This window comes from Coprococcus sp. RTP21204st1_G4_RTP21204_210225, from assembly GCF_040915385.1.
Classification (GTDB): domain Bacteria; phylum Bacillota; class Clostridia; order Lachnospirales; family Lachnospiraceae; genus Allocoprococcus; species Allocoprococcus comes.
On record NZ_JBCPDP010000015.1, the window covers coordinates 1 to 57671 of the forward strand.

Below are 57671 nucleotides of genomic sequence, written 5' to 3' on the forward strand. Positions count from 1 at the left end.
ATTATACAGCTTAAGCAACAAGATGGATAATTCCTTACTGGCTGTAAGGGATATTAACCATAAATATATTGTAGTAGATTAGAGAATTTTCCTCTTAATGCAAATGGAAAAGTTGATAGAAAAAGCTTGGCAGAATATAAGAAAATCGATAGTGTGGAAATAATCCCTGACAAGGCATTAAATATTGTACTGACGATTTGGGAGGAACTATTGGGGAACAAAGTAATAGATTTGGATGAGAACCTTTTTAAGATGGGCGCAGACAGTTTGCTTGCGGCTAGATTTGTTGGGGCTATGAATACTCGTTGTGGAATAGAGGTACATATGAAAGAAGTTTTTATGAATCCATCAATTAACGCATTAACAAAATTGGTTGATACGAGAAAAAAAACAGGTATAACAGAATTGGTAGAAGAGGGGGAAATATAAAATGCAGGATATGCGAAAAGCAGCAGGAGAATTATTAGTAGAGCTTGAGAAAAAAGGCATTACTTTTGAGACTGTTGATGGGAAATTAAAATATAAAGATTCCAAAGGGAATTTTACAGAAGATTCCAAAGAGAAAGTAAAAAAATATAGAGAAGAAATAATCGAAATTTTAAAGAAAAAACAAACAATAGACGATTTTATTACGGATAATAATTGTGAAGCCACGGTATATCCTTTGACTGATGTGCAAGCAGCGTATTTGGTTGGAAAAACAGAAGCTGTGAAATGGGGCGGAATTGGGTGCAAAGGATATATTGAGGTTGATTTTGGTTCCTACAGTGAGGAAGAAATATCAAGAGCCTGGGAAGTATTGGTAGATAGGCATGAAATGCTAAGGGCGAAAGTGACAGAAACTGGATTTGAAATTTTAGAGAGAGACGAGATTGATTATGAAATTGAAATAATAAATCTACAAAAAATGGAAGAGAAAGAGAAAACAGTTACTTTATCTAGGATTAGGGAAGATTTTAGTAAATATGTCTTTCATACGGAGAATCCCCCATTATTTAAAGTGGTAATAACGAAGCGTATGGAAGGAAATTTTTTCCATTTACTCGTCGATTTAATCGTTTCAGATTTTGCAAGCGTGCAAATTCTGATTTCTGAAATGGGAGAACTTTTGAAAGGCATTTCATTAGAAAAATTAAGGTATAGATTTTCAGATTATGCAATGTTCAATCAACAACGTAAAGGAAGCTTAAAATGGCATCAAGATAGAATGTATTGGATAGAAAGGCTGAAAAAATTGCCGAAGGCTCCAATTCTTCCGCAAGATGGAAGAGCCGCAGACAAGTGTGAAAATACATATGAATTTTATCGTTTTCAGAGACATATTAATCAGTCTGGTTGGAAACAAATAAAGGAAATTGCAGGAGAATATGGAGTAACAGTTTCAGCGGTGCTTATTGGTATATATGCAGAAGTTATTTCAAAGTGGAGTTCAAATAAACATTTTACACTCAATTTGCCGATTCAAAACAGACCCACTATGGGAAACAATATTAATTCCATAGTAGGAGATTTTACAGCAGTGAATTTACTAGAGGTAAATGTGACTCAAAATATGAGTTTTATAGAAAGAGTTAAAGAAATTACGGAAAGATTGATGGAGGATTTAGAGCATAATTCTTTTTCTGGTGTCGAAGTGCTAAGAGAACTGAGTAAAGTGTCTGAAGAAAAGGAAGTACTAATGCCGATTGTATTTACAGGGGTTTTGAAGACTGATGGCACTGCAGGTACTATTGAATATGGTTTTAGTCATACCCCGCAAGTATGGATTGATTGTCAGATAGTCGATGAGTTAGATTCAGAAGATCAAGAAAAAGGACTGATGATAAGCTGGGATGCAAGGAAAGGTGCGATAAAAGAATCTATTGTAACGGAGATGTTTGAGGTTTTTATTGAAACAATAAGAATACTTGGAACAAAACATTCGGAAGAGTGGAAGAATCCGTTAGAAATTGTTGTGCCAAGTGCGAGTCAGAAAAAAGTAATTTGCGAACAAAATAAAAATGTTACGAAACAATCTCTTATTCAACAGAGATTTGTTGAGTATGCGCAAAAGAATTCTAAAAGAACGGCTGTAATAGATGCTCTTGAAAAAGTGACATATGGAGAATTGTTGGAAAGAGCAGAATATATAGCAGGTTATTTAAGAAAAGAATTTGTGGAAAATAGCACTGGATTGGTTGCGATAAGAATGAAAAAATCTGCAAATCAAATTGCAGCAGTAATGGGCGTTTTGATTGCTGGATTTTCTTATTTACCTATTGATATAAAACAGCCATTGGCACGACAAGAAAAAATTTTGTCAAAAGCAAATATTATTTTGGAATTGGATGAGAAGAAAGTAAATATGATACTTCAGAATTTGGAATACCGATTAGAGAAGCATCCAGAATCCCAAAATACTATTGCATACGTAATATTTACTTCTGGCTCTACGGGAGAGCCTAAAGGTGTTGTAATGTCACATACCGCAGCACAAAATACTCTTATATCCATTGAAAATATGTATAATATTTCGGAAGATGATACAGTTCTTGGCATTGCGGAACTGTCATTTGATCTTTCTGTATTTGATATATTTAGTGTGTTGGGAGTTGGTGGAACATTGGTACTACCGAATCCGGAAAAAGGGCCAGATGCATCTCATTGGGGCAGATTACTTAATGAATACAAAGTGACCTTGTGGAATAGTGTTCCAGCGCAGGCGGAAATGTTAGATGCTTTTGCATCTAAATCAGAGAGTTATCCGACCGTTAGATTAGTGTTGCTATCCGGAGATTGGATAAATACTAGTCTGCCGGGAAGATTAAGAAGGATTATGACCAATGCTCAAATTGTTAGTTTGGGAGGTGCTACGGAAGGTGGAATTTGGTCTGTATTTCATGAAATTGATGAAATAGAAGAAAGACCTACTATATTATATGGAAAAGCTTTGCATGGACAGTGGACGGGAATTGTAGACGAGGAATTGAGAATTTGTCCGCAATATGTTTCGGGGCAAATTGCCATAGGAGGATATTCTCTGGCAGAAGGCTATTTGGGAGATTCAGCATTAACAGAAGAAAAATTTGTTCATGTAGAAGGAGGGAAGAAAAGAATTTATCTCACCGGAGATAATGGAAGATATGTAGAAAATGACGATATTGAATTTTTAGGCAGGTTAGATAATCAGGTAAAAATTAATGGGCATAGAATAGAAATTGCGGAAATAGAAGCAGCGCTTATGAAAATACCGCAAGTAGAAAATTGCTGTGTGGTGTATCATAGAAATGAAGGAACTGGTAATTTAGTGGCTTTTATTAAAGAGCGAGATAAATTAAAAACAATACTAGACATGGTAGAATGTGATGAAGAAAAAATGGGTATAAATGCGATTGATCAATTCAATGAATGTTTAGAAAAAGCAGTTTGCAGTAGCGTTTATAAACAAATGTCAAGTATTTTTAATGGAAAAGCGGCATTGAGCAAGGAAGAAATAATAAGTAATATTGATGTGCAACCGCAATATGAAGTACTATTAAATCGGTGGTTAGAATTATTAATTGTACATGGATACTTACAGGACAGAAATGGCAAATATGAATTAAACAAAACGGAAGATAATGCAGCAAAATATTGGGAAGAACTTCGTACCATCCCATATACGAATATCGCCCCAGATGTAGTAAGTGAATATATTCAAAATCATGCTGAAAACATATGTGAGCTTCTTGGTGGGCGTATAAATCCTCTTATATTCCTTTTTCCAGAAGGAAAAACAACAACGGCGGAAGCTTTATATGGAGAAACAGCGATTGCTAGATATCTGAATGGAATTATAGCGGATGTAGTTAAGCGATATGCAGTTGAATTTAAACAGATTAGTATTTTGGAAGTAGGCGGAGGCATTGGCGCGACTACTAAACAAATTTTGGGGAAAATGGAAGGACTAGCTTATGAATATCTATTTACAGATGTTTCTAATTTTTTCTTAAATAATATTAGACAGCAATATCCTCAAGTTAAAACTGAGTTATTAAATTTAGATGACTGGGATCCTTCGAAATTTGGGGAGTTTCATGTGATAATAGCGGCAGGAGTGCTAAATAATACGAAAAATATCCTTGAAACAGTAAATAAGTTAAAACATATGTTACGAGATGAAGGAATTTTATTAGTAACAGAACCATTGGAAGAACATATAGAGATAACGGTTTCGCAGGCATTTATGATGCCTAAACATTCAGATGTGCGTTGTATGACAGGTCATTGTTTTTTGACAGAGGAAGAGTGGATTCAGTCTTTCGACGAAGTGGGATTAGAAACTGTGCGGATATTTCCTGATGAACAAAACAAATATGCCCAGTTTAAACAAAAATTGTTTATTGTTAGAAAAAAGCAGATTGTTTATAGGGAGTTTTTAAAGTCAATATTGCCAACAGTAATGATTCCAACAGAATTTGTGAATGTTGATAACATTCCACTTTCTTTAAATGGAAAAGTAGATCGAAAAGCGTTAGTAAGAAACTTTAAAAGGAAACTTTCATCAAAAGATTCTATTATTATTGACCAACAAAATTCGAAAAAACAAATCTATACAGAAGTTGAAAAAAAGATGATAGAGATTATGAGAATTGTTTCGGGTAATTCCAATATCTCATATGAAGATAATTTGTTGGAAAATGGTTTTGATTCTCTACTATTATCTCAAGCATCAGGGAAAATTGTAAACGAAATTCCAGAAGCCAGCGGACTGAGATTTGATGAAATATTACGGGTAGCATTGGTCACACCTATGATTAAAATGATTTCCGAGTATATAGAAAGAAAGAATTCAGAAAGTAAACAAAAAGAAAAAGTGGAAAGTAATGATGTTCCAGTGCCGACATCTGCAACACATAATGTTATGTATATACTAGGAAGTGATAAAGGTAAATGGAAAGAGGCTCTTGAAAAAACGATGTTAGACTCTGATATATTGGTCAAAGAAACAGAGAAAGAGAAACTAAAAACAGAAGTGAAGTCGGATGCAATAGCGAATAAATACTTACTTATTTGCAAAGATAATATTTCTGAAATTCTAGCAGAAGTTAGTGAATTATTGGCACAGGAAATTATTATTCAAAAGGTGTTTTTATTAAATCCAGAAGATGCTAAGAATAATGATTTGTATTTGGGTGATGTAATTGTTATAAATGGTGCTCCATCAGTTATAGATTCTTGGAAGGAAGCTGTACTAGGAGATATGAAAGCGTATGTAGGAAGTTTTGCAGAAACCTGTAATATTATTAAGAAGGAGATTGATGATGGGAAATAGACAAGACATATGTATCTTAGGAGGAACAGGAAATGTAGGCTATGCTGCATACAAGGCATTAGAGAAATCAAATTATTATTTCAGAATTGGGGTAAGGAATAGGGATAAAGCAGAAAAAATGAATTTGTATAAAAGGGATAATGTTCAATTATTCGAAATTGATTTAGATAAATCAAGTAGCGTTAATGAGTTTTGCGATGGAGCGAATATTATAATAGGGGCCATAGGCCCCTCTACAAAATATAGTGAGAAAATGTTGAAAATAGCACTTGAGATGAAGATACCATATATTGATCCGGGCGGAATGTATTTGAAAAATAAATATTCAAATAGGGAAATAGACATAACAGCTATTGTTGGTGCAGGATTATTCCCAGGAGTATCAGGATGGTTACTATATTCAGAATTAAAGAGGAGAGGTGGAAAACAATTAATAGAGATTGTTATTGGAGGGAAATATAATTTTTCTAGAGGTGCTGCAATAGACTATGTGGAAGAAATTAAAGAAAATGCAGCAGGAGTTCCTATGGCATGTATTCGTAATGGGAATATAGTTCCGGCAAGTAGCATGGTTCCCAGCAATATAATTAGTGATGTTTGTGGGTTGGCGTTTCTTCCTTATGTAACTGAAGAAATTCAAGAAATTATATATACTAATGAAGCTCTAAATATTGATGCATATACTGCTGTGCCGAAAGAAATGTTTACAACTCTGAATAAATTATATGGAAAAAACGAAGAAATAATTAAATACCTAGTAAAAGGAAATAATAGTAATCAACGAGGTATAATTCAGTTCAAAAGAATATCTGAAAATGAAACAAAAACAATATTTATCAGAGGAAGTAATCCGGGTGATTTGACTGGAAAAATACTGGCAATTTCTGCTAATGCAATTTTATATGGTAAAAAGAAAAGAGGGATTTTTACAATGGCCAATTATCTTTCTGATTATCCGCTAATAGATAAACTGAAAGGAATTAAGGGATTTGAGTATAGAGAGGAAGTTCAATATGCATAAAAAAAGGATATTAGTTTGTGGTACAGGATTTGGGAAAATATATTTAAAGACTATTGTTGAAAATGAAAAATACGAACTTGCTGGAATTATTGGTAAAGGTAGTGATAGAACGAAAAAAATAGCAAATGATTTTAATGTACCAGTATATACAAATATAGAAAATATTGAGGCAAATATAGACGCAGCTTGTGTTGTAGTTCCAAATGCAGCAGGAGGTGGACAAGGAACCGATATAGCAGAAAAATTACTTTTAAGAGGAATACCAACTTTGTTGGAGCATCCTGCTCACGAAAAAGAAATCATAAAATGTCTAAAGGCATCAAAAAATACGCCATTTATGATAAATCCATTTTATAGATATATTTCTCCGGTTCAGGACTTTTTGGAAGCCGCTAAAGTAATGAACCATCATTCTGTGCTATTGAGTGCGTCTTTAGATTGTGCTATACATGTATTATATGATGGAATTGATATTTTGGGGTGTGCTTTAGAAAATTTTTCGGGATGGAAATTGGGTACAGTGGCTGAAATTGTTGGGTCTACTTTGAAAAGTGGCGGGAACAAATCTATTAAAATAATGATAGGGGATATTCCTGTAATGTTCGTAATCAATACGGATGTAGATAAAGATGATCCGGATCACCCTCTACACTTATATCATAGAATAGAATTAACTTTTTCTACTGGTAGGCTTTGTTTGGTTAATACGCATGGACCAGTAATATGGATGCCGTTTCAGCATATGCCAAGGGACGAGTATGGAACTATAAGTATTGATAAAGATAACAAAGAAATTCCAACAGCCATAATGCTTGGGAATTCAAAACCTCTGTCATTAAAAAAGACTGTTGAATATATATGGACAGGTGCTGTAGTGCAGGCATTAGAGTGCTTGTTCTCAATGGATAAAACTAAAAAGATGCAAATGGCGCAGTATCAAATATTTGTTTCTAGACTATGGTCTGAAATTAGTAGAAAAACGGGATATCTTAATTTAGTTAATTATAATAATAGTGGAAACAATGAAGAAATATTTGATGAATTACAAAAAAAGGGGTTATTGGAGGAAAAAATTTTTGCATAAAAACGAAGAAATGTACGGTGAAAGTATAGAATTTTATGATATAGCTGCGTTGCCACATTCTAATGTTAATGAGAGTATATTGAAAAAATTTGCTAGAATGACCGATATGAACGAAGGTGTCATTGTGGATATTGGAGCAGGAACAGGTCGAAACATTATGGAGTTGGCAAAATATACTCCCACAAAAGAATTGATTGCGTTAGAGCCATCCAAATATATGAGAATTTCTTTTATGACGCGGTTAGTGGACAATCAAGAAATGCAAAAGAAAATCACACTATTACCATTGTCAATAGAAGAATATAATTTTGAAGAAAAAATAAGTGGTATATTATGTATGGGAGTGTTGGGACATTTAAATGAAAATCAAAGATTATATTTATGGAATACATTAGAATATAATTTGCAATCGAATGTTCCCGTATTAATTGAAATTTTGGACAAAAGATTTTTGTCAATGAATAAAGGAAAACGAATCTCCGTCTCCTATCAAGGTAGATTACGTTATGAATCCTATATAAATGATATAAAAAAAATAGATTCTAATAAATGGGAGTGGATGATAGCATATAAGGTTTTTGATAAGGATAAATTAATAAATAGAATTGAATCTCCAATGTATTGGACTTATAATAGTATAGAAAGCATTTTAGAAGAACTGCATGATATTCATTTTAGAGGAGTAAAACTATCAGAGTCATTATTATTGGCAAAAAAGATTTAATCTGGTTTTATCAAGCAATGATATGTAAAGTATCTTCAGCGTGTGGACATCGATAATATCGAAGAAGGAAGGAGGCTTACTTATGAATAATGATTTTCACAGTTTGTATAAAGATTTATTTTCAAATTCACCGCAGACAGTTACAATAGATATACCTAAAGATATGGGGATTGGAAGAATATCCCAAGTCGTTACTAAACAGGGAACAGTATTATCCGATTGGCATATGAATTATTATTCTGACACGAATGTACAGGGAATTAATAGTGAAGAATACATACAAATGTTATTTTGCTTAAATGAAGGATGTTCATGGAGCATTGCAAATGAACAAAAAAGTATAAGTCTCCAGAAAGGCGAGACTTGTATCTACCGAGGTCATGGAAAGATAGAATACCTCTGCTATTCAGGAAAGAAGGATTTTGTATTTAAGAATATAAAGATACCTATAAAGTATTTTCAAAGCATTATGAGAGGTTACTTTGAAAAAATAGAAATAGAAGTATACGAAGAAAAAATATTGTGTGGCATTTCAAAAGTTGATATAAGCCCATATATGGAACATATTTTTGCAGAATTAAAAGATTTTTCTCAATATCGTGGTGGATTAGGATATCTTTTCCTTGAAAGCAAGATTTTTGAACTGTTATCAGTATATTTGAGTGAGGTTTTGGAGTTAAGTATTCTTCAAGCAGATCACATTAATATTTCAAAAAATGATAGAGATGCGATTATTGAAGCAAAAAGGATTATAGACAGTCGGCTTGCTTTTGCCCCAAGTTGTGAAGAACTGGCAAAGAAAGTTAGCATTAGTACCTCAAAATTGACAAAGGGCTTTTCTTCCATGTTTGGAACATCGGTTCATGCGTATATTATAGATCAGCGATTGGAAAAGGCCGCAAGTCTGTTGCTAGGAAGCGATTTAAATGTGAGCCAGATAGCAGCATTGGTAGGATATTCAAAACCAAGCAATTTTGCGGCGGCATTCAAAAAAAAATATGGGGTAATACCTAAAAATTATAAAACAGAAAATACGATTGGATGAACTTGAAAATTACTGATTTTGGGTAGAATTAAATTGATTTTGGGTTGGATTAGTTGTGAATAACTGGTATACTATATCTCGTGGTTAGAAAGTACTAACTACGAGATGCTTTGTTTATACCAAAATTTAGGAGGAACGATCATGAACAAAAAACTGAATGCGAAGGATTTTATCCTGATCGGTGTTTTGACTGCGCTCATGTGGATCATTTGCATGATTATCAGCACCGTAATGAGCATTGCCGGACCCATTACCAACGTATTTTATCCTGCTGTCGTAGCAATCCCCAACGGAATCGTGATGATGCTGTTGCTGGCAAAAGTCCCGAAGAAAGGCGTGTTTACAATCTGCGGAACAATTCAGGGTATCCTGTTTTTGCTGGTTGGCGGATTCTGGCTGATCCCTGTTGCGCTGATTATTGGCGGGGTAATCTGCGATTTCCTGATTATGGGCAGAAGTGAGATCACTATGAAATCCATGATGATTGCGTACACCATTTTCAGTGGCATCTTTGCCTTTGGCGCTATCGTTGGGCCTATGCGTTTCCTGCAAAGCGCATTTGTCGGCGCTATGGAGAAGAACAACATTGCACAGGAATACATAGATGGCATGATTAGCATTACATCTGGCTTTATGCCTGTTGTCATTATAGTGGCTGGTCTGCTTGGTGGCTTGATTGGCGGTTACATCGGCCAGAAAGCATTGAAGAAGCACTTTATCAAGGCCGGACTTGTATCGGTGAAGTAACAGCTCCGAAAAATGACAGACGCCAGATTTGTCAGTAGAATGCCTGAATCAAAAGCGGGGCTGCAATGTCAGTCTCGCTTGTTTTTGGAGAACAGTATGGAAGAAAACATAAAGAAACTCATTACACAAAGACAATTTCAAAGAACGGCAGCTTTAGACCCACGGTGCAAAGTTGCGCTACTGATTATGATTGGGTGTGTCAGTTATTTCCTGAACGGGGAAGTTTGCAGCCTGGTTCTTGTCGCCTCTTTTGCGCTGTTTGTTGCTGCTGGGAATGGGGCGAAGTGGGCGGCGAAAATGCTGTTGTTCTATATTGTTATCGCTTATCTCAATGCTCTGCTGCGTTATATTTCTATTCCTGTGCTAAGTGTGATTATGAGCGTGTTCGGCGTGACCATTTTGAAGTTGGTTCCTATCGCAATGATGGGAATATGGATTTTACACACAACACAAATGGATGATCTCATGGTATCGCTGCAACGCTTACGGTTGCCGCAGGCTGTTACAATTCCGTTAGTTGTCATGTTCCGTTACATACCTACTTTGCGGATTGAGTACCGTATGATTCGTAACACAATGGACATTCGCGGTATCAGTGATACAGCATGGAAACAGATTATCCACCCGCTTGCTACGATTGAATATATTCTGATCCCTCTGCTGATGCGCTGCCTGAAAGTAACAGATGAATTAGCGGCGTCCGGCACAACGCGCGGATTGGAACTGGAAGAAAAGAGATATGCGCTGAACTCTGTCCGTTTTTCGTGGAAAGAGTATGCGGTGACTGCTTTGGGAATTGTCTTTTTAGCACTACTTCTATTCCTCGACTATACCTCTATCGGGGAAATTATTATATGGAGGGTATAGCGATGATTACCTTTGAAAATTTTTCTTTCCGTTATGAGGAAAGGGATGGATTTACATTAAAAGATTTGAACCTGACAATTCAGACCGGGGAATTTATTCTATTGACTGGACGGAGCGGGTGCGGGAAAACGACCCTTATTCGCTCTCTGAATGGTTTGATTCCACATTTCTACCCCGGAGAAATGAAGGGAGATATTTTCTTAGACGGACAATCTCTGTTGGAGTTGAAGCCTGCTGATCTGGCTGGAAAAGTGGGTACCGTCTTTCAAGACCCGCGCTCACAGTTTTTTATGACAGATACCACACGGGAGCTTGCTTTCGGGTGCGAAAATATGGGGTATTCCCGTGAGGAAACCGTTGACCGTATTACAAAAGCGGTGCTGGATTTGGAATTAAGCGATTACCTGAACCGTAGCATTTTTGATTTATCCAGCGGCGAGAAGCAGCAGATCGCGATTGGCTCGGTCTATGCCCTTTTGCCTAAAGTATATATCTTTGATGAACCGTCAGCGAATTTGGACTATGCTGCTACAAAACGTCTGGCAGAAACCATGAAGCGCCTGAAAGCTGATGGATATACCATTATTGTTGTCGAGCATCGTTTCTACTATTTGAGGGAACTGCTTGACCGGGCATATCTGATTCAGGATGGAAGGATTATACAGAGCTTCACAAGAGAACAGTTTTGTTCTTTACCTGATGAAACACGCATCCAATACGGATTGCGTACAGTCTATCCAGAACGGGAGGCAGCAAAGTATCAGGTCAAACCGGCACACAGCTCCAGCGATGGATTGAGTGTAAGCAACCTCTCCTTTGCGTACAAAAAGGGGCCGGATGTTTTACAGAATATCAATTTTGAAGCCCATAAAGGTGATGTGATTGGCATTTTGGGACATAACGGTGCCGGAAAGACTACTTTGCTTTCCATTATGACGGGACTTCTGAAAGAAAAGAACGGAAGTATCTGCTATAACGGGAAAAAACTTTCCCCACGCCAGCGCAGGCGGCTGTCTTATCTTGTCATGCAGGATACTGATTATCAGCTTTTTGCCAGCAGTGTTGAAGAAGAATTCTCATTGGGGATTGAAACTGACTGTGCGGAAAAGGTTACAGAAACTTTGGAAGCCCTGGAACTTAGTGAATACCGGGAATACCATCCGGCATCCTTGTCGGGCGGACAAAAGCAGCGGGTAACGATTGGGACCGCGATTGTTAAGGACAGCCCGGTTATTTATTTTGATGAACCTACCAGCGGGCTTGATTATGATTCTATGGTCAGGGTAAGTCATTTGATCGAACAGCTTGCAAGTGCCGGTGTGATTATTTTTCTCGTGTCCCATGACTTTGAATTTATTACCCGCACTTGTTCAGAAGTTTTACAGCTTGACGATCAGGATTCAATCAGGAATCAGGTGCTGACGCCGGAAATCCTAACGTCACTTTCAAAACAATATTTTAACTGATTGGAGGCTTTGTTATGTTCAAGAAAATGTTTGAGTATGCGGGGCCGCACAAAAAGGACTTATATAGCGCAACCTTCATCGTTCTGCTTAGTGTCCTGATGGGGGTACTTCCCTTTGTGCTGGCTTATCAGGTGATTTCACCGCTTGTCATGGGAGAAACCGTTGGAATCGGCTATGTGTCCATGCGCGTGATCGGTGTTTTGATCTGCCTTATTTTACAGGCTGTTCTTTATGGCTGGGGACTGGATGTATCTCATAAGGCCGCTTATAACACGTTGCTTAGGCTTCGTACTTCCCTGCAAAAGAGATTTGAGGCACTTCCCCTTGGATTTATCCAGGATAAGGGAACTGGCACAATTAAAAAGCTGTTCGTGGACGATGTAGACAGTCTGGAAGTATTACTTGCCCACTCTTTGCCGGAGGGCATTGCAAACCTGATGATTCCGATTGCAATTTATGTTGCTATGTTCTTCATCGACTGGAAACTGGCTTTGCTATCCCTGGCATCTATTCCGATCAGCTTTGCAGCCATGATGATTATGTATTCCGTTGGTATGAAGAAAATGGGACCGTATTACATGGCCGGGCAGAAAATGAACAATACCATTATCGAGTATATCAATGGTATGGAAGTTGTGAAAGTGTTCAATAAGGACGCAGAATCCTATGAGCGTTTCCGCAAAGACATTTCCGATTATCGGGACTACACGCTGGAATGGTATAAGGCAGCATGGCCGTGGATGGCAATTTACAGCAGCCTTTTACCCTGTACGATTATCCTTACTCTGCCTTTGGGGGCATGGTTTGTACTTTGTGGGTTCTCCACTTTGCCAGATTTGATTTTGGTACTTTGCCTGTCGCTTAGTATTGGTATTCCGCTGCTGAAATCTTTGAGCTTTTTACCAACTATGCCGCAGCTCAATTATAAGATTGCCGCTTTGGAGCAGGTGTTGGAAACTGCGCCGTTACAGCAGACGGACGCCGCTTTTCATGGGAAGAATTACGACATTTGTTTCGATCACATTACATTCGGCTATGAGAAAAGCCAGCCGGGGCCTGATGGACGGCCTATGGTAACAATGGATGAAGTTATCCATGATATTAGCTTTACTGCAAAGGCAGGACAGAAAACGGCCTTAGTTGGTGAATCCGGCTCTGGAAAAAGTACGTTGGCAAAGCTGTTAATCCACTACTATGACCCGCAACAGGGCAGCATTTCTATTGGCGGACAGAAAATAACGGAAATGAGCTTAGAGGCATTGAACAGTCAGGTTTCCTATGTGGCGCAGGATCAGTATTTGTTCAATACTTCCCTGCTTGAAAATATCCGTATGGGGCGGCCAGACGCTACGGATGAAGATGTCCTTGAAGCGGCGAAAAAAGCCCAATGTCTGGAATTCCTTGAAAAGCTGCCGCAAGGCATACATTCAATGGCCGGTGATGCCGGGAAAATGCTTTCCGGCGGTCAGCGCCAGCGGATTTCTCTGGCGCGTGCAATTCTGAAAAATGCGCCTATCATTGTGCTGGACGAAGCAACTGCATACGCAGACCCGGAGAATGAGGAAAAAATGGAGGCTGCGATTGCGGAATTGGTAAAAGGCAAGACCTTATTTGTGATTGCCCACAAACTTCCTGCAATTATGAACGCCGATCAGATTTGTGTGATCGAACATGGCAAACTGGCGGCAACCGGCACCCATGCTGAATTGCTGGCAACCTGTGAGGAATACAAAAAATTGTGGAAAGCCTCGCAGGACAGCGCAGAATGGAAAGTAAACGCTGTAAAGGAGGGAAAATAAATGCTTGCACTATTTTCAAGGATTTTGAAGCTCTCCGGCAAATATAAAGGCCGGATTCAGGGCGCGTTTGTATGTGCTTTTCTGGAATCCATACTTGCAAAAATGCCTATCTTTTTGGCATTTCTTGTACTCTCTGGATTCTATCAGAAAACTTTGACGGGCACAAAATGTCTGTATATCGGTATCGACCTTATTGCTGTTGTGGTTGCACAGGCGGTTGTCCATTATCTCTGTGACAGGCTGCAAAGCGCCGCCGGATATATGATTTTTACAGATAAGCGGATGGAACTTGGCGGCCACCTCCGTAAGCTGCCGATGGGGTATTTTACTTCGGGCAACATTGGCAAAATCAGTTCGGTACTTAGTACGGATATGGTATTCATTGAAGAAGTTGCCATGAGTACGCTGGGAAATATGATGAGCTATATGCTCTCTGCCTTTGTTTTGCTGGTATTCATGTTCTTTTTAGACCTCCGGCTTGGACTGATCGCCGCTGCTGTAACGTTACTGGCATGGTTTATCGCAAAAGGGATGAACAAGGTTTCCCTAAAAGAAGCGGCTGGCAGACAGGATCAAAGCGAACATTTGACGGATGCGGTTCTTTCCTTTGCAGAGGGGATCAGCGTAATTAAGAGCTATAACCTGATTGGTGAGAAGTCGGAGGAATTAACCGAGAATTTCAGACGTTCCAGAGATACATCCACTGTCTTTGAACGTAAAATGACGCCGTGGACAAGAGGACTGACTATTTTGTACGCTGTCGGAATTTCTGCTATTTTCGTGCTTTCCGTATGGCTTCAGCAAAGCGGCTCCCTTTCGCTGCCTTATCTGCTTGGCGTTCTGCTCTTTGTCTTTGATTTGTTTAGCCCGTTGAAGGCATTGTACGGGGAGGCATCCCGTCTTACTGTTATGAATGCCGCATTAGACCGTATAGAAGCTGTTCTAAATGAAGAAGAATTGCCTGATAAGGGAACACAGCATATTTCACAGGCGGATTCCAACTTGCCGGAAATTTGTTTTGATAATGTGACCTTTGCATATCAGGATAAGGAAGTATTGCACGACATTAGTTTTTCCATGAAGAAGCATACCATGACCGCGCTTGTAGGGCCGTCTGGCGGAGGCAAATCTACGATTGCAAACCTGCTGGCGCGTCTATGGGATGTCAAGTCGGGCAAAGTGACCATTCGTGGGACAGATATACGGGATGTGCCGCTTTCTGAACTGATGGAACAAATCAGCATGGTTTTCCAGCGTGTGTATTTATTCCAGGATACAATCTACAACAATATCAGTATGGGCAAGCCGGACGCTACCGAAGAAGAAGTCTATGAGGCTGCAAAGAAAGCTCGTTGCTATGACTTCGTCATGGCGCTGCCGGATGGATTTCAGACTGTTATTGGTGAGGGCGGCGCTACCCTTTCCGGCGGCGAAAAGCAAAGAATCTCTATCGCCCGCTGCATTTTGAAAGATGCACCTATTGTTATTTTGGATGAGGCTACTGCAAGTGTTGATACAGATAACGAAAGCTATATCCAGGAGGCAATCAATGAGCTGGTAAAGGGTAAAACATTGCTTGTGATTGCACACCGCCTGAATACCATCCGGCAGGCCGATCAGATTTTGGTGATTGCCGATGGACGGATCAGCGAACAGGGAACCCATGACGAGTTGATGGAAAAGGCCGGAATTTATCAGGATTTTGTGAATATCCGCAAAAAATCCTCCGGCTGGAGCATTGCGTAAAGGAGGGATAGATGAAACTTCACGCATCCGGAGAAGATTATTTGGAAGCTATACTTGTATTACAAAAGAAAAGTGGTATAGTGCGTTCCGTTGACCTTGCCCGGCACATGGGATTCAGTAAACCGAGCATCAGCCATGCAGTAGGTGTGTTAAAGAATGGCGGTTTCCTGACTGTCGATGAAGATGGATACCTCAATCTGACTAATGCCGGGCGGGAGGTTGCCGAGAAAATTTATGAACGCCATCAGTTCTTTACGGAGCAGCTTGTAGCTGTCGGGGTTGATCGGGAAACTGCAGAAAGAGATGCCTGTCGGATAGAACATGTAATCAGTGAAGAAGCTTTTGAAAAATTGAAAACTTCGGTTGAAAAAAAGTATTAGTACAATGTTGATTCACCGAATCTTTTATGTTCATCATACTATAGAATTGTTGAGAAACGTGAAACAGGGTATGAAACTCGTATACTAAAAGACATTCAGAGTGGAATTACACTAGAAACACTTATGGCAAAAGGACATAGGAAAACGCCGGAAGAAAAAGCAGCTGTTGCGAAACAAAAGAGGAAACAGAGGCGAGCAAAACGGAAAAAAGAAGCAAGAGATAATCTGACCAAAGAAGAGATCTTGCAAGATGACCGATTTTTCTGTATTGCTGGTTATACCTCCGGAGGTGCACCGTATGGTGTCACCTGGGAGAAAAAGGATTTGAAACCTTGGGAAGATTTGGAAGAAAATGAGTGAGTTGCCAGTGCAATCTTAATTTTCTCTTGTGACAGAAACAGGTTCCTTTTTTGCCGGAAGTAAGTCTGAACTGATCTCTGGAGCATCGAGCAGTGCAGTGAAATTCTGCTGAATGATTTCCAGGGTTTTCAGCTTTTTCTGTAATTCTTGTTTTTCCCGGACAGTAGCAGCCAGTTCAGATTCAAGATTTTCAATCCGCCTCTGAATTTTATTAGAGCTTGGGATTTTGGTAACACCGAGATCCTGAAGCTCTTTTTTTAGTGAATCGTGGAGCTGGTATTCTGCCTGATGTTTGGTGAGGTATGCTTTTGGATTTTTAGCAGATTTACAATCTTCAATTACTTTACGACAAAGCCGGTAAGAATCGCAGTGTTTCTGAATGACTTTCTGCGTGCTCAGCTCACTGTTGATTTGTGCTATTCTTTGGTCGGCAACTTTCACAGAAACTTCAATGTCAGATACATGCTGCCTGAAATCGTCATAATTCAGCAAGTTATTTTCGGAAAGATAGTTGAAGGTGCGGGCTGCCTCTTTTAGATTATTGAGCTTTGCCCATCGTTCAAATCCCTCTCGATTTCCAGTTGTGACATAAGTGGAGATATTGATATACAAGCGAGCTTCTCTGGACAGATGTCTTGGAGTTTTTACTTTGCTACGATTTTTAGCCAGACGGATGCGAACATTTTCTTCGGAATAATAGCTTCCGAGAGATTTCATATAAGTGAAGTTCTTCTGCTCCGGTGCACGGAAGGACAGGTGCTTTCCCTGCCGGACTTCATATCCGGCTAACTGCATCTTTTGCAGAAATTCCTCATAGTTGATGGAAGTCCAGATTGATTTATCAACTGCGACACGTAGCTTGGCTTTCCAACTGGTGCCACGATGATATTCCATGTTCTCTTTATAGCTTTTACCTTTTTCTCCGGTTGGCATGCTGGTGGCAAGTCCATTTTCATGGCAGATACGATTACTGATTCTGCAGAGTTTATGGTAGCTCCGCTTATTGGAAACATACTTGTGATGGTCAACAAAGCTTGCTGCGTTGAAGATGATATGGTTATGGATATGATTTTTATCAACATGGGTACTGATCACGTATTCATATTTTCCTTTCAGCACTTCGTCAGCAAATTGTTGACCTAAGCGATGGGCATTTTCGGCATCAACTTCTCCAGGTTTAAATGATTGGATCAGATGAAATGCCAGGTTATCGCCTTTATCCATTCCATTCTTTTTTGCCATTTCTCTTGTCATAGAAAATTCAAGATCTGCAGTTTCCGGGGAACAGCCAAAACTGGAAACTAACAGTTTTTCATCTGTCTTATCTGGATTTGTAATATAGTCCAGAGCTTTCTTGTCAGTTACCTTAATGGGAAAGATTTTAAGATACGCCATAATTCTTTCACCATCTCTTTCAATTCTTGCATTTCTTCTGGATATAGATCTCCGGTGGTATTTACCTTTTTTGCAATCTGGTTGATATTTACACCAATCTTGTGCATTTCCTCATACTGTTTCTTCAGTGGGGTGGTATCGGTGTTGACGATGTAACCGTCGATTGCCATCTTACGCAGATAAGCTCCCATGTTTTTGGTTTTTGATTCTATCATCTTCCTGCGTATAAGCTTCCTTTCTTCTTCGGTGACATAAAAATGGATTTCTTTGTTTCTCTTTCTTTCAGCCATTGGTGGGTTCTCCTTTCTGAGAGGACAGTAGTATCGTTGCTTTCAACGTTTTTCAATTTAGGGCAGGGTACCCTAAATTGGGATTTCCCGGAAGTGTATCCTCACTTCCTGTCCTTGCTGTTTTACCTCTCTATTAGTTAAAGTCAGGAGAAACGGGAAAATGCAAAAGAATTTGGCAGGTAGTACGGGATACGAAAATGTGGTATGATTATGGGCAGGATATCAGAAGAATCAGGAGTTGAATAGATTGTGAAGAAAGAAGAAATTTTTGAATATGTGCAGAAACAGTATGGCACGATTCCGGAATATTTATGGAGTAAACTACCGGACAGTGCAGTACTTCGACATAAGAATGGGAAATGGTATGCAGTGATCATGACGGTTGAAAAATCGAAACTGGGATTAGAAGGAAGAGAGATGGTTGATATCATTGACGTAAAGTGTGATCCGGACATGACAAATATGATTATTCAGACTTATGGATTTTTACCTGGGTATCATATGAATAAGCAGCACTGGATCACTATTTTACTGGATGGTTCGGTCAGCGAAGCAAAGGTACTGGACTTTTTAGATATGAGTTATGACCTGATTGATGGAGCAGGCAGAAAGGAAAACAAATGAGAAAAGCAATCGTATATGCATCTGTGCATCATGGAATTACACTGATTTTTGAGCAAAAGGAAAACCGGGGATTTTATTCCTCGGTTTTTCGGCTGTTATGCTTCAGTCTTCAACTTGAAAAATATCTTCTACAGGCACTTTCAGGTAATGGGCCAGCCGGATTGCAATCTCAAGAGAGGGATTACGTTCTCCACGTTCGATGCGGCCTATAGTCTGGCTGCAGGAACCTATGGCTTCAGCCAAATCTGCTTGAATGAGATTCCGTTCTTCACGAATATCTTTTAATGTATTATTGATTGCCATTCAATCACTTCCTTTGCTTATTGTTATCAGCAGGATCATGAACCTGCTGTTGAAATCTAATGAAATCCCGGAATTTCTGCACCTTTGCATTTTCCGATTACTTTTCCAAAAATCTTAAAAGAGTCAGATTCCAAAACTTGGATAGGACGATATTTTTGATTTAAAGAAATCAGATAAACACCATCTGGCTCATCGTGTAATTCCTTGATGTAAGTATTACCGTTGAGATAGAAGATTCCAATTTCACCATTAGCAAGAGAATCTTTTTTCTGAATCCATGCGACATCGCCTGTATGATAAAGTGGTTCCATACTGTCACCGGAGATCCGTACACCAAAGTCAGTCTGCTCAGGAGCAAGGTGTCCTACGTCATAAGTTTCTTTTACAGAATCTTCCAGGTAATTTCCAGTACCAGCAGAAACTGGTTCCCAGGTAATTTCTACAGGATGATGGAATGGGATAATCTTTGCAGACAGTGGAGAAAACTTTTTAGAAGCTTTCAAAATATCAGCAAATTCAATCAATTTATTTCTGCCTTCTTCATTCAATCCACTCATAATGTTATATGGATTTTCTCCAAAGAAAGATTCATATATATCTTCGATATCAAGTAACTGGCAAAGTGTCAGGAAAACATGTAAAGCTGGTTCTCGTGCATTGGTCTCCCATTTGGAGATTGCTTTTGTAGTGACCTGAATACCTTCCTGAGAAAGCAGGTCTACCAGATCTGATTGAGAGTATCCTTTCTTTTTTCTATTTTCTGCTAATATTTCCCCGAAATCACGCATTTGTTCGCCTCATTTCTATTTGAATTTTCTATATGCATTATACCGTATGTTAGAAATAAAATCAACAATAATCTCCAAAATGGAGAAAATACAACCAAGATGTTACTTGACTATCTCCGGAATGTCGATATATACTAAACATACAGAAATTGATAAGACATCATATTGAAGGAAACAGCTAGGAGGTGAAGAGTTTGAGTGAGCGTGTGATCCTGCATAGTGATATGAACTGTTTTTATGCCAGTGTAGAAATGCTACATCATCCGGAATTTGCAGGAATGCCTCTGGCAGTAGGTGGCGATCCGGAAGCCCGGCATGGGATTGTGCTGACAGCAAATTATATTGCAAAGCAAAAAGGTGTAAAGACCGGAATGGCATTATGGCAGGCAAAACAGATTTGTCCGGAAATCATATTTGTACCACCACGGATGGATTTGTATTTGAGATTTTCAAAGATGGCAAGAGAAATCTATTCGGAGTATACGGACAAGATCGAGCCATATGGAATTGATGAAGCCTGGCTGGATGTATCGGACAGCAGAAATCTGAAAGGAAGCGGAATGACGATTGCAAGAGAAATCAGCCATCGGATTAAATACGAACTGGGTGTAACGGTAAGTATTGGAATTTCCTGGAATAAGATTTATGCGAAACTTGGTTCAGATTATAAAAAGCCGGATGCAATCACAGAGTTTAATCGAGAAAATTATAAAGACAGGATATGGCAGCTTCCAGCGTCAGATTTGCTTTATGTCGGAAGACAGACAAATAAGAAATTGCAAAAACTTGGAATCCGGACAATCGGGCAACTTGCGGAATCAGACGAAAAGTTGTTAGAGAGTCATTTTGGAAAAATAGGAAATGTATTATGGGCTTTCGCAAATGGCTGGGATGAAGATCCGGTTTGCAAGGAAGGATATGAAGCACCAGTAAAGTCGATAGGTAATAGCACTACAACACCGAGAGATCTGGAAAATGATCTGGATGTCTGGATCATTCAAATAGCATTGGCAGAAAGTGTAGCTGCACGATTGCGGAAACATGGATTTAAATGCAAAACAGTAGAAATTACAGTTCGAGATAATCGATTGTATAGTTTTTCCAGACAGATACATTTACGACAGCCAACGAATATTACAAACGAGATTGTAACTGCAGCATTTCAGCTATTTAAAGATAATTACAAATGGGAACATCCCATTAGAAGCCTGGGGATCCGAGCTGCGGATCTTGTGTTAGATGATATTCCCGTGCAGTTGGATTTATTTGGAAATCAGGAGAAAAAGGAAAAGTTAGAGAAGCTGGATCGTACTGTAGATGAGATCAGACGACGGTTTGGTTATTTCAGTATACAGCGAGCGGCAATGTATCAGGATAAAGTCTTATCCCACTTAGACGCTGGTACGCACACGATCCATCCACATAGTTATTTCCATGGGTAATTGGAGGGATAGATTTGAAAAAAGCATTAACCAGAAAACAGGAAGAAAGTTATCAGTGTATTTTACGATATACCAATGAACATGGATATCCACCGACAATACGGGAATTTGGAAAATTGATCGGGGTGAAATCAACATCATCAGCATTTTCCAGAATCAAGCAGTTGGAGTTAAATGGATATATCCGCAGAATCCCGGCATCGCCAAGAGCAATTGAGATTTTATAGTGAGGTGTCGGCATGAACAAAGTATATGTAGATGTAGTAGCAGAGTTTCGGAAAGACGGACAGCTGGTTCCCATATTTTTTACATGGGAGGATGGAAGAAAATATAGTATTGACAGAATTTTGAAAATCGAGCGATGCGCCAGCAGAAAGGCAGGCGGTGTAGGAATGATGTACACCTGTATGATACAGGGGCAGGAAAGCCACTTGTTTTACGAAGTGGATAAATGGTTTATGGAGAGAAAAACAGCATAAGGAGAGATTGGTATAGACGATATTATTTGGATTATTAACCGGCAGGGATAGTCACTTTCCCTTTATATTCCTGTAGGTTTTACATAAGAAGATGGATTCCGGTCAGCAAAGGCAGCTCCCACAATGCCTTTTGGATATCCGCTTCTGCAAGTTGTAGTAAGTAATTGCTTCCCATCAAAATCATGGGGAAAGCGAACTGGTCTGAAAGACCGCCAGTTAGTGTGATGATGATAAGGAGATTTTGAAACTGATGACAGACAGAGATTATGCAATTAAATCAATGAAAGAAATTACCTTCCAGATGGCAAGTCATGCACAGGATTATCTGGAAGTTACAATCGAAAGACATTATACTGATATTAAAGAATTGATGACAAGCTATCAGAAATTGATTTTGGAAAATCAGATTGTGTTAGAAGAACTGGATATGGAATGCCAGGAGAAAATCAATGAAGATATGGCATATGCATTGAGTTATCTGAGCATTTATAACAACCAGCTGAATGTGCCAAAGATGCACCGGGAGATGAATAATCTGATGATTATTTATGGATTGTCGGACATGATCTATCGGGGAATGACTTTGGTGAAGTTCTATGCACCGAATGGTGTGATGCTCAGTGAAATCCTTCACTCCTGTTTTTGCAGTCATTATAATAAGACAGATGTGGAAGTACAGCAGGAGTTAGGAATAGGCAGGACTTCTTTTTATAAAATGAAGAAGCAGGCACTTGGGTATTTAGGATTTTATTTTTATGAGATCGTGGTACCGCAGGCAAAGGATAAAAGATTTAAACCGTCACTGGGCGTTGAGGAAGAGTAGGTGAATAATATGAGATACGAAGATTCGATGAAAGGTGTAGCTGCTCAGATAATCAAAGAACAGCTGAGAGCCAGTAAAATTAAAAACAATCCAGAAGATTTCCATTGGCATGATGAATATGCAACGTTGAATTTCTTTCGGTTTATCTGCAAAAATATCGGTAACTTGGGAAATGGAGAAATTGAAAAAATGGTCACACGCTTGAAAAGCATAGATCAGAAAGCAGTGGAAAACCATGTGAATGGTGCTGTTTGGGCATTTGATTATGATAAGATGTTCTGTGTATTGATGGAGAATGAAATTTGCCGAAAGGTGTGCGAAAAGAATAAATATAATAGTTGGATGAAGCTGATTGGACAGTATTGTATCTCAATGGCTTAAAGATAAAGAAAGTTGCTGGAGAGAAAAAATATTCTCCAGCAACTTTGTCTTTGATGAATAAAGGTCAATTTTTTATTTAACTATTCTCACTATTATTTGATTCAGTGATTTTTTTCTTCTTTGGAGAAACCAGTTTGTGACCGGAATAAATGGACATGCCCATACAAAGCAATGAAGAATAGGCAAAGTATTTATGTGCAGTCATAGATTTTTTGATTCCAGAATAAATGCATCCCAACATACAGAAAAGTGCGCCTAAGGACCAGTATTTATGTGATTTCATGATTTGATACCTCCTTTGATTTAACTGATTCAATCATAAAGCTTTTTTACGAAAATGCAAAGAAAAACTTTGAATATAGTTCTGTAGAATTAGAACTTGGCTTTGCGATTCTGTATATTTAAGATATCCACAAGTATACTAAATTCAGAACGATTATTCGTTCTGGAGGAGGTGTTACGATGGATTTGAAAGCAGTAGGACAGCGAATCAAATCAGCACGAGAAGCAAAAAATCTCACGCAAGAGGAACTGGCTGCATTAGTAAATTTAAGTCCAACGCATGTGAGTGTAATAGAGAGAGGCTTGAAAGTTACAAAATTGGATACCTTTGTTACAATTGCAAATGCATTAGATGTTTCAGCAGATACTCTTTTGATTGATGTTGTGGCACATTCAGTTACAGGTGTTACCAATGAGCTGACAGAAAAAATTGAAAAACTTCCGATCAAAGAGCAGAAAAAAATGATCAAAGTAATTCACACATTATTGGAAGAGTGATATGACAAACTGGGAAGAGCGAGTAGCTCTTCTTTTTTTGACCTTTTATTCAGCTTTAAGTTGTAAAGTGTCTTTTCATGATAATAGAAATATGCTAAATTAGTTCTATAGAACAAGGTGTAATTCTACTTATATATTGGAGGAAAATGAATGAGAGAGAAAACTATTTATGAGAAGATTGCAGAAAAGTACAACACAACACCAGAAGAGGTACGCAGAGAAATGCAGATAGCCATAGATGCAGGATTTGATAATCCCGATCCGGCTGTGCAGGAAGAATGGAAGAAAATGACACTTAAAGGAGACAGACCCACACCGGAAGAAGTAATCAATTACGCAGTAAAAAAACTAAAAGGAAAATAAAAATATGAAGAAAAAGATAATTGCATTGATTTCAGGAGCAGTGATCTTGATAATTGCTGCAGGAAGTATTTATGGGAAATCTGAATCTGGTCATAAGGAAGGCGAACCGGATGTAGTTGGAACATTTTCCGTAAATCGAGATGAAAATATTACAGTGGTTGCTAACCGGGGACATATCGGGGATAAAGAAGCTTTTGCAAGAGAACTTTTGCAGATGTACAAGGATGATTCATTTTATTCGACAAAATTCTCCACAGACAGGGGATATGCGACGAGCCTTGATATGAACATCTATTTATGGAAAGAGGATATTGAAGATGGGGAATCGGTAATGACAGCCGAATATAGACCTGTAGAATACGGAAAGGACTATGATGTAGTCAATAATCCTGATAAATTTCAACTATATATAGATGGAAAAGAAGTAGAAGAATAACACGATGAACTTTTTATACTGAAATATGTACGATTCCAATAATGATATGAACTTATGGGAATATATTGCGGATACTTTGTGAACTTTATCCTGATACAATGATTATGCTGATGAAAGAAGGCATAGATAACTGAATACAAGAAAGAGACGAAAGCCTCAGTAGTTAAGAAAAAACTACTGGGGCTTTTTTTCGTGCCTGAATTTCTCAGCCAATAACTGCGGGCGTATCCCGGCAGGATAAAGGCGGAGCAGGCATGATCCTAAACAGAGGTCCGCCTTCTGGATTTGAAACGAGCAACAAGATTTCAAATTCAGGAGGAACGGATATGTATATTGAACACCCATATTTTTACGAAGGAAAGTATTACGCAAATATTGATGGAGAAATGATCGAGATTACAAAAGAAGTTGCGTATGCGATGAATAATTTTTACAGAAGCAGCAAGGCAAAAAAAGTTGAGATTAAGAATGAACTGGGTGAGGTTGTGGATAAGATGCTGAGAGAAGTACCTTACAGCGGTCAGTCCATTGATGGAGAAGGCTTCATGATTGAGGATTTTCCAGATCTGAACTGTGATGTGGAGCACTGTGTACTGACAAAAATGGAACAGCAGGATATTCACACAGTGATCAATCAACTGAACTCAGAGGAACGCATGATTATTTATGGCATTTTCTTTGAAAACAAGACACAGACACAGATGGCGGAGATTATGGGGATTTCCAGACAGATGCTGTCATACAAGCTGAAATCCACTCTTAATAAGATGCGTGAAATGTATATGAATAAATTTTTTTAAAAAATTTTTCAAAATCTTTTGCATTTGCCAAAGTCATTTGACTTTAGTAATTAGAGGAAGTTAAAGGACTTCCTAAAATGAACCATGATAACTGAATATCCAATAATAACTGACGTGACATTTCATGCAAAGAGCACGAGGAAGATGCCGCTATAGGATTATAAGACAAAACAAAGATTTTTAGTTCAGTCTGTAATGCTGCGAAAAAGCACTGACCGAAGCCAGCTGGCAGGCTGGTGATGCGATGATATGTATGAGATGCGATACACTTGCAGATCCTGAGAAGTCTGTAACTGGTAAACCTATGAACTGCTGGAGCCTGGAAACGAGAGTTTCCGGGTTGTGGTCCGGAGTATGCATCTGGGCAGGTTATTATTCCCTTCCTGCATATGCGGGAGTAACGATTCGGGGTATCGAGGATAAATAGAATCGAGCGAGCACTGTTTAATAATCAAATTGGCTATAGAGGTTATGCGGCAGAGCTTTCCCTATGGGAAAGAAACTCTGCCGTATTCCTGTGGAGCCAATATAGCGCTATGGATGCTTTACAAATAAAAATAATAGATTGGAGAGAGGACAAATGACAATCCGCAGAGGAGATATTTTATGGGCAGATCTCGGTATGTTTCCTACAACATCTGTTCAGGGTGGAGTAAGACCGGTGATCGTAGTGAGTAATAATAAAGCCAATACATACAGTTCAGTCATAACGGTAGTTCCGCTGACATCAAGAATTTATAAGAAACGGTATTTGCCAACACATGTATTTATCAGCAAATATGATATGACGGGAATCCGAAAAGGAAGCCTGGCACTGGCTGAACAGGTTATGAGCATTTCTACGAAATGTATTATTGAGAAATGCGGAAGAGTAAATAAGTGGAGCCTGGATCGGGTACTGAAAGCAGTACAGATTCAGATGGGAATGGAAGGAGAAGGGCATGACGGCAGAGGAATATAGAAACTATCTGGAGCAGGATTTCAGTGATGTAGATATCAATGAAATGACTGATCTACGGATGATAAAAGCAGACAGAAATAAATCGCTTCAGGAACGGAGAGATATTTTTCTGAATAAAGTAGGAAATCCATATTTGGTCCGGATCGGCAATATGAAAGTAAAAGTCAGATTTGCCAATAACGGTATATCTATGGAGCAGGCATTTGAGAATATGCTTCTGAGTGTCTGAAAAAGTACTGGCAAGATTGAGGGGACTGTGTTAGAATGTCAGTAAGGACAAATTATGCAGCCCCCTTTTATTACATGGATTTTCTGACGTAATAAAAGGAGGTAAGATATGTATCAGAATATCAATAAAATCTATCATGCCGCCATCTATGTCAGATTATCTAAAGAAGATGGCGATATTTCTAGTTCAGCAAAACTGGAAAGTAACAGCATTTCTAACCAGAAAGCTTTGATTCTGGATTTCCTGAAAGACAAAAAAGATATAGAAGTTGTTTCAGTCCGAGTTGATGATGGCTACTCAGGCTCTAATTTTGAGCGCCCTGCATTCCAGGCAATGCTGGAAGATATCCGGCGTGGGATTGTAGACTGCGTAGTGGTAAAAGATTTATCACGATTTGGAAGGGAATATATTGATTCCGGGAAGTATATCGAGAGATTATTCCCGGCTCTTGGTGTGCGTTTTATTGCTATCAATGATAATTATGACAGTCTTAAGGGAAAGAATCAGGCAGACGAAATCATTATCCCATTTAAAAATTTAATCAACGATGCTTATTGTCGTGATATTTCTATTAAGATCAGGAGTAATCTTGAGATTAAGAGGAAAAAAGGTGAGTGCGTGACTCCGTTTGTAGCATTTGGATACAGGAAGACAAAGACAGATAAGCATAAATTAGAGATTGACCCATCTGCAGGCAGTGTAGTACAGGATATTTTTAAGATGAAGCTGCGGGGAATGAGTCAGGATGCGATCGCTAATCGTTTAAATGAACTGGGTATTCTTTCCCCATTTGAATATAAAATCAGCAGCGGCAGTCATTATGAAACTGGCTTCCGGCAGAAAGAACAGGCACTTTGGAGTTCCGTTACAGTCCGTAGGATACTGGAAAACGAGGTTTATATCGGAAATCTTGTGCAGGGAAAAAGGACAACACCGAACCATAAAGTGAAGCAGACTTATGTGAAACCGGAAGATGACTGGATCCGGATTGAGAAAAATCATGAGCCACTGGTGAGTGACCGTGATTTTGAAATTGTGCAGAGGCTTCTGGGCATGGATACACGTACTTCACCTTACCAAAAGCAGGTATATCTGTTGTCCGGAATTGCTGTATGTGCGGATTGTGGTGCACCTATGACAAGAAAGGTTTCCACTGTGGCAGGAAAAAAATATGCTTATTATCTATGTTCCACAAATAAAGAAACAAAACACTGTTCCAGTCACAGAATACCGGAAAAGGATCTGGAAGATGCCGTACTGGTGATGTTGAAACAGCATATCCAGAATATCCTGCACCTGAAAAGAATCCTGGAATTTATTGGTACTGTGCCATTTCAGGAGATCAATATGAAGAAGCTGCAGGACAGGCTGGAGAAGAAAAAGCAGGAGACAGAACGCTGTAAGGAGTTACGGATAATGCTCTATTCGGATATGAAAGAGGGCATTGTATCAAAAGAAGACTATGTAGAGCTTCATGCAGCCTATGGAAAGCGGCTTAGAAATGCGGAAGAGAGTATCCGTGCGATCCAGAAAGAAATGGATAGTGAGCTGGAAAAAGCAGACAAAGCCAATACCTGGCTGGATTATTTTGTGAAGTATCAGGATATTGAAGAACTGTCCCGCACAGTGGTGGTAGAACTGATCAGGCAAATCAGAGTATATGATAAAAAGAATATAGAGATCACTTTTGATTTTGATGATTGTTATCAGACATTGCTGAATCAATTACCGTCTATGGGAGTTGATACGGTAATAGATGATGATAATAATCTGCAGGTCAAGGTAAAGGAGGTTGTATAAAATGGCACGAAAGAGCAGGAAAAACATTCCGGAAGTAGTCAGCAGTGCAATCGTCCAGACAGAGGTGAGCAGACCGTTCCGGGCAGGATTGTATGCCAGAATTTCAATGGAAACAGAAGAAACATTGGAAAGAGGAACGATAGAAACCCAGGTGGAATTGATGAAAAACTTTGTAGCAGATACGGAAGATATTTCGGTTGCGGAAGTTTATAAGGACTCAGACTATTCAGGTACAAATTTTGACCGTCCTGGATTTGTACAGATGATGGAAGATATCAAGCATGGAAAAATCAATTGTGTTATTGTAAAAGATTTGTCCAGACTTGGAAGAAATTATGTCGAAACCAGTAATTATATTGAACGAGTATTCCCTTTTTTCCATGTAAGATTCCTGGCTGTGACAGATGATTTCGATTCCTTCAGAGAGGGTGTGGATCTTACAGTTCCACTGAAGAATATTATCAATGAGTTCTATTCGAAAGATCTTGCCAAAAAGAGCAGCAGCGCAAAAAAAGCTCTTTGGGAAAAAGGAAAATTTACAAGTGCCTGGGAACCGTATGGTTACAGAAAGTCAGAAGAAGACCATCATCAGCTGATTGTTGATGAAGAAGCTGCAGACCATCTGAAAAGTATATTTTCTATGTATATGGATGGCAGGAACTATAGTGATATTGCAAGACAGCTCAATAAAGATGGAGTTTTATCACCGACTTTACAGAGAAAATTCTATAAAACCGGTGAAAAGCCGCTTCTGGAGTCAAAACCCTGGAACAATTATGAAGTGAAACGAGTTCTTCAGGATGTTCATTGTACAGGTGATTCTGTATTTGGAAAATATCAGCAAAGTGTTTTCCAGGGAAATAAACAGAGAAACCGACCAGAGAGTGAATGGGTGCATGTGGAGAACACGCATGACGGGATTATAGATAGAGAGTTGTTTCAACAGGTACAATCTAAAATCCAGGAATATACGGAAGCTTATAAAAAGAAACATCAGCAGAACAATGGGGCTATTCGAAACCATAATTTCTATACAGGAAAGATATGGTGCGGAGGCTGTGGCAACCGCATGACGTTGTCCAGAGAAAGAAATGGCACATTCTTTTATATCTGCGGAGCCAATACCAACCATAAATCAGGGGGAAAGCAATGCAAAGGGCACAGAGTCAGAAAAGAATATGTGGATGACGATGTTCTTCGCCTGATTCAAACGCATATGAAAACCGTATTGGATACGGAAAAAATGATTCGGGAAATGAATACAGCTTCTAAAAATCAGACACAGTACCTGCTTTTGGATAAAGAGGTGGGGAAACTTCGACGGGAACTAAGCCGTATCAGTAAGCGTAAATCGGATTTATATGAAGACTATTCCGAACGTTTGATTACAGAAGAAGAATACATACAGTTTTCTCGGATCTATTCCAATGAAATTGAGCATATCAAGAGCCGTATGGACACAGTATTGGCGGCACAGGTTCGGTATTCCCAGGATTACCACATTGAAGAAGGCTGGGGAAATGTGATACATACTTATATGTCAAAGCGTAAGCTGACAAAAGAAATGGCAGATGCCTTTGTGGATTCAATTATTATCCATGGTAAGTATGATTATGAGATCAAGCTGGTATATGACGATCAGTTTGCAGATTTACAGAAACTAAAGAAAGAGAAGGAGGCGCAGTCAAGATGACAGATCTTAGAAAAACAGCTGTTTACATCCGTTTGTCTGCAGAAGATGACAATGTAGATGGCAGAGCCAAAAAAGAGAGCGACAGTGTAACTTCTCAGAGAATTCTGTTAAAATCATTTGCAATTGATGAGCTGGGTGTGGCTGAGTCGGATATTCTGGAATATGTGGATGACGGTGTCAGCGGTACTCATTTTAAAAGGCAGGGATTTCAACAGCTGCAGGATGACATGAAAAGCGGAGAAATCGGCTGTGTAGTTGTAAAAGACTTTTCCAGATTCGGAAGAGACTATCTGGAAGTTGGATTTTATATTGAATATATTTTCCCACTTCTACAGATTCGATTTATTTCGATTAATGACAGCTATGACAGTGCGGCAAGCAGCGGAATGACTGGTGGAATGAATGTAGCATTGCAGAATCTGGTATACAATATGTATAGCCTGGATTTGTCCAAGAAAATTTCATCAGCATTGCAGACAAGAACGAGAAATGGTACACGCCTTCCGGTAAATGCCAGATATGGCTATAAAAAAGGAAAAGATGGAAGGCTGGAAGTTGATCCGGAGGCTGCAAAAGTCGTGAAAATGATTTTTAAGATGGCAGCAAAGGGAACAAGTTTTGCAGATATTACAAGGGAATTGAACAGACAGGCGATTGCCACTTGTGATGAGCAGAAATTATCAAGAGGGGATCAGGTGCAGTTCCAGAGGTTTGATACGATCAAAAAGAAACACTGGAGCCCTACGACAGTAGCGGCAATTGTCCGGGATGAGATTTATATTGGAACCAGAATCTGGGGAAAAACACGTTGCAGTATGCATACCGGTCATAAAGCAGTTCTGAATGATGAAACAGAATGGGTTCGCCTGGAAAATCATCATACGGCAATTATAGACAGGGCATTGTTTGAAAAAGCAAATGAAATGCATCCGAAAAAGAAGAGAAGTGTTGCGGAATCACGCACCAATTTTACTCTGGAAAGGCGTAAAAAACAGCCGGCATTACTGATATGTGCCAACTGTGGGCATTCTTTACTAAAAGAAACGGAGCATCTGCTAAAATGCTCAGATGCTCGAACCAATGGAGATCCTGTGTGTCGAAGTCTGGTGATCCGACGGGAACCGCTGGAGGAGAATATCCTTGGGCTTGTTCATCAGTATGCAGCGTCAATGTTGGAAAAAGAAAAGAAAGTATCTTCCAACAGGCAATGCGACTACAAAGAGATCAATACCGCAGAATTGCAAAAACAGAGCCGACAGTTGACCTCGGAAAAGATGAAACTATATGATGATTACAAAGATGGTCGTATAGATCGTGATTCGTATAAGCAGAGAGCTGCAACGATAAGTGTACAGCTGGATGAAATAAAACGAAAGATAGAAGATGCGGAGAATAGCAAAAAGCTTCTTGAACAAAATGAACTTTCTGATAAAATAAAACTAAAAGATTTCTTGGGAATTCAGAAGTTCGATACAGAGAAGCTGCGTGAGATTATCAAGGTGATCCGTGTTCATAGTCAGGATGAAATTGAAATCGAATGGAATTTTGACGATATTTTTTCGGAACAGAGATAACTTGAGCAGGACAAGAATGACTTATCAGAAGATAATCAAGGTGCTGGGACTACCTGATGGAAGCGTCAGATAGTCTTCGGCAGAAAAAAATAAAATTTTTTTTGTCCTATACTTGACACATCCACATGTATGCAGGCACACCTTTTGCTCTAATATGGCAAAATCCGGGATGAATCCGAAAACCTTGCAGTATATCATGGGTCACGCAGACATCAGTGTAACCTTGAACACTTACACCCATGTGAATTTTGATGATGCAAAGGAAGAAGTATATCGGATAGCGAATAGTTAAAAAAGCCCGTTGGTAAGGACGTTTGCTTTACCAACGGATTTACCAAGATTGCAGGGAAAAACACAAGAAAATACGAGAAGATTTGAGAAGATACCTTGAAAAGAAAGGAAAACTCAAAAGTCGGAAAACCCTGAAATATCAAGCGTTTGAGAAGAAATACAAGACTTAAATGGAGATATAAAAAGATGATTAAAGTATTATTCATCTGCCACGGCAACATCTGTAATTACTAGTAAAATAGCGTGTGAATGGTAGAGAAAAGAGTAGGATGATATATTTTTTATACCTTATTTATACCTTTTGAATTGAGATTATAATGTGAAAAAATAAAAAGAAGATATCTCGGTAATCTCAATAAAATAAAAAGAGTAAATTTAATAATATGTGTTTGGAAGAAAATAATAGGGATGGAACTGAAATTATTCAGTTCCATCCTCTTTTTTATTATGCGTTAATTTTAGATGCTTTGTTTTAACGGGAGACCATTCAAATGTATCGTTTAATTCGGCTAAATTTTTTTGCCGATGCATATTTTTATCTGTAATTTCTATGTATTTGTCAATGGGAACTAAGACATATTCTTTCGGATTTTTTCCTGGTTGGTAATTTTCTTTTAAAGTTGTTAAAGCGGTATTAAAAGCTGTATCTATTTCTTTTGAACTTGGGGCAGAAGAAAAATCTATTTGTTTGAATATACTTTGAACAAAAAATTTTAATTGAAGATCCGATGAGAAATGCAGGTATCCTGTTTTAGTGCCTTGATTTAATTTTTTGTTTTTGAGTGTGCCTAAAGCAAGATCAAAAGCATTTGCTTTTTGTTGAAGTTCATTTGATTCAGAGGAATTTATTTTTAAAGTATATATATTTATAAGAAAATTATAAAAATTTTCATCCATAAAAAAATGAAGATAAGAATTATTTTCGTGTTCTACTAAATCCCAAGAATCTACAAATTCATCAAAATTATCATACATAATGTTAGCAGCTTCGAACATGTTGGATGCCCCATGAGTAATATATTTTGGATTAATGTGATAGTTTTCTTGAAATGAGTCAATAAGATCTTGGGGAATGCTTTGTATTTGACCAGAGCGCAAATGAGAGAAAAAATAAGTGGACGAGCCAACTTTTTCAGCAATTTTTTTCTGTTTCTTATTTTGAGATTTAAGATAGTCTAGTACGTTTACTAATTGTTGGCATTGTTGCTTTGAAGTTAATGGATATTTCATAAAAGTACCTCCGTTTTTGATTGAATTATACACCAATACACAGTAAAGTTGCAAAAAAGTTGCAGAATGGTGCAACAGGAAGGGATATACAGGCAATTGAAAAAAATATAAAATAAAACCATCAAGAGGCTAATTGAAATACAGATCAGCGAGTCATGATAAGCTGATGGAAAGAGGAAGCTAAGAAGTGTGATACTAGAAAAAGATTATGAGTATATTACAGAGATATAAAAATTTTTTCGAATATGAAATCAACAAAATAACAATGTTTTAACAGTAGTGCTGAAGAACAAAATTTATAGATAATCATCAGAAGGAGACCAGATATGAAAACTTATGATAAAGATGTAGCAATAATTGAATGCATTATTTTAATGGAAGAGTGCGTAAAAGCGGAAGGAAATAGTGAGTTACAGTACGAAAAAATGAATCAGCTTAGAAAATATAAGAATATTCTTCCGGAGAAAATTTATAAAAGTATAGATGAATTTATAGGTACTGTGATTAAGTAGTGAAAAGGTTAATGATAAAAATGAAATAGTCTGATTGTTTTAAAAGAAATGACTTAATATTAAAGAAAGAAGGAAAGAACATGATTAAAAACAACGAAAAGGAAACAATGAATATGCAGATGAAAGGATTTGATTCAAAGAAGTTTAAGGAGATTTGTAATGATATTTTAAATGAGGGATGTTTTAAAGGTATTCCGGTTTTTAATAAAACAGACGTGTATTTTGCAATTGCAGATGAATTAAATGTATCGGATAGTACAGTTAAAAAGTGGGTGTCTAAAAATTCAAACGGACCACGTGATATAGAGACATTGGAAGGATTAGAAAAATTATTGGGAGTAAATTTATGGAATGCAAGTGAAAAATATCCTTTAGAAAAATATTCAGCAGTGACAAAAAATGCAATTGCATCTGCGTATGGAGTAATAGAGCAATACTTTGCAGGAGATGATTATGAGGACGAGGATAAATGGACACAAACTATGGCAGAAATTAGGAAGTTTGAGTTAAGTATTCCAGAGGAGGAGTATAAGAAGATAACAGATTTTCTGAATGAAAATGTTGCAGATCTGGTATATGATGAAGAAACATTTGCAGAATTATATACGGAAGAATATGGAGAGTATTGTGAGGATGGTTCTTTTTCAATTGCTGATCCTACGAAATTTTTAGCCAGATATTTTTCAATTATCATGGAAAAGGAAGAAAAATTTAAAAACTTCATGAAAGAGAATTATGCAGAGGCACTACAGGCATAAAAGATTTAACAAACGCTAGATAGCAAAAGGGATATTCCGATAAGTAAGTTGGAATATCCCTTTTTGAATGTGACAGTTATTATTGTTCCTCTAAATTATCAAGAGCATATTCACATGCTTGAATAACAAAACTGGAAAAAGTTACTTCCTGATTAGAAGTTGAAATAGCTTTTTCTATTCGTTCAACCAGATATAAGGGAAAGCGTATTGTTTTGTTTTCTGTTTCTTTTCGATTTGGTTTTAATTGAAATGCCACGATAACACCTCCTATTAAATTTATGTTATTGCATAAAAATCAATAAATATGCATTGCAAAATGCATTACAAAATGTATTGCGGAAAAAAGGGGATTGTATTAGAATAATAGAAAAAGTACTTTAGAGAATGTGAGGTAAAAAGTATGAGAAAACGGGTTGTTTTGGGAGTAATGGCGTTAATGCTGATAGGTTCAGCAGGGTGTTCAAGTGTTCCGAAAGAAAAAGAAATTCAAGAAGATTTAGAGAATTATTCAGAGGAAAAATTTCTCAGTGATGGAGAAGTAATAGACGAGATAAAAATAGAAGACAGGGATACAAATAAAAAGGAAAAATATGATAATGTATTATGCACAGTCATAACAGAAAAAAATAATATTTCTTATGAAAAAGAAGTTAATCTTACTTATCAAAAATATGAAAAAGATTGGGAACTGAAAGATTTATCAGTAAATGATTCCGATGCATGGATTATAAAGCCGTTAAAAGGTATTGGGGAAAAAGATATTCCAAGTACATTGGTAGCGAAGGAAGTCGATGTTGAAGGTGGAGTGTGGAGAATTGAGGACGGAGAAGTTAAAAAAGTTTCAATTAAAAAACAGGAAACAGATTTGAAAGAAAAAACAGATAAAATTACTATGGAAGTAGTTTTGGATAGTGGAGTAGAACAGGCTATAGGAACGGTAGTCGCTGAATATGAATTTGAGAAAGAATGGAAACTTGATTCGGTATCGGAGAAAGGGAATTTTAAAGCTGAAATAAATGCAGACAAGGCATTAGATATTGATGAAGAAAAGTTGATGGAAGAACTAAATGGACAGACATTTGTAATTGGGACAAAAGAATCAGATACAGGAAATATCATTACATTTGTAGATACTTCTAATCAACAAGAGATTGAAGTAAAAAAGGATGCAATAAGTGATTTTAAGATTAACAGTCATGAATCAGAAGATAAAGGAAGGAATCAGATATATAAATATAGTTGTAAATTATCAGAAAATTCAGTGGAATATGGTCTGACAGGAGAAATTACTTATTATTACGATTATGAGGATGGATGGCAAATTCAGCCTATAAATATTGAATATCAGTTAGACTCTATTGATATTACAGGGGAATGGACAGGAACATATTTAGGAGTTGGCGATGATAAAGGGAAGGCGGTATTAAATATCACCCAAGTAGAAGGCGATAAAATTACAGGAACATATAGTTATACACCAAATGAAGTAAGTACTTATATTCAGCCGGGAAGCTATAATGTAGCCGGAACATTTGATTCAACATCAATGACTATGAAGTTACAGGCAGGTGACTGGATTACTAAACCAGATAAAGCTTCGCCATTTGAAAAACTAGATATTACGGCAGTATATTACGTGAATGATAAAAAAATTAAAGGTTTAGGTCAATCTGAAAATGTATTTGAAGTTACAAAATAGTAAAAAATATCTAAGATAAATCCATAGATGAAAGGAATAAGAAATGAGAAAAAGGGTTCGGAGAATACTTATTGCTATAGGCATTTTAATTCTATTTATTGTAGGTGGACTAATATATAAAAACATATATATAAATAGTCAAGAAAAGAGCAATGAAACAATAGTTAAGAAAAATGTTAAAATAATAACAAGTGAAACTGATAAAGATGAACGACCAACTAAAGTGTTGGAAGATAAATTGGAATTTAAAAAAGATCTCAAATACAAGAAAGGGGATGTGATTGTATCAGGAATTACCAGTGAAGCAGATGCAGGGTATATTCGTAAAGTTGTAAATACAAAAAAGAAGAATGGGAAATATATTGTTCAAACAGAACCAGCGTATTTGACAGATGTGTTTGAAAAAGCACATATAGTTAAACAAATTGAATTAACAGAAAATGGTGTTGAAGAAGTTGATTACAAATTGAATGATATGGAGTTATATCAAGATCAAGATAAAAGTACTCAATATAATTCAATTTTAAAGCTTTCTGGAAAAGATACTAAAAGTACAAATAGCACAAAAGATTTAAATGGTACAAACGATTCGGATGATTCAGACGATTCAAATGATGAAAAAGCAGATAAAAGAAAAAGGGATTATATGTTTGAATATTCATTTGAAGAAAAAGATGATTTAGCTCGTATTTCAGGTGAAGTTGGAGCGAGTGTTTGGATAGAAATACAAATAGATATCGATAAGGGAGATATTGTAGGAGGAATTGCGGTAAAAAATAAGACGCACGTAAAAGGTACATGGGGATATTCGGAAAGTACAGAGGAAAAATCTGTAGAAAAGGAAATTTTCAAAAAGGAATTACCGAATTATCAATTTTTAGTTGCAGGAGTTCCGGTGGTGCTTACAAACGATATGATAATATCCGCAGAGGCAAAAGCTAAATTAGAGGGTGACATTGGATTATCATATGATGCAACATCAGAAAAGACATTGGGATTTCAGTATAATAGTAAAAAAAATAAAGTCAAAGAAATAAATGAAAGAAAAGAAAATTCAGAAGGATTGCATTGGAGTACATCGAAAGTTTCAGGATCTGCGTCAGCAAGTATAAATTTGCATTTGATTACAAAATTGTATGGAGCGTCTGGGATGGATGTTTCAGCAGGAATTTTAGGAAAGGCAGAAGGAGAGGCTAAAACAACACTAAAAGAAGGTCTGGGTGGATATGCAGGCTGTTTAGATTTGTCAATTGGTCCGGAAATTAAAGGAACGTTAATTGTTGATGTACCTGTGTTTGCTCAAGGACTGAATGATCAGTATTTATTTAAAATAAAATTGCCGCCATTTTGGTCTGATCATTGGGAATCAAGTGCTGATTGGAAGAATGATCTGGAGCGGACAGAAACAGGAAAGCAGAATGATGGTTTAAAAGAGATATTGAAACAGGGGAATACATATGTAACAAGATATAGCGAACAGAATGCTATAAGTTGTCCGGTATTTCAGTTTGATTATCCTAGTGGATGGGATATACAAAGTGAAGAAATGAGTGATGGAATAGATAATCCTATAGAAGAAAAGGTAGTATTAGTAAACGATAGAGGCGTTACGGTTACTTATTGGGATTGCAGTAGGACATTAGGTGGATATTCAAGAAGTGTGGTAAAGGCAGAAATTTCAAAAGTTGGTGATTCCGAATTTGTACCAGGTTTTCCAGCAGGAACAAATACAGACTATTCTAGTTTGGGAAGTTTTATGGTAGCGAAGGTACATCTTGTTGGAGAAATGGATTCAAAGTTGGATTCAGATTATAATGCAACAGACAGCGAATTTTTTGCAGTTGTTCCGGCATCTTATGAAGGAGAACGAGAGTTTCAGGGGCAGGCAGGATTTGTGGATGAATTTTCTTTTGAATACCCGACACCATATGCATTTATAGCAGAAGCACCAGATGGACAATTTACGCCGGAAGAAGAAAAAGAGGTAATAGAGATATTAAAAAGTTTTAAAATAGCAGAATAAATTATGGTTATAACAGGAATAGATTATAGAAATCTGTTCCTGTTATTTTTATGAGAAGGAAGAGGAAAGTTAATGTGTAAGCGTGGTATTTTAATACATGAAATATTATTGATTGGCTTGTTTATAATTTGTAAGGAATTGGAACTATTGTCAAGCCCATAGCCGTTTTACGGTGCGTAGCAGGCTTTACAATAGTTTCAATTCCTTATATCTTGTGAAAAGCCAATCTTATAAAAGTGTGTGAGTCAATGCTATTTTGGGATAAGAAAAACGCTTGTCAATTCAGTATTTAGGGTATTTATTGGAACGTATATTTCCCAAAATTTAGTAACTGATATTATATAATATAATTACAAGTTGCGCAGCTGAGTAAAGCCTAAAATGGCAGAAAGGAATAGAAATAGTATGATCGCACAATTCATAGGAATTCAGCACATCAATTTTCAGAATGATAATAATGAAACTATCGCAGGTGATAATGCATTTTTTATTTTTAAGACTGAAGATGTACAAGGGATGTGTGCAAAAAAATGGTTCTTAAAAGAAGGTGTTTTACCTAAAGATTTGAAGGTCAATGACAAAGTAGAAATCTCATTCAATTTTAAAGGTAAAGTCGAAAAAATTGCCAAAGTAAACTAATAAAAGGATTACCGGGGAGAACAAAAACTCTCCGGTAGTAATAAAGGGAAAATATGATAAAAGAAGATTATAGAAAGCGTAGAAGAAATAGAATTCAGCGATGGTATAGAGTTCGCTTGGGAGCGATTCAAATGATAAATAAGCCTGTTCTTAATATTGTTTTGTTGCCTGTAATTATTTTCTCCATAATAATATGGGGGAAACAAGATTTGCTTTTAGTATTGTTTAAAGTATCTGATTTTTGGATGCCGATTTATAGATATATGTCTATAATATTAGTAATTCTTTTTCCGATTATTTCGATATTAGCAATATTTGATACTATTGGAAATATTACAGCAAGAAAAGATGAAGCAGATTTGCAGGAAGCATTTGAAAAAAATGAGTTGCGAAATGGGTGTCCTATTCTCATAAATAAAAAAAGAATAAAGGGTAGCGATGTTATTATGCGAGAATTTTATACTGAGATACCAGAAAAAATATGGGATAAGCGAAAAAATGAAATCGCTGATTCGATGAATATACACTATGTAAAAAAAGATAAACCATTCAGTCATGGCAAAAAAGCAAATGGCAGAAGAATTGTTATGTATTCTGGAGTAGGAAGAGAAGATCCAGAGAGGGGAGAAATATATGATGAACAATTCTGATCTGGTTTTGGGATATGATTATGATGAATGGTATGGATATGGAAGAAAGATACAAATAGTAACAGATATATCACCTAAGTCCAACTCGCATATTTTACTTTGTGGTATGTCCGGGAGCGGAAAAAGCTACGGTGAAAATCTGATAGTTGCCAAAATTGCTACATTGGGAGAACGGAGTGGAAGAATTTACTTTGCTGATTTTAAGCAAGATGACCAGTTTATATATATGAGAAAATGTCCACGCTATTATCCTTATGATAAAACACTTGAGGCACTGGAAATAGTTTATGAAATAATGCATAAACGGCAATCAGGAGAAGATGATTCAAGAGATCCAATAACATTGATATGGGACGAATATATGGCGAATATTCTTGCATTACAGAGTATATCAAAAAAGGAAGCAGAAGAAGCTATGAGAAAGGTCAGCGAAATTTTAATGCTCGGGAGATCATTATCAATAAGATTGTTAATTTCTTGTCAAAGACCTGATGCGTCAGCATTTCCATCAGGAAGTCGTTTGAATTATGGAATTATTATAATTGTAGGTGCATCTATACGAAGTATATATGAAATGTTGATTCCAAAAGAATATATTGATGCCATTGGAGAAAGAAAATTCGGGGTAGGAGAAGGCATTGTATTATTACAAGGATCAAAGTTAGGGTTTGTCAAAATTCCAAAGATACATGATGTGAAAAAAATGCAACAAGTTTGTATCGAGGCATTAACATAGTAAAAGAGGATGTCTGGACTGTGGCGAAGCCACAAGTCCAGACACCGTGGTTTGCTAGTATTACCAAACCACTCTTGTGACTGTGAAAATAGGTGCTAGATACTATAAATGCTACAATTTTTGTCACAGGAAGACTGTGAAAGAAGGTGAATTATTTATGCCATTTGCACCAAATACGAGATCACGTAGTTGGATGGTTACAATTCAAGTTGCTAATATGGAAAATGCCGGATTAACGAAAGAAGAATATGAAAATGCTGAATTACTGGCAAATTTTATGATAGAAACATGGGAACATAGTGGAAAAGATAGAACGGCAGGTATTTCGGTATGTAGATCAAAAGAAGGATTGTACCATTGCCATATGGCGTGTTATGGAAATACAACGACATTAAAAAAGGTATCAGATATACTCTATAAATCACATGTGGAACCGCAATTAGGTGGAAAAGAAGCATTAAAGCAGTATTTGTTAAAAGAAAATAAATATGCAGAAAAAGAAGAAAAGATTCTGTTTACTATGGGAATGGAAACAATACAGGATACCCAAGGGAAGAGAAATGATTTAGAAGAGATAGAGAGGTTATTAAAAGAAGGTTCAACGCCAGAACAGATTTTTGATTCTTCGTTTCGGTATAGGAAGTTTGAAAAAATGATTAAAGCGGAATACATCCATAATAGAATAAAAAGTACTCCGATAATAAAGAAAAATTTAAGAAGAATATGGATAGTTGGTGATAGTGGTACTGGAAAGAGTCATTTTTATACAGAGTTGGCGAAAGAAGTGGGGATTGAAAATATATATTTTGCTACAGATTTTGAGAATGGCGGCTTAGATTATTATATAGAAAATGGAGCTCCTGAAATACTGTTTTTGGATGAATTTAAAGGTAATATGAAGTTTTCACAGCTCCTTGTTCTGTTAGATAAGTATTCACGTGCACAGTTGCATTGTAGATATTCCAACTGCTTTTGTTTATGGACGACGGTGGTGATTACATCGGTGTTTCCGCCTGATGAAGTTTATACATATATGGTTGACGATGCGAAGAAGAAAAGAGATAGAGTGGAACAGTTATTAAGGCGACTTGATGAAATATGGTACAAATATAAAGAAAATGGAGTATATAAGACATATAAAATTCCGGCAGAAGAGTATATTGATTATGATGATTTGAAAAGCAGAGCAAGCAAAGATGGATTTGTGCCTGTAGATGAGTATGAAAATATACCATTTGATAGTTAGAAATGGAGGAGTGTTTTTTGAAAGAGAATCTTTCGATTGCTCACAAGTACTCGCTTAGTGTTAGTGAAGCAGCTTTATATTTTGGAATTGGCGAAAAGAGACTGAGAGCTATCATTAACGAGAATCAAGGAGCAGATTATATATTAGAGATAGGTACACATATTAGAATTAAGAGAGAAAAATTTGAAGAATATTTAAATAATGCTACGGCATTATAAAGAGAGTGTGCATTTGCTGTAGAAAAGAAGAGTATCTTGTGATAAAATTTTCTTACCGAGATAGTCTTCTTTTTGAAGGAGGCTAAACAAATGAGTGAAAAAAGGAGAGATAGACGAGGAAGAATTTTACATAATGGTGAAGTGCAAATGCCTGATGGTAGATATCGATTCAAATATGTGGATGAAAGTGGAAAAGAAAGAGCTGTCTACAGTTGGAGACTAGATCATAATGATCCGATGCCTAAGAACAAAAGAAAATGTCAAGCACTTCGGGAAAAGGAGAAGCAAATTCAAGCAGATTTGTTTGACAATATAATATCTGGTGGTGGAAATATGACGGTACTGGATTTAGTCGAAAAATATGTATCGACTAAAACAGGAGTAAGACCTACAACAGTTGCTGGATATAGAACAGTTATCAGTCTTTTAAGGCGAGATTCATTTGGAAAAAAACGAATTGATATGGTAAGAATTTCTGATGCAAAGTGTTGGTTGATACATCTTCAAAAAATTGAGAAGAGAAGCTTTAGTTCTATTCATTCTATCAGAGGCGTTCTCCGTCCGGCATTTCAATTGGCTGTAGATGATGATCTAATAAGAAAGAATCCATTTAATTTTCAATTAGTGGAAGTTATTGTAAATGACAGTGTGAGAAGAGAGGCACTTAGTAGAGCAGAAGAACGAAAATTCTTGGAATTTGTAAGAACAGATTCTCATTTTAATAGGTATTATGAGGGAATCTATATACTATTTAAAACAGGACTTCGGATTTCTGAATTTTGTGGATTGACGATTTCGGATATTGATTTTCAAGAGCATACGATCAATGTAGATCATCAGTTATTGAAGCAATCTAAAATTGGATATTACATACAAGAGACAAAGACAAATAGTGGGACAAGAGTATTGCCAATGACTAAAGATGTGGAAGAATGTTTTAGAAAAATATTGAAAAACCGGAAACCGCCTAAGATTGAGCCTATGGTGGATGGAAAAATGGGATTTTTATATTTTGATAAGGACGGAAATATTTGTTATTCATTACACTGGGAGAATTATTTTAAACATATTGTTCAGAAGTACAATAAAATATATAAAATAGAGATGCCAAGTGTTACACCACATGTATGTAGACATACTTATTGTTCTAATATGGCAAAATCAGGTATGAATCCAAAGGCTTTACAGTATTTGATGGGACATTCTGATATTAGTGTAACATTGAATACTTATACACATATGAACCTTGAGGACGCACGAGAAGAAATTGTACGACTTAAAATTGTGTAAATTTAAAGCGGAGAATACCGAGGTATAAAATCTAAAGAATTATACCGAAATTTATACCTTTTGCAGACTAAAATATACAAAAATACACCAGATTATGCCAGAATGTAAAATTTATTTGAAACGAATAAAGCTTGAAATATCAAGCAAAAACACAAAATGCGAGGTTATGCAACGATGATTAAAATACTATTCATCTGCCACGGCAATATCTGCCGCTCCACCATGGCAGAATACGTTATGAAACATTTAGTTAAACAATCCGGCATAGAATCCGATTTCTTCATCGATTCCGCCGGTACAAGCAACGAAGAACATGGAAACCCAGTTCACCGCGGCACACAAAAGAAGCTCCGCAAGGAAGGAATCCCGTGTGGCAATCACCGTGCACGCAAGATGTGTAGAGAAGAATATGCCGCATTCGACTACATCATCTGCATGGAGCGATACAATATACAGAACATTATGAGAATCATCGGAAATGACCCGGAGCACAAGGTACAGAGACTTCTGGATTACACAAATCGTCCGAGAGACATTGCAGATCCATGGTATACAGGAAATTTTGATGAGACATTTGATGATGTGATGGAAGGTTGCCAGGCGTTTCTTAGCTATCTGATGGAGCATCTGCAATAAATTTTCAGATGGGAAACCCAAAGGAGAATGGAAAATAAAAAAGAGAAGTAATCTGAGTTTAGAAAAGGATTTTCTTTAAAGCACAAGCTTTATAGCAGGAGAAATCCCTTTCATACCGGATCACTTCTCTTTTATTTTAGATCTTTTATGATTGCACAAATTGAGATTCTGCTATTCGGAAAAACGTTGTATTATTGAGAAGCTACAAACGTATCAATCAAAAATCCGCAATCTTATCTCTCCCATCTTCCACTGGCCCCACAAGGAAGTACCAGCCCATTTGAAGATACTGGAAGTCCAATCTCCTGTGAATCCACATGCCCACCGTATTTCTTAAGCTCAGTCGCGATCATATAGGTCAGTACTGCTGGGGCAAGTCCTGTCGTATAAGAATTGATCAGGAAGAACAGTGGATCATCGGATAAAATCTTCGTACAGAGTTTTACCAGTGGATGAATTGCGTCTTCAATCTTCCAGATCTCGCCCTTTGGTCCACGACCGTAGGAAGGTGGATCCATGATGATTGCATCGTAATGATTACCGCGGCGGATTTCGCGCTCTACGAATTTGACACAGTCATCAACCAGCCAGCGGATCGGTGCGTCGCCGAGTCCGGAAGAAACAGCATTTTCTTTTGCCCATGTAACCATTCCCTTGGAAGCGTCTACATGAGTTACGTGTGCGCCGGCAGCAGCTGCTGCAAGTGTTGCACCACCGGTATAGGCGAATAAGTTCAGTACTTTTACCGGGCGCCCGGCATTGCGAATCTTTTCAGAGAACCAGTCCCAGTTGGTTGCCTGTTCCGGGAAAAGTCCGGTATGTTTAAAATTAAACGGTTTTAAGTTAAAGGTAAGATTCTTATAACTGATTTGCCACTGTTCCGGGAGATCGAAGAATTCCCATTCACCGCCGCCTTTTTTACTGCGGTGATAGTGTGCGTTCGGATGTTTCCAGCGTTTGTCTGTGCGAGGTGTATCCCAGATCACCTGCGGATCCGGACGAACCAGGATGTACTGCCCCCAGCGTTCCAGCTTTTCTCCGTCTGAGGAGTCAATTACTTCATAATCTTTCCAACCATCTGCTAACCACATATATTATTAAATCCTTTCTGAAGTGCTTTTTGATAAATTTCCAGTTTTCTATAGTCTTGTTCAATGCATATTTATAGACATACTGTTTTACTTTTCTATTTTATTATAGAAGAAAGGATACTGCAAGAAGCGAATGTAAAATATCGCAATAATATACAAAAAGCTATCGCGATAACAATTGGTTTTTGGTAAAAATAACGGGACTATCTGTTTACATAAGGGACGAAGGGTGATAGAATGTATCTATAAGTGAAACGATTCACGTAAAAGAAAGGTGGAAATGAATATTATGGTAACAGTTAATGCAATGGGAGACAACTGCCCGATTCCGGTAATCAAAACAAAAAAAGCAATGCAGGCTCTTACAGGACCGGAGACAATTGAAGTATTAGTAGATAATGAGATTGCTGTACAGAATGTTACAAAGCTGGCAAAAGAACAGGGCGGAGAAGTAAGCTCTGAAAAGCTTGGAGAAAAAGAATACAAAGTAACGATCAAGATGCAGGGAGTACCGGCAGCAGATGCAGAAGTTGTATGTACACCGGATCAGAAGGGAGACCTTATCGTAGTGGTATCTTCTGACCGCATGGGAACAGGTAATGATGAACTTGGTAAAGTCCTGATTAAGGGATTTATTTATGCAGTTACACAGCTTGATACACTTCCGAAGAAGATGCTTTTCTACAATGGAGGAGCTACTCTTACAACAGAAGGATCAGATTCCATTGAAGATCTGAAGTCTCTGGAGGCACAGGGAGTAGAGATTCTTACATGTGGTACATGTCTTGACTACTATCATTTAAAAGACAAACTTGTTGTTGGTGGTGTAACCAATATGTACAGTATTGTTGAATCTATGGCTGAAGCAGGAAAGATCATCAGACCATAGTTTGAGAACTATATAACAAAGAAGTTCGTATAACGGACAGAGAATATTTAAGAAAAGTTGAGAAATTAAGTATGAATAAAGATATCAGAGAGACACAGTGTATAAGGATATCATGTTGAGGCGTCAAAGCAGGTCGAAGGACCCTTGTTCAGGCTCTGGACAAGTTGTTAAAAACTGAAGATGGTAACCTCCTGGATAAAAAGAATTTGTTTGTTCGGGCAGATGCACTTTGCTCTCTGGTATTTGATATCGGATGGTAGAAGATAGATGTGGCTGCGCAATTTGATCAAAGGAAATAACGGAATCCGGTGAGGGTGTATTTATACGAATTTGATCGAATAGAAAGAGGGAATAATTATGAATTTAAGGCAGCTGGAAGCATTTATTAAAGTATCCGATTCAAAGAGCTTTTCAAAAGCAGCACAGGAACTGTATCTGACACAGCCAACAGTAAGTGCGCATATACAGACACTTGAAAAAGAACTGAAAGTGAGATTGTTTGTGCGTAATACCAAGACTGTCAAATTATCTGAGGACGGAAAGACACTTTATCAGTATGCACGTCAGATGATCGAACTGGAACAGGAAATCCAGTCAATGTTTTCAAAAGCAGCAGAGCAGAAAGAAAGATGTATTACGATCGCAACCTCTACGATACCGGCGCAGTATATTCTGCCGGATATTCTGGTGAAATTCCGAGAGAGATTTCCGGAAGAACAGTTCAGAATCGTGGAAAGTGACAGCAGTACTGTCATTGAACAGGTAGCATCGCATCTGGTTGATATTGGATTTTCCGGTACAGTAATCGAAAAAGCAAATTGTAAATACATACCGTTTTACCAGGATGATCTGGTTGTTATTATGCCGAATACGAAAGAATATCAGAAAATCATAAAAGAGCAGAAGGATTTAAAATGGCTGGAAGGAGAACCTCTGATTATGCGTGAGGAGGGATCCGGTACCAGAAAAGAAGCAGAGAAGCAATTAAAAAAGATGGGAATCTCTTTGGATGATCTGAATATTGTTGCGACAATTGAGAATCCGGAAGCGATCAAGAGATCTGTCAAAAGTGGTCTTGGCATTACAATTATTTCAAGACTTGCGGCCGCAGATGAGATCCAGGCAGGAGAAGTTCTGGAATTCCCGTTTTCACAGGATGGCAGCGGTCGAAAACTGAATCTTGTATATAATAAGAACTACAAACTTCCGGCAGCGGCTGAACATGTGAGAGAATTGATCATAGAAAAGTATGAATTGCAAAAGCAGTCTTTACAATAGAAAGTATGAATGATAGAATTCATCTATATGCGCATTTTTTGCGGCAGGTAACATGTTAAATGCAAAGTATAAGTTGGGGATAAACAATGAATAAAGAAAAAGTAAGACTGACACAGTATGCAAAAACTTCCGGGTGAGCCGCTAAAGTAGGTCCGGAGACCCTTGCCCAGGTTCTGGGTAAGTTACCGAAATTTGAAGATGAAAATTTGATCGTCGGAATCGAGACATCAGATGATGCTGCGATTTATAAGGTTACAGATGATATTGCGATGATCCAGACCGTGGATTTTTTTACGCCGATCGTGGATGATCCGTATATGTTTGGACAGATTGCAGCAGCAAACTCGCTCAGTGATGTTTACGCAATGGGAGGAGAGCCGAAGGTAGCACTTAATATCGTAGGATTTCCGAATTGTCTTGATCCACAGATCTTAGGAGATATTCTTGCCGGTGGAGCCGATAAGGTAAAAGAGGCAGGAGCTGTTCTGGTTGGTGGACATACAGTACAGGATGATGAGCCGAAGTACGGACTTTGTGTGTCCGGATTTGTACATCCAAAGAAGATTTTTAAGAATTACGGATGTAAACCGGGGGATGTGCTGATCCTTACCAAACAGGTCGGAACAGGAATTGTTAATACAGCAATCAAAGGAGAAATGGCATCTGCAGCCGCAATCAGGGAAGCTGAGATTGTCATGTCTTCTTTAAATAAAAAAGCAAAAGAAGTTGTGGAGTATTTCCCTGTAAATGCATGTACAGATATTACAGGATTTGGTCTTTTAGGTCACTGCGTTGAAATGGCAGAGGCAAGTAATGTGACATTTGAACTGAATGTTCACGATATTGCATATCTTGATGAAGCAATCAGCTATGCAAAAATGGGTCTTGTTCCGGCGGGGGCTTACAAGAACAAGGGATATTCTTATCAGAAAGTAGATTTCAGAAATGTAGAAGATCATTTTATCGATTTGTTATATGATCCGCAGACATCAGGTGGACTGCTCATCAGCGTGGAAGCGCAGTATGCGGAAGCCGTGATGGAAGCATTCGAGAAGAAGAGACTGGATACCAAGGTATCCCTGATCGGAACCGTAACAGAAAAGAGCGATAAACTGATTCGTCTGCACTAGGAATTCAAAGAGGTAGAGGAGAAAATGAATAAAAATTTATTATTTCGCAGTATTCCGAAAGTAGATATTCTGCTTGAAGAACAGGAGATACAGGATTTGATTGATGCATATGGACGTGAACTTGTGATGGATGTGATCCGTGAAGAGATGGATGCGCTCAGAACATTTATCGGAAAGTGCGAGGAAGAAGAGAAAGCGAAAGCGCAGATCGGGATGCTTACGCAGAATATAAAACGGCATGCCGGAAAGCTGCATGAGCCGAATATGAAAATGGTGATCAACGGAACAGGAACAGTTCTCCACACCAATCTCGGCCGTGCACCGATCAGTAAGGAGCATGTTGAGAGACTGGCAGGAATTGTGAGTGGTTACTCCAATCTGGAATACAATCTGGAAGCAGGAGCACGTGGAGAGAGATACTCTCATTTTGAAAAACTGCTTTGCAAACTGACCGGGGCAGAGGCTGCGATGGCGGTTAACAACAATGCTGCGGCTGTTATGCTGATCTTAAGTTCAATGGCAAAAGGCGGGGAAGTTGTAGTATCCCGCGGAGAGCTGGTTGAGATCGGTGGCAAATTCCGGATTCCGGATGTAATGGAGCAGAGCGGAGCTTCACTTGTGGAAGTCGGAACGACGAATAAGACACATTATTCTGATTATGAAGAAGCGATCACAGAGGAGACAAAAGCACTCCTTAAAGTTCATACAAGCAATTACCGTATTGTTGGATTTACAGAGACGGTTACGATCGATGAACTGATTCCGATTGCGCAGGAACACGATATCCCGATCATCGAAGATCTTGGAAGTGGCGTGCTGATCGACCTGAGTAAATACGGACTGACCTATGAACCGACGGTTCAAGATTCCATCCGCAAGGGAGCGGACGTTGTATGCTTCAGCGGAGACAAGCTGCTCGGTGGTCCGCAGGCTGGAATCATCATCGGTAAGAAAAAATATATTGACCAGATGAAGAAGAATCAGCTGACACGCGCACTGCGAATTGATAAATTTACAGCAGCAGCACTGGAACTGGTATTACAGGAATATTTATCAGAAGAAAAGGCAATCCAGAATCTTCCGGTACTGCGTATGATCACAGAGTCCAAAGCGGATGTGGAAAAGCGTGCAAGATCTCTGAAGCGGATTCTGCAGAATGCACATCTTGCTGCAACGATCGGGATGGAACCGTGTGAATCACAGATCGGTGGAGGCTCTCTTCCGCTTGAACGCATTCCGAGTATGGCAGTTACGATTAAGCCGGAGAATATCAGTGTACCGAAGCTGGAAGAAGAGATGCGGCATCTTTCTATGCCAATCATTCCGCGTACAGCTAACGACACGATTTATCTGGATGTGCGGACAATTGAATCCTGCTACTTTAAGAAGATAGCAGAGATGCTGGGAGAATTATTATGAAAAACATTATCGTAGGAACCGCAGGTCACATTGACCATGGGAAAACGACACTGATAAAAGCACTTACCGGACGTAACACGGACCGGTGGGAAGAAGAACAGAGAAGAGGGATCACCATTGACCTCGGGTTTACTTATTTTGATCTGAAAAATGGAGACCGTGTAGGGATCATTGATGTTCCGGGACATGAAAAATTTATCAACAACATGGTTGCGGGAGTTGTCGGAATGGATCTGGTACTTTTGGTTGTGGCAGCGGATGAAGGTATCATGCCGCAGACAAGAGAACACATGGACATTCTGGGACTCCTTGGGATCAAGAAGAGCATTCTGGTGATCAACAAGTGTGATCTGGTCGATGAAGAATGGCTGGAACTCGTTGAGGAAGAAATCCAGGAAGAACTGGAAGGTACTTTTTTGGAAGGTGCACCGGTTGTTAAAGTATCGGCTGCAACCGGGCAGGGGCTTGATGAACTGACGGATACGATCCAGCAACTGATGTCGGATGAGGTGGTTGCAAAGGATACACAGACTATTCCAAGACTTCCGATTGACCGGGCATTTACCCTGTCAGGCTTTGGGACAATTATCACAGGGACACTTATCTCCGGTACGATCACCAGGGAAGACGTTCTGGAAATGTATCCGATCGGAAAAGAGTGCAAGATCCGTAATATTCAGGTACATGGGCAGAATCAGGACAAATGCTATGCCGGACAGAGAGTGGCGATCAATCTGTCAAATGTGAAGAAAAAGGAAATTCGCAGAGGGTGTGTGCTTGCACCGAAGAACAGTATGAAAAATACAGATCTTCTGGATGTGAAGCTGAAAGTTCTGGAAGACTCCATGCGTATCCTTACAAATCATGAGAGATTGCATTTATACACGGGTACGAGTGAGATCCTCTGCCGTGCTGTTCTGCTGGATAAGGAGCAGATCGGACCGGGAGAAGAGGGACTGGTACAGCTCAGACTGGAAGAAGAGATTGCGGTCAAACGAGGCGACCGTTTTGTAGTACGTTTCTATTCGCCGATGGAGACTATCGGAGGCGGGATCGTTCTGGAACCGAATCCGATGCGTAAGAAACGTTTTGATGCGCAGGCAATCGAAGAACTGAAGAAAAAAGAATCCGGTTCACTTGGCGATGTTATGGAGCTTCAGATCAAAGAACACGGCGACACGATGATCACACTTGCTGAGCTTGCAAAGGTGATGGCACATTCCGTAGATGAACTGAAGGAGTATCTTGAAGAACTGGAAGAATCGGGCACAATCTTTGTATTCCAAATGAAGAAGGATACATATTTGTGGCACAGAGATAGCGAATTTGCAGTACGTCAGAAGATAGAGGAGACACTGCAGAAATATCACAGTGAGCATCCATACCGATATGGAATGAAGAAAGCCGAAATTCACAATACATTCCTGAAAAAGATCAAACCAAACATATTTGATGCGTATATCGAAAGAATGACGGGAGAAAATGTCTATGGAAGAAGGGAAGAATATCTTTCGCTTCCGGGATATGAAGTTCCGAAGGACGCGATGTATCTTCAGACAGAGAAGCTGATCGAAGATACATTTGAAAAAGCAGGCTATGATTTTGTGAGATTTTCAGAGATTGATTTTGGAAAAATTCCGCGCCAGACAGCGGAAGATGTGGTTCTCATGATGATTGACGAAGGAAAAGTACTCCGTATCAATGAAGAGATGTTTACGATGAAACACCTGATGGATGAAGCGAAGGAAAAAATTCAGAATCATCTGAAGGAAGAAAATCTGATCACGATCGCACAGGTGAGAGATATGTTCTCAACAAGCAGAAAGAGTGCGAAACCGATTTTAGAATATATGGACAGCATTAAGGTGACAAAGAAGACAGGCGGAGAAAGTGAGAGGGTGGCATACTTATGAATTTAAAGCAGCTGGAGGCATTTGTTAAGGTAACTGAGTCGGGAAGTTTTTCAAAAGCGGCAAAGCTTTTATTCCTGACGCAGCCAACGGTCAGTGCACATATCTCTTCTCTGGAGAAAGAACTGGACTCACGGCTTTTTGTCAGAAATACAAAGGAAGTAAAATTGTCGGAAGAAGGAAAGCAATTATATCAGTATGCGCGCCAGATGGTGGAACTCGAAAAAGAAATCGAGCAGGTATTTTCCAAGGATGCGCATCGTGAGGAAAAATGTATTACAATTGCGACCTCTACGATTCCGGCACAGTATGTTCTTCCGGCGATTCTGGCGAAATTCAGAGAGACTTATCCGGATGAGCAGTTCCGGATTTCAGAAAATGACAGCTGCGGTGTTGTTGAACAGGTAGCAGGGCATATGGTAGATATTGGATTCACAGGTACGGTACTTGAAAAAAAGCATTGCAGATATATGCCTTTTTATCAGGATGAACTGGTTGTTATCATGCCGAATACCGAGTTTTATCAGGAAATACAGAAGCGCTATAAGACAGCAACATGGATAAAGAATGAACCGGTCATTATGCGGGAAGAAGGATCGGGAACCCGCAAGGAAACAGAAAAAATATTGAGAAAAGCAGGAATTATGCCTGATACTCTCAATATAGTAGCATGCATTGAGAATCCGGAAGCAATAAAAAGGTCAGTAAAGAGTGGGCTTGGAATCACGATCATATCAAGACTTGCAGCAGAAGAGGAGATCCGGACCGGACAGGTTCTGGAATTCCCGTTACAGAAGGATGAAAGCAGTCGTTATCTGAACCTTGTATACAATAAAAACTATCAGCTGCCTGCAGCAGCAGAGCATCTGATCCGGATTGTAAAGGATTTCTATCCGGATGCACATATGGGGAAATGAAAAGAGGATCAATATGATATATTTAGATAATGCAGCAACCACAATGCGCAAACCACAGGAAGTAATTGATGCGATCACCGCAGTAATGTGCTCAATGGGGAATGCAGGAAGAGGCGTCAACGAGGCATCTCTCGGAGCAGCAAGAACCGTATATGACACAAGAGAGAAGCTTGCAGGTTTTTTCGGGGCGGAAGATGCAAGACAGATCGTATTTACCATGAATTCAACGGAGAGTCTGAATATTGCGATCAAGGGGATCTTAAATCCGGGAGACCATGTGATCTCTACGGTTTTGGAACATAACTCTGTTCTCCGACCACTTTATGAGATGGAGAAAAAGGGAGTTGAAGTGACATTCCTTGGATGTGATGAAAAAGGAACTCTGGATTACGCAGATTTTGATAAAGCAATCAAAGAGAATACAAAAGCAATTGTCTGTACCCATGGGTCCAATCTGACGGGAAACAAAGTGGATGTGGAGCGGATCGGGGAAATTGCCAAAAAACACGATCTGTTGTTTGTGGTAGATGCATCACAGACTGCCGGTGTATTTCCGATCGATGTGCAGAAGATGCATATTGATATTCTGTGTTTTACCGGACATAAGGGACTTTTAGGACCGCAGGGGACTGGTGGGATGTATGTGAGAAAAGGCGTTCATGTCCGGCCACTTCTTTCAGGCGGTACCGGTGTGCAGACCTATAGTAAGACACAGCCGGAAGAGATGCCGACAGCACTGGAAGCAGGAACACTTAACGGACACGGAATTGCCGGACTGGATGCTGCGATCGGATATCTGGAAGAAACAGGAATTGATACGATCCGCGCAAAGGAACAGGCATTGATGAAGCGGTTTTATGAAGGGATAAAAGAAATCCCGGGAGTCAAAATCTATGGGGATTTCAGCAGCATGGACCGCTGTGCGGTAGTGAGCCTGAATATCAGAGATTATGACTCGGGAGAAGTCAGCGATGCACTTCTGACAGATTATGGGATTTCTACCCGTTCAGGAGGACACTGTGCACCACTGATGCATGAGGCACTTGGAACCGTAGAGCAGGGGGCTGTCAGATTCAGTTTTTCCCACTATAACACAGAGGAAGAAGTGGATACGGCAATCCGGGCAATCTGCGAGCTTGCAGAAGAAGAGTAAAATTTTATAAGATCAGAGATTGATAGAAGACCGGTATAATATTGATAGTATCAATATATATATCGGTCTATTTTAATTATGAATTGGACAAGAAGTTGTGCAAAAGATATAATTATAAGGTAACAAAAAAGTCTTTAATAGTCAAAGTGACGAATGAGAGAAAGACGAAGGAGGAAGAAAAATGAATTTATCAGATTCAAAGAAGAAGCTTGCACTTGCGGGGGTTCTGTGTGGGCTTGTAGCTGCATGTCTGGCTTACTTTGGTAATCCGGCAAACATGGCATTCTGTATTGCCTGCTTTATCCGTGATACGGCAGGAGCTCTGGGATTTCACCAGGCCGAAGTTGTACAGTATGCAAGACCGGAGATCATCGGTCTTGTGATCGGAGCATTTATTATTTCAGTGGCAACAAAAGAATACCGTTCAACAGCAGGATCTTCACCGATGATCCGCTTTATCCTTGGTATGGTAATTATGATCGGTTCCCTGATTTTCCTTGGCTGCCCGCTCCGTATGGTGATCCGTATGTCAGCAGGTGACCTGAATGCATGGGTAGCACTGATCGGTTTTGTACTTGGAGTTGGAACCGGAGCATTTGCACTCAAAAATGGTTTCAGCCTTGGACGTGCGCATGAGACAAACAAAGAAAGTGGAGCAGTGCTTCCGGTACTGATGCTTGGTATTCTGATCCTTGCAACCTGCTCAACACTTCTCAAAGCAAGTGAAGCAGGTCCTGGAAGCTTTCATGCACCAATTATCATGTCACTGATCGGCGGACTTATTTTCGGAGCACTTGCTCAGAAATCAAGAATGTGCTTCGCCGGCGGAATCCGTGATGCGATCTTAATGAAGAACTTTGATCTTCTTACAATTATTGCAGGTCTTTTTGTAGTAATGCTGATCTTCAATCTGGCAACAGGAAGATTTGTACTTGGATTTAACACTCCTGGAATCATTGCACATTCCAACCATCTGTGGAATATCCTTGGCATGTATGCAGTAGGATTCGCGGCAGTTCTTGCCGGCGGATGCCCGCTTCGCCAGCTGATCCTTGCAGGACAGGGTTCTTCTGATTCAGCAGTTACTGTACTTGGCATGTTCTTTGCAGCAGCACTTTGCCATAACTTCGGACTTGCATCAAGCGGAACAGCTATGAATGCAGAGACAGGCGAACTCGTTGCAGGAGCCGTAACGCCGAATGGAAAAGTTGCTTGCATTATCTGTATTATCGCATGCTTTATCATTGCATTTACAAACAAAAGAGAGCAGGCAAAATAGTCAGAAACCGCAAGATATAGATGGATAATCCATAAGAAATATGATATGCTAGGAAGGCAGGTAAAAAATATGAAAGAAGTAGATGCAAGAGGACTTTCGTGTCCGGAACCGTTGATGCTTACTGCAGAGGCACTGAAGAATGCAAACGGACCGATCAAGGTTCTTGTGAGCGAACCTCACCAGAAGACTAATATCGAGAAGTTTGCGAAGGACAAAGGAAAGAAGGCAACTTCTACCGAGAAGGGCTCTGAATTTGAAATTGTGATTGAATAATGAGAAAAAAAGAGTTAAAGCTGGTTATCACATTCCATACAACAGCGGATGCGATGGCGATGGAAAAAGAATGTAAAAAAGTTGGTGCACAGGGACGTATGATTCCGGTGCCGAGAAGTATTTCAGCAGGATGCGGGCTTTCCTGGTGCGCACCACTGGAATGCAGGGAAGAACTGAAAAATGTCATGCAGGGAATCGGTCTTGAAGAAGAAGAGATCCACGAGTGTATGGTATAAGAAGAGGTAAAACGAGGAAACCGCAAGATGAGGAATCATTTTTGCGGTTTCCTTTTTTGTTTTATTTAACAGGAAATTCTGAAAACATATTTCTAAAATCATTTACTGAGAATATTCGTGGAACAAGAAAAATAATTCTTTACATTTAGATTGATTTTGGATACATTATTAGTATATCCTACTAATTAACTGCGGTATGGTGGAGGGGAAGATGAAAGGATTATCAGAAAAGCGGTTGAGCGATTATATGGCAGAACAGATTGCGGATGAAATTCTGGCGGGCAGGATAGAAGGAGGAAGCCAGTTAAAGCAGGAAGAGCTTGCTGAGGTATTTGGAGCATCCAGAATCCCGATCCGTGAAGCATTTCAGGTTCTGGAGAGTCAGGGGCTGATCGTGAGGCTGGCAACAAAAAGAATTTATACGGTTGAGCTGGATGAAGAGCAGATAGAACTGATTTTTGAGATGATCGGGGAAATCCTCAAAAAAGCGGTTCAGCATGTCCTGAATACGAAGAGTCAAACAGAGGAAAAGGAAGTATTTTCGACGGAAACAAGACCGGACCAGTTGCTTCTTGCACAGATGGAGAATGGATATCTGACGAATCTGCTGAAAAATGCTTCGGAGTGTTATATCCGGTTTGCCACAAAATGTAAAGAGACGGATGGAAAAAAAGAGGCAGAAAAGGCAATCTGCGAAAAGATAACAGGTGCATTAAATGGTGCGGAAAAATATACAAAAACATTTGCAAAAGCGGTCAATAGTGAGATTGACAGATGGGTATTGCTTCTGGCAGAGCAGGTGAAGGAAGAAAGAAGGAAGAATAGATGAATGGTTTAAAACCGATCAAGATGCCGTCAGCGAAGGAAAAAGTTGCTGCGGAGCTTAGAAAAGCAATTTTATCAAGGCAAATGAAAGAAGGAGAGATCCTTTCACTCGACAGTGTGGCATCTCAGCTGAATGTGTCGGCAATGCCGGTAAGAGAAGCATTTCAGATTCTGGCGAGGGACGGGCTGATCCAGCTTCGGAAGAATAAAGGGGCAGTCGTCCTTGGAATCACGGAAACCTATATCCGGGAACATTATCAGCTCCGCGCGATCCTCGAGAGTGCGGCAGCAAAGCTTGCAGCAGAACCGGGAACAGATATTGCGGAAATAGAAGATGTCTATCAGGAATCTTGTGAGGCACTGGAAAACGGGGAATCCCAGAAATACACGGATCTCAACCGTGCATTTCACAATGAAATCTGGAGTGCGGCAGGTAATGGAAAGATGAAAAAAATGATCTCCGAACTCTGGAACGGACTTTCTATGGGAAGTATGGTTTCAGAAGGTGATTATGCGAAGGTATCGATCAAAGAGCATGGAAGGATTCTGAAAGCACTCCAGGAGCATAATGTCGAAGCGGCAGAAAAAGAGATGTATGCGCATATCATGCGAAGCCGCGATGATATGCTGACGTATTACAAGTAGATAAGTGCAAGAAAATAAAAGATATACACAGAACATAAAAAGATTTTGAGAGTATAGATACTTCTTGAAGTCTTTTTTATTTGCAAAAAATTTCATTTCGTGCAATATGACAGAAGAATCTTAGTCAGAATATACAAAATAGAATATGCAGAATTATGCTATCCGCCAAAATGATAAAAAGTAATTGACATTTTGGTGTCAATGAATTATATTAAAATCAAGATTTGGATACAAAATCAGATATCAAAAATCAGATATCAAGTAAAAGACATCAAGAAAAGAAACTAAAAAGAGAAATGAGGAGGTAGCAAAATGAGTCAGGTAACTATCACATTATTGTTCCTGCTGTTTGCAATCGTGATGTTCATGTGGGAGAAAATTCCGTTGGGACTGACATCCATGATTGTCTGTGTGGGACTGGTAGTCACGGGAGTTCTGGACTGGAAGACAGCATTTTCAGGATTCATTGACAGCAACGTCATCCTGTTTGTTGCGATGTTCATTGTAGGTGGCGCACTTTTTGAAACAGGAATGGCAAACAAAATAGGGGGAGTTGTAACACATTTCGCCAAGACAGAGAAGCAGCTGATCGTTGCGATTATGGTCATCGTAGGCGTGATGAGCGGTTTCCTTTCCAACACAGGAACAGCCGCAATTCTGATCCCGGTAGTCATCGGTATCGCAGCAAAGTCGGGATATTCAAGATCAAGACTTCTGATGCCACTTGTATTCGCAGCAGCGATGGGAGGTAACCTTTCTCTAATCGGAGCTCCGGGTAACATGATCGCACAGTCACAGATGGAAAGCATCGGACTGAAATTTGGATTCTTCGATTATGCAAAAGTAGGTGTACCGATCCTGATTGTCGGAATCATTTATTTCGCACTGATCGGATACAAATTTCTTCCGAACAAGACAGATGCAGCTGGAGACAGCATTTATGATGAGGCACAGGATTTCAGCAATGTACCAAAGTGGAAACAGACACTTTCCCTGGTTATTCTG

General features: G+C 38.7%; 61 protein-coding genes and 1 pseudogene (1 of these 62 running past the window's edge). 54 read left to right on the forward strand and 8 right to left on the reverse strand.

The window, feature by feature from the left end:
- The first annotated feature begins 126 nt into the window (after positions 1-126).
- From AB5213_RS12730 to AB5213_RS12790, 13 genes are all read left to right on the forward strand, one after another.
- A complete protein-coding gene (locus tag AB5213_RS12730) occupies positions 127-429 on the forward strand; it encodes an acyl carrier protein (RefSeq protein WP_368276796.1) in 303 nt (100 codons plus the stop codon).
- Between the two features lie 10 nt (positions 430-439).
- Positions 440-5293 (forward strand): amino acid adenylation domain-containing protein, encoded by a 4854-nt coding sequence (locus AB5213_RS12735; protein WP_368276797.1) that lies wholly within the window; start codon positions 440-442, stop codon positions 5291-5293.
- Entirely contained in the window at positions 5283-6314 is a 1032-nt protein-coding gene (locus tag AB5213_RS12740) for a saccharopine dehydrogenase NADP-binding domain-containing protein (RefSeq protein WP_227080772.1), read from the forward strand. Before AB5213_RS12735 ends, AB5213_RS12740 begins: the two co-directional genes overlap by 11 nt.
- The gene (locus tag AB5213_RS12745; protein WP_368276798.1) at positions 6307-7398 is read left to right on the forward strand and encodes a Gfo/Idh/MocA family oxidoreductase; all 1092 of its coding nucleotides are present in this window, start codon (positions 6307-6309) and stop codon (positions 7396-7398) included. Before AB5213_RS12740 ends, AB5213_RS12745 begins: the two co-directional genes overlap by 8 nt.
- Positions 7391-8122, forward strand: a complete 732-nt coding sequence (locus tag AB5213_RS12750) for a class I SAM-dependent methyltransferase (protein WP_368276799.1) — start codon at positions 7391-7393, stop codon at positions 8120-8122. The genes AB5213_RS12745 and AB5213_RS12750 overlap by 8 nt, the downstream gene beginning before the upstream one ends.
- Before the next feature lie 82 nt (positions 8123-8204).
- Positions 8205-9167 carry an AraC family transcriptional regulator gene (locus AB5213_RS12755; RefSeq protein WP_173884597.1) on the forward strand — a complete coding sequence of 321 codons (963 nt, stop codon included), beginning with the start codon at positions 8205-8207 and terminating at the stop codon, positions 9165-9167.
- Between the two features lie 141 nt (positions 9168-9308).
- Positions 9309-9914, forward strand: a complete 606-nt coding sequence (locus AB5213_RS12760) for an MptD family putative ECF transporter S component (RefSeq protein WP_173884595.1) — start codon at positions 9309-9311, stop codon at positions 9912-9914.
- Between the two features lie 96 nt (positions 9915-10010).
- Positions 10011-10781, forward strand: a complete 771-nt coding sequence (locus AB5213_RS12765) for an energy-coupling factor transporter transmembrane protein EcfT (protein ID WP_227080774.1) — start codon at positions 10011-10013, stop codon at positions 10779-10781.
- 2 nt (positions 10782-10783) lie between these two features.
- Positions 10784-12247: an ABC transporter ATP-binding protein gene (locus tag AB5213_RS12770; protein ID WP_173884592.1), complete on the forward strand. Its 1464-nt coding sequence runs from the start codon at positions 10784-10786 to the stop codon at positions 12245-12247.
- Positions 12248-12261: 14 nt separating this feature from the next.
- A complete protein-coding gene (locus AB5213_RS12775) occupies positions 12262-14046 on the forward strand; it encodes an ABC transporter ATP-binding protein (protein ID WP_227080775.1) in 1785 nt (594 codons plus the stop codon).
- Entirely contained in the window at positions 14047-15792 is a 1746-nt protein-coding gene (locus AB5213_RS12780) for an ABC transporter ATP-binding protein (RefSeq protein WP_173884588.1), read from the forward strand.
- A gap of 11 nt (positions 15793-15803) precedes the next feature.
- Positions 15804-16172, forward strand: a complete 369-nt coding sequence (locus AB5213_RS12785) for a metal-dependent transcriptional regulator (RefSeq protein ID WP_173884586.1) — start codon at positions 15804-15806, stop codon at positions 16170-16172.
- Between the two features lie 123 nt (positions 16173-16295).
- The gene (locus AB5213_RS12790) at positions 16296-16532 is read left to right on the forward strand and encodes a hypothetical protein (protein ID WP_368276801.1); all 237 of its coding nucleotides are present in this window, start codon (positions 16296-16298) and stop codon (positions 16530-16532) included.
- A 15-nt stretch (positions 16533-16547) separates the two neighbouring features.
- Here the strand turns inward: AB5213_RS12790 and AB5213_RS12795 are convergent, their stop codons facing one another.
- Complete coding sequence (locus tag AB5213_RS12795; protein WP_173884584.1) at positions 16548-17927, reverse strand: relaxase/mobilization nuclease domain-containing protein; 1380 nt, start codon at positions 17925-17927, stop codon at positions 16548-16550.
- Positions 17894-18217 carry a MobC family plasmid mobilization relaxosome protein gene (locus AB5213_RS12800; RefSeq protein ID WP_055222055.1) on the reverse strand — a complete coding sequence of 108 codons (324 nt, stop codon included), beginning with the start codon at positions 18215-18217 and terminating at the stop codon, positions 17894-17896. The genes AB5213_RS12795 and AB5213_RS12800 overlap by 34 nt, the downstream gene beginning before the upstream one ends.
- Before the next feature lie 249 nt (positions 18218-18466).
- Here AB5213_RS12800 and AB5213_RS12805 point away from each other — a divergent pair, with 249 nt between their 5' ends.
- Positions 18467-18841 (forward strand): MmcQ/YjbR family DNA-binding protein, encoded by a 375-nt coding sequence (locus AB5213_RS12805; protein WP_054356897.1) that lies wholly within the window; start codon positions 18467-18469, stop codon positions 18839-18841.
- A 102-nt stretch (positions 18842-18943) separates the two neighbouring features.
- Here the strand turns inward: AB5213_RS12805 and AB5213_RS12810 are convergent, their stop codons facing one another.
- Together AB5213_RS12810 and AB5213_RS12815 are read right to left on the reverse strand one after the other, a co-directional pair.
- Positions 18944-19144 (reverse strand): helix-turn-helix transcriptional regulator, encoded by a 201-nt coding sequence (locus AB5213_RS12810; protein ID WP_005344265.1) that lies wholly within the window; start codon positions 19142-19144, stop codon positions 18944-18946.
- A 56-nt stretch (positions 19145-19200) separates the two neighbouring features.
- Positions 19201-19932, reverse strand: coding sequence for an XRE family transcriptional regulator (locus AB5213_RS12815; protein WP_008688138.1), 732 nt, complete (start codon positions 19930-19932; stop codon positions 19201-19203).
- Between the two features lie 194 nt (positions 19933-20126).
- On the opposite strand from AB5213_RS12815, the gene dinB reads away from it, so the two are divergent.
- From dinB to AB5213_RS12840, 5 genes are all read left to right on the forward strand, one after another.
- Positions 20127-21374 carry a DNA polymerase IV gene (gene dinB, locus AB5213_RS12820; protein WP_024728258.1) on the forward strand — a complete coding sequence of 416 codons (1248 nt, stop codon included), beginning with the start codon at positions 20127-20129 and terminating at the stop codon, positions 21372-21374.
- A 14-nt stretch (positions 21375-21388) separates the two neighbouring features.
- Positions 21389-21601 (forward strand): DNA-binding protein, encoded by a 213-nt coding sequence (locus AB5213_RS12825; protein ID WP_024720752.1) that lies wholly within the window; start codon positions 21389-21391, stop codon positions 21599-21601.
- A 12-nt stretch (positions 21602-21613) separates the two neighbouring features.
- The gene (locus tag AB5213_RS12830; RefSeq protein WP_005344271.1) at positions 21614-21853 is read left to right on the forward strand and encodes a hypothetical protein; all 240 of its coding nucleotides are present in this window, start codon (positions 21614-21616) and stop codon (positions 21851-21853) included.
- Between the two features lie 250 nt (positions 21854-22103).
- On the forward strand, positions 22104-22676 hold the full coding sequence (locus tag AB5213_RS12835; RefSeq protein ID WP_008688147.1) for a hypothetical protein: 573 nt from the start codon (positions 22104-22106) through the stop codon (positions 22674-22676).
- 9 nt (positions 22677-22685) lie between these two features.
- A complete protein-coding gene (locus tag AB5213_RS12840) occupies positions 22686-23057 on the forward strand; it encodes a hypothetical protein (RefSeq protein WP_054356898.1) in 372 nt (123 codons plus the stop codon).
- 76 nt (positions 23058-23133) lie between these two features.
- Here the strand turns inward: AB5213_RS12840 and AB5213_RS12845 are convergent, their stop codons facing one another.
- On the reverse strand, positions 23134-23340 hold the full coding sequence (locus tag AB5213_RS12845; RefSeq protein ID WP_008688150.1) for a DUF6219 family protein: 207 nt from the start codon (positions 23338-23340) through the stop codon (positions 23134-23136).
- Between the two features lie 179 nt (positions 23341-23519).
- Between AB5213_RS12845 and AB5213_RS12850 the strand changes: the two genes are divergently transcribed.
- The 11 genes and pseudogenes from AB5213_RS12850 to AB5213_RS12900 form a co-directional block, all read left to right on the forward strand.
- Positions 23520-23837 (forward strand): helix-turn-helix domain-containing protein, encoded by a 318-nt coding sequence (locus AB5213_RS12850; protein ID WP_055282712.1) that lies wholly within the window; start codon positions 23520-23522, stop codon positions 23835-23837.
- Positions 23838-23987: 150 nt separating this feature from the next.
- Complete coding sequence (locus tag AB5213_RS12855; protein ID WP_029732086.1) at positions 23988-24200, forward strand: sporulation initiation factor Spo0A C-terminal domain-containing protein; 213 nt, start codon at positions 23988-23990, stop codon at positions 24198-24200.
- 4 nt (positions 24201-24204) lie between these two features.
- Positions 24205-24636 (forward strand): DJ-1/PfpI family protein, encoded by a 432-nt coding sequence (locus AB5213_RS12860; RefSeq protein WP_158422800.1) that lies wholly within the window; start codon positions 24205-24207, stop codon positions 24634-24636.
- Positions 24637-24962: 326 nt separating this feature from the next.
- Positions 24963-25436, forward strand: coding sequence for a sigma factor-like helix-turn-helix DNA-binding protein (locus tag AB5213_RS12865; protein WP_172677211.1), 474 nt, complete (start codon positions 24963-24965; stop codon positions 25434-25436).
- A gap of 244 nt (positions 25437-25680) precedes the next feature.
- Positions 25681-25863, forward strand: coding sequence for a hypothetical protein (locus AB5213_RS12870; protein ID WP_055282710.1), 183 nt, complete (start codon positions 25681-25683; stop codon positions 25861-25863).
- Positions 25864-26016: 153 nt separating this feature from the next.
- Complete coding sequence (locus tag AB5213_RS12875) at positions 26017-26397, forward strand: type II toxin-antitoxin system PemK/MazF family toxin (RefSeq protein WP_015568867.1); 381 nt, start codon at positions 26017-26019, stop codon at positions 26395-26397.
- Positions 26378-26626 (forward strand): DUF6870 family protein, encoded by a 249-nt coding sequence (locus AB5213_RS12880; protein ID WP_015568866.1) that lies wholly within the window; start codon positions 26378-26380, stop codon positions 26624-26626. Before AB5213_RS12875 ends, AB5213_RS12880 begins: the two co-directional genes overlap by 20 nt.
- 108 nt (positions 26627-26734) lie before the next feature.
- Positions 26735-28426 (forward strand): recombinase family protein, encoded by a 1692-nt coding sequence (locus tag AB5213_RS12885; protein WP_186856078.1) that lies wholly within the window; start codon positions 26735-26737, stop codon positions 28424-28426.
- Between the two features lies 1 nt (position 28427).
- Positions 28428-30119, forward strand: a complete 1692-nt coding sequence (locus AB5213_RS12890) for a recombinase family protein (protein WP_368276802.1) — start codon at positions 28428-28430, stop codon at positions 30117-30119.
- Positions 30116-31693, forward strand: a complete 1578-nt coding sequence (locus AB5213_RS12895; RefSeq protein WP_158421998.1) for a recombinase family protein — start codon at positions 30116-30118, stop codon at positions 31691-31693. The genes AB5213_RS12890 and AB5213_RS12895 overlap by 4 nt, the downstream gene beginning before the upstream one ends.
- A gap of 121 nt (positions 31694-31814) precedes the next feature.
- Positions 31815-31985: pseudogene (locus AB5213_RS12900) on the forward strand (tyrosine-type recombinase/integrase); the annotation flags it as partial.
- Between the two features lie 419 nt (positions 31986-32404).
- On the opposite strand, the gene AB5213_RS12905 reads toward AB5213_RS12900, so the two are convergent.
- Positions 32405-33214: a hypothetical protein gene (locus AB5213_RS12905; protein WP_368276803.1), complete on the reverse strand. Its 810-nt coding sequence runs from the start codon at positions 33212-33214 to the stop codon at positions 32405-32407.
- Between the two features lie 326 nt (positions 33215-33540).
- Between AB5213_RS12905 and AB5213_RS12910 the strand changes: the two genes are divergently transcribed.
- Both AB5213_RS12910 and AB5213_RS12915 read left to right on the forward strand, forming a co-directional pair.
- The gene (locus AB5213_RS12910; RefSeq protein ID WP_195502411.1) at positions 33541-33726 is read left to right on the forward strand and encodes a hypothetical protein; all 186 of its coding nucleotides are present in this window, start codon (positions 33541-33543) and stop codon (positions 33724-33726) included.
- Between the two features lie 80 nt (positions 33727-33806).
- Positions 33807-34484 carry a hypothetical protein gene (locus tag AB5213_RS12915; protein ID WP_195502410.1) on the forward strand — a complete coding sequence of 226 codons (678 nt, stop codon included), beginning with the start codon at positions 33807-33809 and terminating at the stop codon, positions 34482-34484.
- A gap of 79 nt (positions 34485-34563) precedes the next feature.
- Here the strand turns inward: AB5213_RS12915 and AB5213_RS12920 are convergent, their stop codons facing one another.
- Positions 34564-34740 (reverse strand): hypothetical protein, encoded by a 177-nt coding sequence (locus AB5213_RS12920; protein WP_195251675.1) that lies wholly within the window; start codon positions 34738-34740, stop codon positions 34564-34566.
- A gap of 144 nt (positions 34741-34884) precedes the next feature.
- Between AB5213_RS12920 and AB5213_RS12925 the strand changes: the two genes are divergently transcribed.
- The 9 genes from AB5213_RS12925 (at position 34885) to AB5213_RS12965 (ending at position 43621) form a co-directional block, all read left to right on the forward strand.
- A complete protein-coding gene (locus AB5213_RS12925; protein ID WP_368276804.1) occupies positions 34885-36183 on the forward strand; it encodes a hypothetical protein in 1299 nt (432 codons plus the stop codon).
- A gap of 43 nt (positions 36184-36226) precedes the next feature.
- Positions 36227-38206, forward strand: coding sequence for a hypothetical protein (locus tag AB5213_RS12930; RefSeq protein WP_195251678.1), 1980 nt, complete (start codon positions 36227-36229; stop codon positions 38204-38206).
- Between the two features lie 405 nt (positions 38207-38611).
- Positions 38612-38845, forward strand: a complete 234-nt coding sequence (locus AB5213_RS12935; RefSeq protein ID WP_195251680.1) for a hypothetical protein — start codon at positions 38612-38614, stop codon at positions 38843-38845.
- A gap of 53 nt (positions 38846-38898) precedes the next feature.
- A complete protein-coding gene (locus AB5213_RS12940; RefSeq protein WP_195502409.1) occupies positions 38899-39495 on the forward strand; it encodes a hypothetical protein in 597 nt (198 codons plus the stop codon).
- Complete coding sequence (locus tag AB5213_RS12945; protein WP_195251133.1) at positions 39479-40231, forward strand: hypothetical protein; 753 nt, start codon at positions 39479-39481, stop codon at positions 40229-40231. Before AB5213_RS12940 ends, AB5213_RS12945 begins: the two co-directional genes overlap by 17 nt.
- Positions 40232-40367: 136 nt before the next feature.
- The gene (locus AB5213_RS12950; protein ID WP_195251131.1) at positions 40368-41477 is read left to right on the forward strand and encodes an ATP-binding protein; all 1110 of its coding nucleotides are present in this window, start codon (positions 40368-40370) and stop codon (positions 41475-41477) included.
- A 17-nt stretch (positions 41478-41494) separates the two neighbouring features.
- Positions 41495-41695 (forward strand): excisionase, encoded by a 201-nt coding sequence (locus AB5213_RS12955; protein ID WP_243263601.1) that lies wholly within the window; start codon positions 41495-41497, stop codon positions 41693-41695.
- 90 nt (positions 41696-41785) lie between these two features.
- Positions 41786-42985 (forward strand): site-specific integrase, encoded by a 1200-nt coding sequence (locus tag AB5213_RS12960; protein ID WP_195251126.1) that lies wholly within the window; start codon positions 41786-41788, stop codon positions 42983-42985.
- Positions 42986-43159: 174 nt separating this feature from the next.
- On the forward strand, positions 43160-43621 hold the full coding sequence (locus AB5213_RS12965; protein WP_055158081.1) for a low molecular weight protein-tyrosine-phosphatase: 462 nt from the start codon (positions 43160-43162) through the stop codon (positions 43619-43621).
- A gap of 233 nt (positions 43622-43854) precedes the next feature.
- On the opposite strand, the gene AB5213_RS12970 is transcribed toward AB5213_RS12965, so the two are convergent.
- Positions 43855-44712: a class I SAM-dependent methyltransferase gene (locus AB5213_RS12970; RefSeq protein ID WP_008372439.1), complete on the reverse strand. Its 858-nt coding sequence runs from the start codon at positions 44710-44712 to the stop codon at positions 43855-43857.
- Between the two features lie 289 nt (positions 44713-45001).
- Between AB5213_RS12970 and yedF the strand changes: the two genes are divergently transcribed.
- From yedF to AB5213_RS13035, 13 genes are all read left to right on the forward strand, one after another.
- Positions 45002-45601, forward strand: coding sequence for a sulfurtransferase-like selenium metabolism protein YedF (gene yedF, locus AB5213_RS12975; RefSeq protein WP_022220213.1), 600 nt, complete (start codon positions 45002-45004; stop codon positions 45599-45601).
- Positions 45602-45958: 357 nt separating this feature from the next.
- A complete protein-coding gene (locus AB5213_RS12980; protein WP_368276805.1) occupies positions 45959-46879 on the forward strand; it encodes a selenium metabolism-associated LysR family transcriptional regulator in 921 nt (306 codons plus the stop codon).
- Positions 46880-46965: 86 nt separating this feature from the next.
- Positions 46966-48009, forward strand: a complete 1044-nt coding sequence (selD, locus tag AB5213_RS12985; RefSeq protein ID WP_368276806.1) for a selenide, water dikinase SelD — start codon at positions 46966-46968, stop codon at positions 48007-48009.
- A 24-nt stretch (positions 48010-48033) separates the two neighbouring features.
- Positions 48034-49428: an L-seryl-tRNA(Sec) selenium transferase gene (gene selA, locus AB5213_RS12990; protein ID WP_055297559.1), complete on the forward strand. Its 1395-nt coding sequence runs from the start codon at positions 48034-48036 to the stop codon at positions 49426-49428.
- Positions 49425-51341 (forward strand): selenocysteine-specific translation elongation factor, encoded by a 1917-nt coding sequence (gene selB / locus AB5213_RS12995; protein WP_173685277.1) that lies wholly within the window; start codon positions 49425-49427, stop codon positions 51339-51341. The genes selA and selB overlap by 4 nt, the downstream gene beginning before the upstream one ends.
- Entirely contained in the window at positions 51338-52255 is a 918-nt protein-coding gene (locus AB5213_RS13000) for a selenium metabolism-associated LysR family transcriptional regulator (protein ID WP_022220210.1), read from the forward strand. Before selB ends, AB5213_RS13000 begins: the two co-directional genes overlap by 4 nt.
- Positions 52256-52268: 13 nt before the next feature.
- Entirely contained in the window at positions 52269-53408 is a 1140-nt protein-coding gene (locus tag AB5213_RS13005) for an aminotransferase class V-fold PLP-dependent enzyme (protein ID WP_156330664.1), read from the forward strand.
- Between the two features lie 181 nt (positions 53409-53589).
- Entirely contained in the window at positions 53590-54687 is a 1098-nt protein-coding gene (gene yedE / locus AB5213_RS13010; protein ID WP_055297557.1) for a YedE family putative selenium transporter, read from the forward strand.
- A gap of 69 nt (positions 54688-54756) precedes the next feature.
- Positions 54757-54960 carry a sulfurtransferase TusA family protein gene (locus AB5213_RS13015; protein WP_022220208.1) on the forward strand — a complete coding sequence of 68 codons (204 nt, stop codon included), beginning with the start codon at positions 54757-54759 and terminating at the stop codon, positions 54958-54960.
- Positions 54960-55196 carry a DUF3343 domain-containing protein gene (locus AB5213_RS13020; RefSeq protein WP_008372464.1) on the forward strand — a complete coding sequence of 79 codons (237 nt, stop codon included), beginning with the start codon at positions 54960-54962 and terminating at the stop codon, positions 55194-55196. Before AB5213_RS13015 ends, AB5213_RS13020 begins: the two co-directional genes overlap by 1 nt.
- 211 nt (positions 55197-55407) lie before the next feature.
- Positions 55408-56025 carry a GntR family transcriptional regulator gene (locus tag AB5213_RS13025; RefSeq protein ID WP_242859501.1) on the forward strand — a complete coding sequence of 206 codons (618 nt, stop codon included), beginning with the start codon at positions 55408-55410 and terminating at the stop codon, positions 56023-56025.
- Positions 56022-56666 carry a GntR family transcriptional regulator gene (locus AB5213_RS13030; RefSeq protein WP_022220206.1) on the forward strand — a complete coding sequence of 215 codons (645 nt, stop codon included), beginning with the start codon at positions 56022-56024 and terminating at the stop codon, positions 56664-56666. Before AB5213_RS13025 ends, AB5213_RS13030 begins: the two co-directional genes overlap by 4 nt.
- Positions 56667-56978: 312 nt before the next feature.
- A protein-coding gene (locus AB5213_RS13035) for an SLC13 family permease (RefSeq protein ID WP_055297555.1) crosses the window boundary here: on the forward strand, positions 56979-57671 show its 5' portion. It continues 576 nt past the right edge of the window; the window shows 693 of its 1269 coding nt (coding positions 1-693); the start codon lies at positions 56979-56981; its stop codon lies off the right edge, out of view.

Coding starts and splice junctions, on each gene's coding strand:
- AB5213_RS12735 (WP_368276797.1), top strand. CDS start 440: ATGCGAAAAGCAGCAGGAGAATTATTAGTAGAGCTTGAGAAAAAAGGC.
- AB5213_RS12740 (WP_227080772.1), top strand. CDS start 5,283: ATGGGAAATAGACAAGACATATGTATCTTAGGAGGAACAGGAAATGTA.
- AB5213_RS12745 (WP_368276798.1), top strand. CDS start 6,307: ATGCATAAAAAAAGGATATTAGTTTGTGGTACAGGATTTGGGAAAATA.
- AB5213_RS12755 (WP_173884597.1), top strand. CDS start 8,205: ATGAATAATGATTTTCACAGTTTGTATAAAGATTTATTTTCAAATTCA.
- AB5213_RS12760 (WP_173884595.1), top strand. CDS start 9,309: ATGAACAAAAAACTGAATGCGAAGGATTTTATCCTGATCGGTGTTTTG.
- AB5213_RS12765 (WP_227080774.1), top strand. CDS start 10,011: ATGGAAGAAAACATAAAGAAACTCATTACACAAAGACAATTTCAAAGA.
- AB5213_RS12770 (WP_173884592.1), top strand. CDS start 10,784: ATGATTACCTTTGAAAATTTTTCTTTCCGTTATGAGGAAAGGGATGGA.
- AB5213_RS12775 (WP_227080775.1), top strand. CDS start 12,262: ATGTTCAAGAAAATGTTTGAGTATGCGGGGCCGCACAAAAAGGACTTA.
- AB5213_RS12780 (WP_173884588.1), top strand. CDS start 14,047: ATGCTTGCACTATTTTCAAGGATTTTGAAGCTCTCCGGCAAATATAAA.
- AB5213_RS12785 (WP_173884586.1), top strand. CDS start 15,804: ATGAAACTTCACGCATCCGGAGAAGATTATTTGGAAGCTATACTTGTA.
- AB5213_RS12790 (WP_368276801.1), top strand. CDS start 16,296: ATGGCAAAAGGACATAGGAAAACGCCGGAAGAAAAAGCAGCTGTTGCG.
- AB5213_RS12795 (WP_173884584.1), bottom strand. CDS start 17,927: ATGGCGTATCTTAAAATCTTTCCCATTAAGGTAACTGACAAGAAAGCT.
- AB5213_RS12800 (WP_055222055.1), bottom strand. CDS start 18,217: ATGGCTGAAAGAAAGAGAAACAAAGAAATCCATTTTTATGTCACCGAA.
- AB5213_RS12810 (WP_005344265.1), bottom strand. CDS start 19,144: ATGGCAATCAATAATACATTAAAAGATATTCGTGAAGAACGGAATCTC.
- AB5213_RS12815 (WP_008688138.1), bottom strand. CDS start 19,932: ATGCGTGATTTCGGGGAAATATTAGCAGAAAATAGAAAAAAGAAAGGA.
- AB5213_RS12830 (WP_005344271.1), top strand. CDS start 21,614: ATGAACAAAGTATATGTAGATGTAGTAGCAGAGTTTCGGAAAGACGGA.
- AB5213_RS12835 (WP_008688147.1), top strand. CDS start 22,104: ATGACAGACAGAGATTATGCAATTAAATCAATGAAAGAAATTACCTTC.
- AB5213_RS12840 (WP_054356898.1), top strand. CDS start 22,686: ATGAGATACGAAGATTCGATGAAAGGTGTAGCTGCTCAGATAATCAAA.
- AB5213_RS12845 (WP_008688150.1), bottom strand. CDS start 23,340: ATGAAATCACATAAATACTGGTCCTTAGGCGCACTTTTCTGTATGTTG.
- AB5213_RS12850 (WP_055282712.1), top strand. CDS start 23,520: ATGGATTTGAAAGCAGTAGGACAGCGAATCAAATCAGCACGAGAAGCA.
- AB5213_RS12855 (WP_029732086.1), top strand. CDS start 23,988: ATGAGAGAGAAAACTATTTATGAGAAGATTGCAGAAAAGTACAACACA.
- AB5213_RS12860 (WP_158422800.1), top strand. CDS start 24,205: ATGAAGAAAAAGATAATTGCATTGATTTCAGGAGCAGTGATCTTGATA.
- AB5213_RS12865 (WP_172677211.1), top strand. CDS start 24,963: ATGTATATTGAACACCCATATTTTTACGAAGGAAAGTATTACGCAAAT.
- AB5213_RS12870 (WP_055282710.1), top strand. CDS start 25,681: ATGATATGTATGAGATGCGATACACTTGCAGATCCTGAGAAGTCTGTA.
- AB5213_RS12875 (WP_015568867.1), top strand. CDS start 26,017: ATGACAATCCGCAGAGGAGATATTTTATGGGCAGATCTCGGTATGTTT.
- AB5213_RS12880 (WP_015568866.1), top strand. CDS start 26,378: ATGACGGCAGAGGAATATAGAAACTATCTGGAGCAGGATTTCAGTGAT.
- AB5213_RS12885 (WP_186856078.1), top strand. CDS start 26,735: ATGTATCAGAATATCAATAAAATCTATCATGCCGCCATCTATGTCAGA.
- AB5213_RS12890 (WP_368276802.1), top strand. CDS start 28,428: ATGGCACGAAAGAGCAGGAAAAACATTCCGGAAGTAGTCAGCAGTGCA.
- AB5213_RS12895 (WP_158421998.1), top strand. CDS start 30,116: ATGACAGATCTTAGAAAAACAGCTGTTTACATCCGTTTGTCTGCAGAA.
- AB5213_RS12905 (WP_368276803.1), bottom strand. CDS start 33,214: ATGAAATATCCATTAACTTCAAAGCAACAATGCCAACAATTAGTAAAC.
- AB5213_RS12910 (WP_195502411.1), top strand. CDS start 33,541: ATGAAAACTTATGATAAAGATGTAGCAATAATTGAATGCATTATTTTA.
- AB5213_RS12915 (WP_195502410.1), top strand. CDS start 33,807: ATGATTAAAAACAACGAAAAGGAAACAATGAATATGCAGATGAAAGGA.
- AB5213_RS12925 (WP_368276804.1), top strand. CDS start 34,885: ATGAGAAAACGGGTTGTTTTGGGAGTAATGGCGTTAATGCTGATAGGT.
- AB5213_RS12930 (WP_195251678.1), top strand. CDS start 36,227: ATGAGAAAAAGGGTTCGGAGAATACTTATTGCTATAGGCATTTTAATT.
- AB5213_RS12935 (WP_195251680.1), top strand. CDS start 38,612: ATGATCGCACAATTCATAGGAATTCAGCACATCAATTTTCAGAATGAT.
- AB5213_RS12940 (WP_195502409.1), top strand. CDS start 38,899: ATGATAAAAGAAGATTATAGAAAGCGTAGAAGAAATAGAATTCAGCGA.
- AB5213_RS12945 (WP_195251133.1), top strand. CDS start 39,479: ATGATGAACAATTCTGATCTGGTTTTGGGATATGATTATGATGAATGG.
- AB5213_RS12960 (WP_195251126.1), top strand. CDS start 41,786: ATGAGTGAAAAAAGGAGAGATAGACGAGGAAGAATTTTACATAATGGT.
- AB5213_RS12965 (WP_055158081.1), top strand. CDS start 43,160: ATGATTAAAATACTATTCATCTGCCACGGCAATATCTGCCGCTCCACC.
- AB5213_RS12970 (WP_008372439.1), bottom strand. CDS start 44,712: ATGTGGTTAGCAGATGGTTGGAAAGATTATGAAGTAATTGACTCCTCA.
- yedF (WP_022220213.1), top strand. CDS start 45,002: ATGGTAACAGTTAATGCAATGGGAGACAACTGCCCGATTCCGGTAATC.
- AB5213_RS12980 (WP_368276805.1), top strand. CDS start 45,959: ATGAATTTAAGGCAGCTGGAAGCATTTATTAAAGTATCCGATTCAAAG.
- selA (WP_055297559.1), top strand. CDS start 48,034: ATGAATAAAAATTTATTATTTCGCAGTATTCCGAAAGTAGATATTCTG.
- selB (WP_173685277.1), top strand. CDS start 49,425: ATGAAAAACATTATCGTAGGAACCGCAGGTCACATTGACCATGGGAAA.
- AB5213_RS13000 (WP_022220210.1), top strand. CDS start 51,338: ATGAATTTAAAGCAGCTGGAGGCATTTGTTAAGGTAACTGAGTCGGGA.
- AB5213_RS13005 (WP_156330664.1), top strand. CDS start 52,269: ATGATATATTTAGATAATGCAGCAACCACAATGCGCAAACCACAGGAA.
- yedE (WP_055297557.1), top strand. CDS start 53,590: ATGAATTTATCAGATTCAAAGAAGAAGCTTGCACTTGCGGGGGTTCTG.
- AB5213_RS13015 (WP_022220208.1), top strand. CDS start 54,757: ATGAAAGAAGTAGATGCAAGAGGACTTTCGTGTCCGGAACCGTTGATG.
- AB5213_RS13020 (WP_008372464.1), top strand. CDS start 54,960: ATGAGAAAAAAAGAGTTAAAGCTGGTTATCACATTCCATACAACAGCG.
- AB5213_RS13025 (WP_242859501.1), top strand. CDS start 55,408: ATGAAAGGATTATCAGAAAAGCGGTTGAGCGATTATATGGCAGAACAG.
- AB5213_RS13030 (WP_022220206.1), top strand. CDS start 56,022: ATGAATGGTTTAAAACCGATCAAGATGCCGTCAGCGAAGGAAAAAGTT.